The organism is Butyrivibrio sp. ob235 (assembly GCF_900109475.1).
Taxonomy (GTDB): domain Bacteria; phylum Bacillota; class Clostridia; order Lachnospirales; family Lachnospiraceae; genus Butyrivibrio.
In genome coordinates this window covers 57,672-115,342 of sequence record NZ_FOBE01000001.1, presented here as the reverse complement: position 1 = coordinate 115,342, position 57,671 = coordinate 57,672, and the positions used below count along the sequence as shown (strand labels likewise).

44 protein-coding genes (2 of these 44 cut by a window edge) are annotated in these 57,671 nt (G+C 41.2%); 4 read left to right on the top strand and 40 right to left on the bottom strand.

All coding sequences use genetic code 11. From position 1 onward, the window contains the following. The 3 genes in view from BMW61_RS00465 to BMW61_RS00455 are tightly spaced (at most 32 nt apart) and all read right to left on the bottom strand, a layout consistent with a single transcriptional unit that may run on beyond the window. Positions 1–1,467 carry the 5' portion of an NAD(P)H-hydrate dehydratase gene (locus BMW61_RS00465; RefSeq protein WP_091819388.1) on the bottom strand. 177 nt of this gene lie to the left of the window's left edge, so 1,467 of the gene's 1,644 nt are visible here — the first part of the coding sequence; it begins with the start codon at positions 1,465–1,467; its stop codon lies beyond the left edge, outside the window. Next, positions 1,445–2,128: a hypothetical protein gene (locus BMW61_RS00460; protein ID WP_022759850.1), complete on the bottom strand. Its 684-nt coding sequence runs from the start codon at positions 2,126–2,128 to the stop codon at positions 1,445–1,447. The genes BMW61_RS00465 and BMW61_RS00460 overlap by 23 nt, the downstream gene beginning before the upstream one ends. A 32-nt stretch (positions 2,129–2,160) precedes the next feature. Next, positions 2,161–2,811, bottom strand: a complete 651-nt coding sequence (locus BMW61_RS00455; RefSeq protein ID WP_022759849.1) for a redox-sensing transcriptional repressor Rex — start codon at positions 2,809–2,811, stop codon at positions 2,161–2,163. Between the two features lie 301 nt (positions 2,812–3,112). Between BMW61_RS00455 and BMW61_RS00450 the strand changes: the two genes are divergently transcribed. Continuing rightward, the gene (locus BMW61_RS00450) at positions 3,113–3,448 is read left to right on the top strand and encodes a hypothetical protein (RefSeq protein WP_022759848.1); all 336 of its coding nucleotides are present in this window, start codon (positions 3,113–3,115) and stop codon (positions 3,446–3,448) included. A 68-nt stretch (positions 3,449–3,516) separates the two neighbouring features. On the opposite strand, the gene BMW61_RS00445 is transcribed toward BMW61_RS00450, so the two are convergent. The 25 genes from BMW61_RS00445 to BMW61_RS00325 form a co-directional block, all read right to left on the bottom strand. Beyond that, positions 3,517–5,511 (bottom strand): ABC-F family ATP-binding cassette domain-containing protein, encoded by a 1,995-nt coding sequence (locus BMW61_RS00445; protein ID WP_091819387.1) that lies wholly within the window; start codon positions 5,509–5,511, stop codon positions 3,517–3,519. Positions 5,512–5,513: 2 nt separating this feature from the next. Continuing rightward, positions 5,514–8,288 (bottom strand): FAD-dependent oxidoreductase, encoded by a 2,775-nt coding sequence (locus tag BMW61_RS00440; RefSeq protein WP_091819620.1) that lies wholly within the window; start codon positions 8,286–8,288, stop codon positions 5,514–5,516. 210 nt (positions 8,289–8,498) lie between these two features. Continuing rightward, complete coding sequence (locus tag BMW61_RS00435) at positions 8,499–9,194, bottom strand: metallophosphoesterase (RefSeq protein WP_091819386.1); 696 nt, start codon at positions 9,192–9,194, stop codon at positions 8,499–8,501. 7 nt (positions 9,195–9,201) lie between these two features. Further along, the gene (locus BMW61_RS00430) at positions 9,202–9,969 is read right to left on the bottom strand and encodes a response regulator (RefSeq protein ID WP_022759844.1); all 768 of its coding nucleotides are present in this window, start codon (positions 9,967–9,969) and stop codon (positions 9,202–9,204) included. Positions 9,970–9,987: 18 nt separating this feature from the next. Continuing rightward, entirely contained in the window at positions 9,988–12,912 is a 2,925-nt protein-coding gene (locus BMW61_RS00425) for a response regulator (protein ID WP_091819385.1), read from the bottom strand. A 147-nt stretch (positions 12,913–13,059) separates the two neighbouring features. Beyond that, positions 13,060–15,279, bottom strand: coding sequence for a glycoside hydrolase family 3 N-terminal domain-containing protein (locus BMW61_RS00420; protein WP_091819384.1), 2,220 nt, complete (start codon positions 15,277–15,279; stop codon positions 13,060–13,062). Between the two features lie 86 nt (positions 15,280–15,365). Further along, positions 15,366–16,571 (bottom strand): NADP-dependent isocitrate dehydrogenase, encoded by a 1,206-nt coding sequence (locus BMW61_RS00415; RefSeq protein ID WP_022759841.1) that lies wholly within the window; start codon positions 16,569–16,571, stop codon positions 15,366–15,368. A 14-nt stretch (positions 16,572–16,585) separates the two neighbouring features. Further along, positions 16,586–17,266: a GntR family transcriptional regulator gene (locus BMW61_RS00410; RefSeq protein ID WP_026497581.1), complete on the bottom strand. Its 681-nt coding sequence runs from the start codon at positions 17,264–17,266 to the stop codon at positions 16,586–16,588. 56 nt (positions 17,267–17,322) lie between these two features. Continuing rightward, positions 17,323–18,744 carry a 2-isopropylmalate synthase gene (locus BMW61_RS00405; RefSeq protein WP_022759839.1) on the bottom strand — a complete coding sequence of 474 codons (1,422 nt, stop codon included), beginning with the start codon at positions 18,742–18,744 and terminating at the stop codon, positions 17,323–17,325. A 166-nt stretch (positions 18,745–18,910) separates the two neighbouring features. Beyond that, a complete protein-coding gene (locus tag BMW61_RS00400; RefSeq protein ID WP_091819383.1) occupies positions 18,911–20,623 on the bottom strand; it encodes a methyl-accepting chemotaxis protein in 1,713 nt (570 codons plus the stop codon). A gap of 204 nt (positions 20,624–20,827) precedes the next feature. Further along, a complete protein-coding gene (locus BMW61_RS00395) occupies positions 20,828–21,529 on the bottom strand; it encodes a fibronectin type III domain-containing protein (RefSeq protein WP_091819382.1) in 702 nt (233 codons plus the stop codon). Between the two features lie 18 nt (positions 21,530–21,547). Further along, on the bottom strand, positions 21,548–23,965 hold the full coding sequence (leuS, locus tag BMW61_RS00390) for a leucine--tRNA ligase (RefSeq protein WP_022759836.1): 2,418 nt from the start codon (positions 23,963–23,965) through the stop codon (positions 21,548–21,550). Between the two features lie 95 nt (positions 23,966–24,060). Further along, positions 24,061–26,007 (bottom strand): EAL domain-containing protein, encoded by a 1,947-nt coding sequence (locus tag BMW61_RS00385; RefSeq protein WP_091819381.1) that lies wholly within the window; start codon positions 26,005–26,007, stop codon positions 24,061–24,063. Between the two features lie 191 nt (positions 26,008–26,198). After that, positions 26,199–28,289, bottom strand: a complete 2,091-nt coding sequence (locus BMW61_RS00380) for an elongation factor G (protein WP_022759834.1) — start codon at positions 28,287–28,289, stop codon at positions 26,199–26,201. 377 nt (positions 28,290–28,666) lie between these two features. Continuing rightward, entirely contained in the window at positions 28,667–29,998 is a 1,332-nt protein-coding gene (aroA, locus tag BMW61_RS00375) for a 3-phosphoshikimate 1-carboxyvinyltransferase (protein ID WP_091819380.1), read from the bottom strand. A 47-nt stretch (positions 29,999–30,045) separates the two neighbouring features. Next, on the bottom strand, positions 30,046–31,146 hold the full coding sequence (locus BMW61_RS00370; protein ID WP_091819379.1) for a prephenate dehydrogenase/arogenate dehydrogenase family protein: 1,101 nt from the start codon (positions 31,144–31,146) through the stop codon (positions 30,046–30,048). A 210-nt stretch (positions 31,147–31,356) separates the two neighbouring features. Then, a complete protein-coding gene (locus BMW61_RS00365; RefSeq protein WP_139176150.1) occupies positions 31,357–32,607 on the bottom strand; it encodes a nucleotide sugar dehydrogenase in 1,251 nt (416 codons plus the stop codon). Between the two features lie 11 nt (positions 32,608–32,618). After that, positions 32,619–32,963, bottom strand: coding sequence for a PilZ domain-containing protein (locus tag BMW61_RS00360; RefSeq protein WP_022759830.1), 345 nt, complete (start codon positions 32,961–32,963; stop codon positions 32,619–32,621). Between the two features lie 37 nt (positions 32,964–33,000). After that, positions 33,001–34,080 carry a tRNA preQ1(34) S-adenosylmethionine ribosyltransferase-isomerase QueA gene (gene queA / locus BMW61_RS00355; RefSeq protein ID WP_278289162.1) on the bottom strand — a complete coding sequence of 360 codons (1,080 nt, stop codon included), beginning with the start codon at positions 34,078–34,080 and terminating at the stop codon, positions 33,001–33,003. A gap of 12 nt (positions 34,081–34,092) precedes the next feature. Then, the gene (locus tag BMW61_RS00350; protein WP_091819378.1) at positions 34,093–35,589 is read right to left on the bottom strand and encodes an aminopeptidase; all 1,497 of its coding nucleotides are present in this window, start codon (positions 35,587–35,589) and stop codon (positions 34,093–34,095) included. 276 nt (positions 35,590–35,865) lie between these two features. Next, positions 35,866–36,732 (bottom strand): ABC transporter ATP-binding protein, encoded by an 867-nt coding sequence (locus tag BMW61_RS00345; RefSeq protein ID WP_044958415.1) that lies wholly within the window; start codon positions 36,730–36,732, stop codon positions 35,866–35,868. After that, entirely contained in the window at positions 36,689–37,732 is a 1,044-nt protein-coding gene (locus BMW61_RS00340) for an ABC transporter ATP-binding protein (RefSeq protein ID WP_022759826.1), read from the bottom strand. Before BMW61_RS00340 ends, BMW61_RS00345 begins: the two co-directional genes overlap by 44 nt. Positions 37,733–37,793: 61 nt before the next feature. Further along, positions 37,794–39,035: an ABC transporter permease gene (locus tag BMW61_RS00335; protein WP_026497591.1), complete on the bottom strand. Its 1,242-nt coding sequence runs from the start codon at positions 39,033–39,035 to the stop codon at positions 37,794–37,796. 14 nt (positions 39,036–39,049) lie between these two features. Next, a complete protein-coding gene (locus BMW61_RS00330) occupies positions 39,050–40,054 on the bottom strand; it encodes an ABC transporter permease (protein ID WP_026497592.1) in 1,005 nt (334 codons plus the stop codon). 140 nt (positions 40,055–40,194) lie between these two features. After that, positions 40,195–42,147: an ABC transporter substrate-binding protein gene (locus tag BMW61_RS00325; protein WP_091819377.1), complete on the bottom strand. Its 1,953-nt coding sequence runs from the start codon at positions 42,145–42,147 to the stop codon at positions 40,195–40,197. Positions 42,148–42,434: 287 nt separating this feature from the next. On the opposite strand from BMW61_RS00325, the gene BMW61_RS00320 reads away from it, so the two are divergent. Beyond that, complete coding sequence (locus tag BMW61_RS00320; protein ID WP_091819376.1) at positions 42,435–43,688, top strand: helix-turn-helix domain-containing protein; 1,254 nt, start codon at positions 42,435–42,437, stop codon at positions 43,686–43,688. A gap of 37 nt (positions 43,689–43,725) precedes the next feature. Here the strand turns inward: BMW61_RS00320 and BMW61_RS00315 are convergent, their stop codons facing one another. After that, positions 43,726–45,084: an MATE family efflux transporter gene (locus tag BMW61_RS00315; protein WP_175475057.1), complete on the bottom strand. Its 1,359-nt coding sequence runs from the start codon at positions 45,082–45,084 to the stop codon at positions 43,726–43,728. A gap of 22 nt (positions 45,085–45,106) precedes the next feature. After that, entirely contained in the window at positions 45,107–47,524 is a 2,418-nt protein-coding gene (locus tag BMW61_RS00310) for a glycoside hydrolase family 3 N-terminal domain-containing protein (protein ID WP_091819375.1), read from the bottom strand. A 269-nt stretch (positions 47,525–47,793) separates the two neighbouring features. Here BMW61_RS00310 and BMW61_RS00305 point away from each other — a divergent pair, with 269 nt between their 5' ends. Then, positions 47,794–48,660 (top strand): helix-turn-helix transcriptional regulator, encoded by an 867-nt coding sequence (locus BMW61_RS00305; RefSeq protein WP_026497597.1) that lies wholly within the window; start codon positions 47,794–47,796, stop codon positions 48,658–48,660. A 66-nt stretch (positions 48,661–48,726) separates the two neighbouring features. Then, positions 48,727–49,362 (top strand): MBL fold metallo-hydrolase, encoded by a 636-nt coding sequence (locus BMW61_RS00300; protein WP_091819373.1) that lies wholly within the window; start codon positions 48,727–48,729, stop codon positions 49,360–49,362. Positions 49,363–49,422: 60 nt separating this feature from the next. Here the strand turns inward: BMW61_RS00300 and BMW61_RS00295 are convergent, their stop codons facing one another. From BMW61_RS00295 to BMW61_RS00250, 10 genes are all read right to left on the bottom strand, one after another. Beyond that, the gene (locus BMW61_RS00295) at positions 49,423–49,782 is read right to left on the bottom strand and encodes a hypothetical protein (RefSeq protein ID WP_091819372.1); all 360 of its coding nucleotides are present in this window, start codon (positions 49,780–49,782) and stop codon (positions 49,423–49,425) included. Then, the gene (locus BMW61_RS00290; RefSeq protein WP_091819371.1) at positions 49,779–50,927 is read right to left on the bottom strand and encodes an HAD family hydrolase; all 1,149 of its coding nucleotides are present in this window, start codon (positions 50,925–50,927) and stop codon (positions 49,779–49,781) included. The genes BMW61_RS00295 and BMW61_RS00290 overlap by 4 nt, the downstream gene beginning before the upstream one ends. 108 nt (positions 50,928–51,035) lie before the next feature. After that, a complete protein-coding gene (locus tag BMW61_RS00285) occupies positions 51,036–52,475 on the bottom strand; it encodes a PP2C family protein-serine/threonine phosphatase (RefSeq protein WP_091819370.1) in 1,440 nt (479 codons plus the stop codon). 132 nt (positions 52,476–52,607) lie between these two features. Then, complete coding sequence (locus BMW61_RS00280; RefSeq protein WP_026497598.1) at positions 52,608–52,904, bottom strand: STAS domain-containing protein; 297 nt, start codon at positions 52,902–52,904, stop codon at positions 52,608–52,610. Positions 52,905–53,043: 139 nt separating this feature from the next. Then, positions 53,044–54,093: a glycoside hydrolase family 43 protein gene (locus BMW61_RS00275; RefSeq protein ID WP_242876564.1), complete on the bottom strand. Its 1,050-nt coding sequence runs from the start codon at positions 54,091–54,093 to the stop codon at positions 53,044–53,046. A gap of 115 nt (positions 54,094–54,208) precedes the next feature. Further along, entirely contained in the window at positions 54,209–54,460 is a 252-nt protein-coding gene (locus tag BMW61_RS00270) for a GlsB/YeaQ/YmgE family stress response membrane protein (protein ID WP_022759812.1), read from the bottom strand. A gap of 54 nt (positions 54,461–54,514) precedes the next feature. Further along, positions 54,515–54,703 carry a hypothetical protein gene (locus BMW61_RS00265; RefSeq protein WP_091819369.1) on the bottom strand — a complete coding sequence of 63 codons (189 nt, stop codon included), beginning with the start codon at positions 54,701–54,703 and terminating at the stop codon, positions 54,515–54,517. A 240-nt stretch (positions 54,704–54,943) separates the two neighbouring features. Continuing rightward, positions 54,944–56,185 (bottom strand): leucine-rich repeat protein, encoded by a 1,242-nt coding sequence (locus BMW61_RS21735; protein ID WP_175475056.1) that lies wholly within the window; start codon positions 56,183–56,185, stop codon positions 54,944–54,946. A gap of 97 nt (positions 56,186–56,282) precedes the next feature. Then, positions 56,283–57,638: a leucine-rich repeat domain-containing protein gene (locus BMW61_RS00255; protein ID WP_091819368.1), complete on the bottom strand. Its 1,356-nt coding sequence runs from the start codon at positions 57,636–57,638 to the stop codon at positions 56,283–56,285. Positions 57,639–57,660: 22 nt separating this feature from the next. Continuing rightward, positions 57,661–57,671, bottom strand: the final stretch of a protein-coding gene (locus BMW61_RS00250) for a leucine-rich repeat protein (protein ID WP_139176148.1). 1,213 nt of this gene lie beyond the right edge of the window; only the last 11 of its 1,224 coding nucleotides appear in the window; its start codon lies beyond the right edge, outside the window — the gene reads right to left on this strand; it ends in the stop codon at positions 57,661–57,663.

Below are 57,671 nucleotides of genomic sequence, written 5' to 3'. Positions count from 1 at the left end.
AAGACCTGCAAGAACATCACCACTTCCTGCAGTCGCCATTCCATCATTTCCGCTTATATTAATAAAATTTCTTTCTCCGTCGGAAATAACACTTCGTGCGTCCTTACATATAATACTCGCATGAAATTCTTTTGCAAGTCTTGCCGTCTCATCCATGATACAAGTCCTGCAATCATGTATATCCTTACCGCTAAGTCTTGAAAACTCAGCCAGATGAGGCGTCATAATAATATCTGCATTGTATGCGCAAACAAGATCTCTTATATCTTTTTCGGATGATATGATATTAAGTGCATCCGCATCAAGAATAAGAGGGAGCACAGCATTTTGAAGAATAATCTTCATGATTTCTTTTGCAGAATTATTGATTCCTATTCCCGGTCCGCATATTATAGCATCCGCCCATCCGATTGCTGAAATAAGAGCTTCTTTGCTTTTGCTATATTCAATAGTATCAGAAAGATTGAATCCCTCTTCGGTATAAGTATCCGTCATGGCTTCAGGCAGAAGTGTCTGAATAGCCGAGAGATTTGCCTCATCTGTATAAACCTTTATCATGCCGGCACCGCTTCGAATGCAGCTCTCAGCAGCCATTATGCATGCACCGCTTATTTTTTTACTTCCGGCAACCACAAGAACTTTCCCAAACGAACCTTTATTACCCGCAGGATTTCTTGGCGGCAGCAGCTTAACCGGGATTTCCTTTTTATCAGGGATGTCAACATACTTAAATTTGGGATAATCCTTCAAAAAGCCATCCTCAGTGATACCCACATTCACTATATGTATCTCACCTGCATGAGCAGCTCCAGGATAAAAAACAAGCCCCATTTTCAAAAAGCCAAAGGTCACTGTCTCATCTGCCCTTATTGCATAGCCATGTACCTGCCCCGTATCCGAATTAATACCTGTTGGTATGTCAGCTGCTATAACATGTGGGAATTTCCCATCATAATCTTCTCTTGAATAATTGATTTCCCATACCGCGGCTGAATAATCCCCCGTAAGGTCCCTTGAGCAGCCTATTCCCAGCATGGCATCAATTATTACGTCACATTTTTTTATTTGAGAGCCAAGTTTGGACTGATCAAAATCCACGACATTAAGGCCATAGGACAATGCTATTTTCAGCTGTGAGCTACATGCGGAAGTCCTTTTTGTATTTGAAGCCTTATCACTTAGACTGTGATTAACAAGAACAAGCGTGACAGGTATTTTATCCTGAAAAAGAAGTCTGGCCGCTGCAATTCCATCACCGCCGTTATTCCCGCTTCCCGCAAGAATCAGAACCTTACCACCCTCCGGAAGAGCTTTTTTTACATATTTGCATATAGAAAGCGCCGCCCTTTCCATAAGAACATCCTGCGGCACTCCGAACTCGGAGATTGTAGCCGCATCACATCGCTTCATCTCGGCAGCGCTTACAACATAATTTGAATTTTTATCAATTATCGGTAAATTTTTCATCTTCTACTATTATCCCATCGCGTTCAGTCATTCCGGGTCTGATTACAGGGTGTCGTTTTTCAGGATCGTACTTTAGATCAAAGAGATCAATAACTTCAGGTCCGAAAATGTTGTGCATATAGGAATATACATTAAAGTTTTCGAGCTCTTTTTCCTGCATTCGGATAATATTCTTTTTCAGCTGTACCCTTACTTTTGATATCCACTCATCAACAGCATCGATTTCGAGGGTATTATCATGCATTCTTTTATAAAAGATATTCATCGTCTCGATCATGAGCTGATAATCGATCTGATAAATCTCTCTGGGAAGTCCGAGCATATCGTCCTCGCACTCCTCTATCTTATCATTGCACTCCTTGATAAGGCGTGTATGATCATCAATTTCGGCCTCAATCTTCTTCCGCCTCTTTGGATTCTTTCCCGCATCATCTCTTAGGACAACAATCTCACCGAGAAGCTTTTTCTTAAGCCTCTTTATGTCCTTAATTTTTTCCCTTGTCTTTTCCTGTATGTTCACAAGCTTATTAAGCTCAGCCTCAAGCTCCTTTATTTTGGGAGTTTTGGGACTAAGAAGGAAAAGCTGTTGCCATTTTTCATCCTTGGAAAGAATCGGAATATCCTTTCCGACAAGAGCATCAGAATAGTCGTTATTAGCCATACCGGCATCCTCCAAGCGGTTTAAATCACTTGTTATTTCCTGGAGTTGTGATTATTTTCATATCTATCAATGCTATATGAAAGTTTCATAAGCGAATCTGACAGATGAACATTTTCGACCTGAACATTCTCAGGAAGATCAAGATCAACATGTGCGAAATTCCATATAGCCTTTATGCCGCATTTTACAAGTTTATCCGCCATAGGAACAGCCTGATCCTTAGGTATTGCAAGGACCGCAATCTCTATCTTATTTTCTTTTACAAACTGTTCAATCTCTTCGACAGGTCTGATCTCAATATCACGTATTTTCTTACCATGAAGCTTAGGATTTAAATCAAAAGCTCCTTTAAATATAAATCCTCTGTTGAAGAAATTGTTATAACCGGAAAGAGCCTGTCCAAGATGACCTGCCCCAATAATGATAAGTGTATGCTCCCTGTCAAGGCCGAGTATCTTACCTATTTCCTCATATAAGTACTCAACATTATAGCCGTAGCCTTGTTGTCCGAAGCCTCCGAAATTATTAAAATCCTGCCTGATCTGTGAAGCAGTAACCTTCATAATATCGCTGAGTTCCTGAGATGAAACTCTATCTATTCCCTGACTTTTCAGTTCACCTAAGTATCTGAAATAGCGGGGCAATCGGCTGATAACAGCCTGAGATATTTCTTTTCTCGCCATACATCCTCCATGACTGACACCGAAAAAATTATGTTATTTATTACCCTGTAAATTCGGCTAATTTTAATTATACTATCTGTTAAATTTTCGTCAATCTTATAAATTGACTTTACAATAATTTTATTTGTCATTAATACAAATTTGAAAATATGTTTCAACGTAGATAATATCTGATGAAATTAGTTTTCAGAAATATGCATTTTTATTTTTTCTTTAATACCCAGTTTATGAATTGTTTCGAATTGGAAATTATAATAACCATATCTTCCTATGTAGTTTTTTAGAAGTTGGAGATAAAAATATGGGAATGTCAATTGATGGATTAGGTGCTTACAATATGTACCAGGCAAGGCCTATGAATTATACAGTATCCAATCAGGCTCCTGTATCGGATGTGTATGACAAGCATAAGGCTGTTGGTGATATCGCCACTGTTGCTCCTGTCGTTTATCCTAATGCTCAGGAAGTAAAAGTCGGTGAAGTTGCCAGTACCGATGGCAAGGATGAAGCTCTGAAAGTAAGCCAGCAATATAATCAGATTGCTTCAAAATTCGGTAACACAACGGTAGGTTACGGACGTGATATGTCAGGTTATTCCTACAGTCAACCCGGTAGTTCCTTTGATGCTTTTGCATAAGGGTTTTAAATGAGAAAAGTAAAAAAGAAGTTCTTCCAAGTTAGTCCTTGAAAGAGCTTCTTTTTTGATTACTCAGATAAGGTTTCCCATTCATCATAGAGTTCCGAAAGGCGTTCTTCGTTTGATGAAAGTTCATCGGATAGCTTTCGAACCTTAGCAAGATCGGTCGCTACATCAGGATCTGAGAGTTCTTCATTTATTATCTCATTCCTCTCTTCCAACTTAGCTATCTCATCTTCACATTTTTTCAGAGCAGCTTCCTGTTTACGCTTTCTTGCTGCTTCTTCTTTTTGTGCTTTCCAGTCTGCTGCACCTGAACCGGAATCAGCATCGGAAGTACTTCCTTTTGAAGCAAGCTTGCCAAACCCCGAACCTGAAACAGCATCTGCGGAATCCATCTCGATTCCTCTGCCAAAAGAGGAATTATCTCCTTTTTCAGCAATAGCACGAGCTGTCTGTTCCTCACAATGCTCCATATAGTAATCGTAGTTACCAATATAATTAACCAGTGATCCGTGAGTAAGATCAAGTATTCTGGTCGCTGTTTTGTTTATAAAATATCTGTCATGGCTGACATATAAAACAGTTCCTTCATATCCGCAAAGAGCATCCTCAAGAATTTCCTTGCTGGTAATATCTAGGTGGTTCGTAGGCTCATCGAGAATCAGGAAATTAGCTTCTGAAAGCATAAGCTTTGCAAGTGAAACCCTTCCCTTCTCTCCACCGGAAAGATCTCCGATGCGTTTAAACACATCATCACCGGTAAAAAGAAACGCTGCAAGAGTGTTCCTGATCTCAGTATTATTCATTGACGGATATGCATCGGATAATTCTTCAAAAAGAGTCTTTTCATTGTGAAGAACCTGATGTTCCTGATCGTAATAACCGACATGAACCTTTACACCGAGAATGATTTCTCCTTCATCAAGAGTCTCCATGCCATTAATGATTTTAAGCATTGTTGTCTTACCGGTTCCGTTATCGCCGATAATTGCAACACGCTCACCCCTCTTAATATCAAAAGAAATATCCTTAAAGAGCTGCTCATTTCCAAAGGATTTGGCAATACTCTCAACATGCATTACGTCATTACCGCTCACGCAGTTAGGTGTAAGGGTTATACGCATATCATCCCTTACCTCCGTGGGCTTCTCAAGACGTTCTATCTTATCGAGCATCTTCTCTCTGCTCTCGGCACGTTTGATACTCTTTTCACGGTTAAACTGTTTAAGCTTATCTATAACTTCTTCCTGATGCTTAATTTCTGCCTGCTGATTCAGATATGCCTTCAGCTTGGCAGCTCTGATCTGCTCGCGTTTTTTAGCATATGCAGTATAGTTTCCAATATAAACATCAGCATTTGTCTGATCTATTTCGATCACTTTTTGGGCGATACGATCCAGAAAGTATCTGTCATGGGATACAATAAGCACTGCACCCTTATAATTCATAAGATAACCCTCAAGCCACCTTATGGAGTTCATATCGAGATGGTTTGTAGGCTCATCGAGAATTATAAGATCCGGGCTCTGCAAAAGAAGCTTACCCAAAGCCACTCTGGTCTTCTGCCCTCCGGAAAGCGTCGATGTTTTCTTATCGAATTCATCCTCAGAAAATCCGAGACCTTTTGCTACACCAATGACCTCACTCTCCCAGGCATAACCGTTTTTAAGCTGGAATTCGTGGTTCATCTGAGCATAGCGTTCCATGAGCAGATCAAGTTCTTCGCCGCGAAGAATATCCATCTGAGCTTCCGCAGCTCGTATCTCAGTCTCCAGATCAATAACATCCCTTTTCATCTCGCGAAGCTCTTCATAGATGCTGTGCGCACTGTCTATGTTCTGATTCTGAGCAAGATATCCAAAAGTCGTGTCTCTTGAGAACGTAACCGATCCGGTATCGGGAGTAAGCTCACCAATAATCATTCTGATGAGCGTCGTCTTCCCTGCACCGTTTATTCCTACTATCGCAGCCTTCTCGTTATCCTCAATATGAAAAGATACTCCCTTCAAAACATCCTTACCATCGAAGGATTTTGAAAGATCATGACAGTTTAGTACCAAAATTATTTGTTACCTTTCACCTTGTTAATTACTATTTTGGCCGCACGCTTCGCAGCATACGGTCCGACCATTTTGAGCTTATCCTCTGATCTTACCATAGTACTTGCTTCAGGTATATCCCTGCTAAGATGAATTGCATCAAATTCGCATTTTGTTGTGCACAGACCGCAACCGATACATTTGTTTTCATCAACAGTAGTTGCACCGCATCCAAGGCATCTGTTTGCCTCTTTCTTTACCTGCTCCTCTGTGAGGGTAAGGCGAAGATCGTCAAAGGTATCCTTTGCAATTCCGGCTTTTTTGCCAGGAATTTGACGCGGAGCATTGTCAAAGCTCTCAACAAGTATATCATCCTTATCAAGTTCTATAAACTCTCTTCTGTCTCTTGCAAGGTCAAGTCTGTTTCCGGGATGTACAAAACGGTTCATTGAAACGCATGCTTCTCTACCACCTGCGATAGCATCAATTGCAAATCTGGGACCTGTAAATACATCTCCGCCTGCAAAAATATCAGGCTCTGCAGTCTGAAGTGTAAGTGAATCAGCAATAACTCCACCGTTAGGACGAAGTTCAACCTTGGTTCCCTTAAGAAGGTCACCCCATACAATTGACTGTCCAATGGACTGAAGAACGTTCTCACATTTAATAGTGATGGTCTCGTTCTCATCGTACTTAGGATTGAATCTTCCGTCAGGATCCTTTACAGAAGTACATTTTTTGAATACTATGCCTGTAACCTTACCGTTTTCAGTAAGAATTTCCTTAGGCCCCCATCCGTTTAATACTTCAATGCCTTCTTCTTTAGCTTCCTCAACTTCATCCTTTGCGGCAGGCATTTCTTTTTCACTCTCAAGGCAAAGCATTGTCACCTTTGTAGCACCTGCTCTTACTGCAGTTCTTGCAACGTCGATTGCTACGTTACCACCGCCGACAACAACAGTGTCGCCATTTAATCTTACACTGTGATCAAGGTTAACCTTTCTGAGGAAATCAACACCTGTCTGAACTCCCTCAGCGTCCTCACCGGGAACACCTGCAAGTCTTCCGCCCTGGCATCCGATTGCAAGGAAAAATGCCTTATACCCCTGTTTCCTGAGTTCCTCGATAGTAACATCCTTACCTACTTCAACGCCGCACTTGAACTCTACGCCCATCTGCTTCATAACGTCAATCTCGGCCTCGATGATATCTTTTTCAAGACGATAGCTGGGAATACCGTTCATAAGCATTCCACCTGGTCTCTTTTCCTTCTCGAATACTGTTACCGGATAACCGTCTCTTCTGAGGAAATATGCTGCGGAAAGTCCTGCGGGGCCTCCCCCGATAATAGCCATCTTGTAGTCATCTGACCACATTCCGCCGTCGTGCTTCTCGCAAAGCGGAACATATCTTGAATCCTTCTCAAGATCAAGAGAAGCTATGAACTTCTTGATTTCATCGATAGCCAGAGGCTGATCGATAGTACCTCTTGTACAAGCATCCTCACAGCGTCTGTTACATACAGCACCACAGATCATCGGAAGCGGATTATCCTGCTTTATAAGCTTAAGGGCATCCTCATATCTTCCTTCTGCAGCCATCTTGATATATCCCTGAACGGAAAGATGTACGGGGCATGCTGTCTTACAGGGAGCTGTACCTGTTTCATAGCAGTTCACTTTATTGTCATCACGATAATTGTAATTCCACTTTTCAGGTCCCCACTTCTTGGAATTAGGAAGTTCCTGTTTAGGATAAGTAACCTGTGAGCCATCCTTTTTGCAAAGCTTCTGACCAAGCTTAGCTGCACCTGCAGGACATACCTCAACACATTTTCCGCAGGCAACGCACTTATCCTTCTCGACATGTGCGCGGTATGCAGATGCAGAAAGGTTGGGTGTGTTGTAAAGCTGTGATGTACGAAGTGCATTACATACACCGGGAGCACAGTTACAGATAGCAACTATTTTTCCTTCTCCATCGATATTTGTAATCTGGTGAACATATCCGTGGCGCTCTGCACGCTCAAGAATCTCGTAAACTTCTTCCTTGCTTACATAATGGCCAATTCCACGGCTTTCCATATACTCAGCCATATCGCCCATTCCGATACAGTAGTCACCGCGAATCTCACCGCTTCCCTCTCCGCGCATTGTCTGCTGTTTTCTGCAGGAACACTCGGAGATACCGTATTTATCATACATATCAATCCATCTTGAAAGATGCTCAACAGGGACTGATGTATTCTCAATGCTGATAGCTTTCTCAACAGGAATAACGTGCATACCTACACCTGCTCCTCCGGGAGGAACCATCTGAGTAATGCCGCCAAGCGGAAGCTGTGTCATAAGATTAAAGAATGTTGCAAGCTGCGGGAATTCATCCGTAAGCTTATCCTGCATCATCATGAACTCGGCAGAACCGGGTACGAAAATCGGAAGCTCATACTGCTTGTGCTTATCTGCAGTCTTGGCACGATTCATCTCGACAATACCGATCCATACAAGTCGATCTATCATCTTCTGAGCATCTTCGACGCTCATATTGTTCATTGAGGCAAGTTCCTCAATACTGTAAGGCACACGAGTCTTCTTAAAGTTGATAAGGAACTTAACTTGCTCTTTATTAAGAATAAGGTCAAGCATCCAATACTCGGGGTCTCTGTTGTTAAGCTTTCCCAAAAGCTTCTTCGCATAGCGATCGGTAATCATGGATGCAAGCTTTAAAACAAGCTGCTCCTTCTCGGGATCCTCTGCCACATAATTTGGATCCTGCCAATAATCATTCTCATTGATCATCGGGTCACCGATTTTCCAGTCTTTAATACTGTTACCCATAAGAAATAACCTACTTTCTAAAAAATTGCATAATTATAGCGCACGATGCGGCATCACATTTCTCTCCTGTCTCATCAATGCGCAAACTCCTACTACATGTAACATAATATCATATATCCACGATTTAAGATACCCATTTTTCCCATAAAATGAGCCTTTGGAAACTCTTTGTTAAAGAATTTTCAAAGGCTTGAAATCTAGATAGTCCCCGGAAACGAGACTATATTTTATACCGTCAATTTTTCCCAAAAGACTGTCATGAAATCTCTCTTTTCCATGACAATGAGCATAAATCACCTGCTCTGCTCCGTAGGCCTTCGCCATAAAAGTAAATCTGCTTGTTCTTTCATCAATTGAAGTTGGCGGATAGTGCAGGAACATTATAAACTTCTCAAAACCGTCTGCCCTGGCCGCTTCAAATGATATCTTTAATCTTTTTGCCTCACGTTCAATCAGCATATCGGCGTGCTGCCTTGTATCGAATCCTTCATAACAATATCCCTTGGTCCCTACCAGTGCGTAGTCCCCATAGGGATAGTAGTTATTTTGTAAAAACAAAAGCCTTCCATTAAACATATCATTAAGGCGCTGGGTTTTCTTAGCGTTCCAGAAATTATCATGATTTCCGCGAATAAGTATTTTTCTTCCCGGGAGTTTTTCTATAAACTCAAAGTCCTTTTCACAGTTCTCAAGTCCCTTGCCCCAGGTATGATCCCCGACCAGCACAAGCGTATCATCGTCAGTGATCATCTTATTGCAATTTTTTTCTATCTTCTTTTCATGGTTCTTCCACACCTTCCCGAAAATATCCATATTCTTGTCGGACTGAAAGGAAAGGTGCAGATCACCAAGTGCATAAAGCGACATAAAAACCTCACTTATAATTCTTTATTTTCTGCTTTTCGAAAAACTCATCGATATTGGCGATAAGATCAGCAGGAGGCATGGTTTTAAGCAGATATTTCTCAGGTTTAAGTGAAATGACCTGAGCTACGCTCTCCTTATCATTTTTAACGGTAAGAAACATAACAGGTATATCACTTGTTCCTGACTCGCTACGAAGCATCTCAAGAACCTTGGGCCCTGTAATAACGGGCATCTCATAATCAAGCAGAATTAAGTCAACCTTGTTCTTAGCAAGGAAAGTGATGGCATTCATTCCGGAATTCACCATGAAGACCTGATACTTTTCCGACAGCCAGCTCTTAATTGTCCTCAGCATTGTGCCGTCATCATCAACAACAAGAATCTTCTTTTTCTGCAGGCGCACTTCCTCATTCTGGACAACAGCAGTCATTTTACTTCCGAGCTCTTTTACATTGACCGGTCTCTCAAAAACCGCAGCGATTCTGTCCTGTGAGATTTTTGAATATATCTTTTCAAGTTCATCACTGGATCCTATCACACTTATGGAGATATCATCTTCAACTGATTTATCCTTCAGATACACAAAAAGCTCCAGCATCTCATCAATGTCATCAACATAAATAAGATATACAGACGGTTTATCTTCCATTCTTTCAATCTGAGTTACATCTGCATCCGCGCGAATTACCTCAAAGTCTTCCGCCTTAAGCTCCTTTTCAATCGAAGTTACCATAAAGCTCTTCTTACCACCCACAAGCAGTACTCGTTTATCCATAAAAACCCCTCTCATATTTTAAAGAAGTTCCAGAAGTGCATCTCTATCAACAGCAGCCATCAATTCCACAATTTTATTATATTTATCTTTATAGTCATCCGGAATACTGTAATCGGACAGCATCTTCATTATTCCATCAGCCGTGTCAAAATCGTAGGCTTCCAATAATTCTTTCATATCTGAAAAAGCGCCTTCAAGTTCATCTACCGGTATTTCAGGAAGGTCAGTTTCTTCGCTCTTTTCAATTGCGGGCTGAAGTTTATCCTTATAGCTTCTGTAAAGAGCTAAAAGCTCAGGAGTCTTTCCCTTTATCTCTTCAGTACTCTCATCATTACCGCATTTTTCAAGATATGCGGCATCTTCAGAAAGCTTCATCGCACCAAGCAGCCTGGCTGAACTTTTCAGTGCATGAACAGCAACCGTATAATTTCTGTAATCATTATCTGCTGCAAATCGTTCAATATTATCAGCCTTCGAATCTATGGACACATGGAATTCCTCTATAACATTTTGAAGAATATCAAGGCTTCCGCAGTTTTTTAATGCCTCCTCGTAGTCTATACCTTCTATGGTTTTATAAAGCTTTTGTCTCTCATCGTTCTCATCTTTATCATAGACGTCTTCTGATTCTTCCTCAAGTATCAGCTTTTCAGAAGGCAGATATGTCTTAAGCATATCCTCCAGAAGTCCGCCGTCAATCGGTTTTGAGAGATAATCATCAAAACCGGCTGCCATATATTCCTCCCTGGCACCTGCACCTGCATTTGCCGTAAGTGCGATGCACGGAGCATCAACAGATAGATTTTCCTCCATCTTCTTCATTGCAGCAAGGGTTTCAAGGCCATCCATTTCCGGCATTCTATGATCTATGAAAATCGCATCATATTTTTTATTCTTTACCTTTTCAAGCGTCTCCCTTCCACTCTCAGCGGTATCAATCTGTATCTGCGTTGTCTTTAGAAGTCCCTTTACGACCGTTAGATTCATCGGAGTATCATCAACCACGAGAATTTCTGCCTCAGGAGCTTTGAATTTCTCATGATATTTTTCCAGTGTTTTTAGATATTCCTTGTACTTTTCCTTGAAGTCTCCCAGTTCTTCCCAGGATACAACCTGCTGTCGCACTTCAAATGAAAAATCAGAACCCTCACCGTATACACTCTTTACTTCAAGTCTCGTATCCATGAGTGCAAGCAGCTTCTTAACTATGCTCATTCCAAGGCCGGTACCCTCTATTGAACGGTTCCGGATTTCCTCAATTCTTTCGAAGGGTGAATATAGCTTATTTATATCCTCTTCCTTTATTCCTATACCGGTATCAATCACCTGAAATCTAAGCATAATGGTCTTATCATCTACTTTTCTGTAGCTGATATTGAGTGCAACACTTCCTTCCTCGGTGTACTTTACAGCATTTGAAAGTACATTGGTTACGCACTGCTTTATTCTGATTTCATCTCCGATAAGAACAGTAGGCAGCGTCTCATCTATATTAAGTTCGAGTTTAAGCCCCTTTTCTTCGGCTTTTACAGCCACCATATTTATGAGGTCGTTTATTGTTGATCCCAAATGATACTGCACCGGAAGAATATCCATTTTACCTGCTTCAATCTTTGAGAAGTCCAGTATGTCGTTTATTATTCCAAGAAGAGAATTTCCGGCGCTTTTTACATTATTTGCATACTCAAGAATTCTGTCGTTATCCGACTCCCTGAGTATCATCTCATTCATTCCGAGGACTGCATTTATGGGAGTCCTTATTTCATGAGACATATTAGATAAAAAGGACGACTTTGCTTCACTGGCCTTTTGCGCAACCTCGAGCTCCTTTTCAAGCTCCTGTTTCGCTTTTAATCGTCCTATATAGTCCTCTATGGAATGAACCGTGGTTTGCATGGATTCATGAAGAACCTGTATCTCATCACCTGTTTTTATTGTAAGATTGTCAACCTTTTTTCCTACCTCAAGCTTTGTATCGTCATCAGCATTGGCGTAGTCATACATAAAATCAGACATACGTCCGATAGGGCTGCCTATGACCATCTTCGTGTAAAAATTTGCTATTGCAGCAAACGGCACACCCACGCACATCATGAGTAGTATCATCTTTATATCAAAGCCAAGAGCTGCATCATCAAATTTGAAATCAAGGTCTTTAATTTCCTGAACCATATCTTCGGTATTTTCTATATGGACCGGTTCACGTCTCTCAATACCTCCCACAAACATATTTTTCAGGTCCGGGAAAAGGATCATCATATAAACAGCAACAGCTATACCAAGAATTAGTTCAAGTGCGATGATAATAGCAGTAATTTTAACACTTAATTTGGTCTTTCTGACATTCTTCTGTAGCTCCTTGTTTTCTTCATACGCCTTAGTATAAGCAATCCCAATTGGAAAAAATATTTTTATAAAATCGGGTGCTTTTGACAGAATGATATATACAACAAGTACTGAGAATATTACAGAATACACATCCCTGCAAATATAGTCGATAAAATGAGAGATATTGGAAAGATCATATCTTCCGACCTGTACCACTGACAGGCAGGCATATTCGATAAGTGTAGTAATAAGAAGTGTCGCAATGCAGGCAATAGCAGTCTTTTTAATATTTTTAAAAAACATATATTGTGCAAAAATGGAAATGCATAGCGTTGCAACAAGAAAAATCGACATATTGTAAGCTGTTGTAAGCGCTGAAGCGATAGAGACAACGAAAGCTATCATAAACGAAATCATGCCAAAGAAATAACCAAACAGACCACCGACAAGAAGAAACGGCAACAGATAAAATGTAAACAAGATCTTATCGTCATGTACATACATAAACTTATCGCCATACAGGGAAGTATAAACACATAATGACGTAAGGATTATCCATATAAGAACAGAAACGCATTTATATACAGCGCTTATTTTTTTTACTTTATTATCCATAGAAACCTCTCTTATTTCCTAAGCCTGTTAACGTTTCTATAAATAATAATAACGCAGTGCAAACAATGAAGTCCACACTGCGAATTATTAAAAAAGCGTAAATAAATTATCGTTCTTTAAGGTTGAAATCAAATTAAAAAGAAACTTTTAAATCAATTCAAAGTCTTCAGAATTATCAGTAGTTGAGTCAAATCCAACAAACACCTTGAAGTCCCCGGGCTCACTGTCATTTTTATTCTCGATTGTCCAAAACCTCAGCATATCTTCGGATATATCAAAACTAATTTCTTTTGATTCTCCGGGCAATAATGAAACCTTCCTAAAGCCTTTAAGTTCCTTAATCGGTCGGACTCTGCTCCCTACCATATCACGTATATAGAGCTGAACTGTCTCTGTTGCCTCATGGAAGCCTGTATTCCTTACAGTCACCGTTGCTCTTATAAAGTCATCCTCATCCGCTTTATTCAATGTATTCTTATTCAAGATGACATCGGATATTTTAAACTGCGAATAGGTAAGTCCGAATCCGAATGGATACCTGGCCTCATTTGGACAATCAAGGTATCTTGTCGTGAAAATTGAAAGACCTTCCGAAGGCTTAGGTCTTCCTGTTGAAAAAGCATTGTAATTTAAAGGCGCCTGCGCCGCACTATAAGGGAAGCTCATGGATAGTTTGCCGGATGGTGAATAGTTACCGCCGAGTACATCCATAATTCCATGGCCACCTTCAGTTCCTGGTCTGAAGCATATCATAAGAGCATCAGATTTCTCCGGAATATTTTCAAGTTCAAGTGGTCTTCCGCAAAAAATAAGTGTAATGATATGTTTATCATTTCTAAACTTCTTGCAGATTTTTTCAAACAGTTTCTTTTGAGCTCTGGGAATTCTTAGATCCGTTTTACTTGTGGACTCTCCTGACTGACCAATATGTTCTCCGAGACAGAACACTATCTCGTCAGCCCACTCTGCTACTTCCATGGCTTTCTTAAACAGCTTTTTGTTTTTCTCTTTTTCTTTTTCATCCGAAAAAGTTCCGTTCATGAACTCATCGCCGTTTGATGCTATAAGACATCCTTTTGCGACTTTAATTCTGGTATCTGTATCATCGTACAGCTCTTTTGCCGCCTTTTTTACAGATACAGCATCCTTAGAATCACAGGATATAGCCCAGGAGCTGTGAAGATTTTTCTCATCTGAATAAGGGCCTATAAATGCTATTTTCTTTTCAACCAGAGGAAGTGCATTATAGTCGTTCTTTAAAAGAACAAGCGACTTTCTGACAGCATCTCTTGCTATCTCACGATTTTTATCAGAAAGACATTCTTCTTGTTCTCTTGTTGCAGAAGCGCCTCTGAACGGGTCCTCAAAAAGACCCAGATCATTTTTCAAAGTAAGAACCCTCATAACAGCTTCATCCAGAAGATCCTTGGAAATTTTTCCTTCATCCAACAGCTCTTCAAGATTTCTTCCGTAGCTTTCCGTGCACATATCAATATCGACACCCGCCTTCATGGCAAGCTCAGCTGCTTCCTTTAGATCCTTTGCAAAGCCCCAGGTCGCCATCTCAGCAACAGCTGCCCAGTCAGAAATAAGAACTCCGTCAAACTCCATCTCATTTCTGAGTATGTCTCTCATAAGCCATGTATTTCCTGAGGAAGGGATACCATTAAGCGTATTAAAGCTGGTCATCACAAGTCTTGCACCTTTTTTTATTCCTTCAGCGTATGCAGGTAAATACTGATCTCTGAGCATGGATTCAGACAGCTCAACACTGTTATAATCTCTTCCCGATGTAGCAGCACCATAGGCAGCAAAGTGCTTCACGCAGGCTGCAATATGATTTATATCTTTTAAGTCTTTTCCCTGGTAGCCTTCTACCATTGCAGAGACCATCTTACCATTGAGATAAGGATCCTCACCGGTTGACTCAAGAACTCTTCCCCATCTTGCATCCCTTACAAGATCCCCCATGGGAGAAAATGTCACATGTACGCCTTCTGCAGCAGCTTCTCTTGCCTGAACCTCAGCTCCCGTTTTGGCAATCTCAGGATCAAACGTAGCACCTTGTCCGAGCGGGCAGGGAAATACAGTTTTGTGACCATGAATAACATCCAACATAAACAAAAGCGGAATGTGGTGCGGATGCTTATCCATGTACTTTTTCTGAATTTCTATGATCTTCTCCGCGCCCCAAATACCAAGAGTACTTCCAACAAGACTCTTTTCTTCCTCGCTTGCACCTTCATCACTAAGGCCTGTTACTGCAGCATTTTCCTCAAAGGCCTGTCCCGGAAGCTGAACCAGCTGCAACACCTTTTCTTTAAGTGACATATCATCAAGGAGCTTCTTTAAATCTTCGTTTTTCATGTGTAATCCCCTTTTTATACAAAAATTTTACGCTGATGTACTTCTTATTACATACATCAGCGTAATTAATTCTAATATATTTTCAATTAAATTGCATCAAAAGTATTTCTGATTTCTCTTATGAAATCCTCGGAATTAAGCTTTTTAGCATTGGGATTGGTAGTAATGAGAAGAAGATCTCCTGTCATCTTTCCATCCTCAATAGTCTTAAGTGTTGCTTTTTCCATCTTATCAGCCCAATCAATAAGTCCCTGTATTCCATCAAGTTCTCCGCGCTTTCTCATCGCGCCTGTCCATGCAAAGATAGTTGCCACAGGATTGGTAGAAGTCTCCTCACCCTTCAGGTATTTGTAATAGTGGCGCTGAACGGTTCCGTGTGCTGCCTCGTACTCATATATTCCTTCCGGAGAAACAAGAACTGAAGTCATCATTGCAAGAGATCCACATGCAGAAGAAACCATATCACTCATTACATCTCCGTCATAATTCTTGCATGCCCAGATGAATCCACCCTTTGACTTCATTACACGTGCAACAGCATCGTCAATAAGTGTGTAGAAATATTCAATACCTGCTGCATCGAATCTGTGCTTATAGTCCTTCTCAAAAGTGGTATCAAAAATTTCTCTAAATCTTGCATCATAGGTCTTACTGATAGTATCCTTTGTTGCAAACCAAAGATCCTGCTTGGTTGAAAGAGCATATTCAAAACAAGCCTTTGCAAAGCTCTTTATTGAGGCATCCTTATTGTGAATTCCCTGAATTATACCGGGGCCGTCAAACTCCTGTATTGTCTGTCTTATCTCTTTGCCGTCTTCCCCTGTAAATACAAGCTCTGCCTTGCCTGCTCCGGGAACAGCAATTTCAACATTTTTATATACATCGCCATAAGCATGTCTAGCGAGAGTTATGGGTTTTTCCCAGGTTTTTACATTTGGCTCGATACCCTTAACAAGGATCGGTGCGCGGAAAACTGTTCCATCAAGCATCGCTCTGATTGTACCGTTTGGACTCTTCCACATCTGCTTGAGATCATACTCCTCAACACGTGCTGCGTTTGGCGTAATGGTTGCACATTTTACTGCAACACCATACTTTTTTGTGGCATTGGCACTGTCTATAGTAACCTTATCATCTGTCTCGTCACGATACTTAAGACCAAGATCATAATAATCACTCTTAAGCTCGATATAGGGTTCAATAAGTTCTTCCTTGATCATCTTCCAGAGAATTCTGGTCATCTCATCCCCGTCCATCTCAACAATGGGTGTAGTCATTTTAATTCTGGACATATAAGCTCCTCTCCTTAGTTAAACATTTCAAGTAAACCATTCTTAACCATATTATCATAAGCACTGTGCATGTGCCTATTGGCAATTTCTTCGGCCCTGTCGGGATCTTTATCTCTTATGGCCTCCATTATACTGCGATGCTCATTATTGGAATCCTTACCTCGGCTACCGGTTAAAGTCTTCTGTCTTATGAGCCATACATATTGATGATAATCCTTTAAAAGATGCTCAAGCATCTTCGAATTGCATGATTCATAAAGAATTGTATGGAATCTGTTATCAAGCTCTGCAAGCTGATCAAAATGGCCCTTTTTCTCATGAAAATCAGCCAGATAAACTATCTCTTCAAGCTCTTCAAGCTGTTCCTTTGTTATATTCTCGCAGGCCCATCTTGCACAAAGTCCTTCAAGTCTTGAACGAATCATATAAATGTCTCTGACATCAGAAGCACTTATACCTACTACATACGCTCCTTTGTTCGGTATTATCTGAACCAGGCCTTCAAGCTCTAGTTGGCGCAGAGCTTCTCTCACCGGCGTCCTGCTTACTCCAAGCTCTTCGCCGATTGCTACTTCCTTTAATTCCTCATGATCTTCATATTTACCATTTAAAATATCCTCTCTTATCCTGTGAAAAACACGGCCCCGAAGAGAATATTTATCGGTAACTTCCTGTTTTAAATCTTTCTTTTCCATGATTTTACCTTTGCCCCTCATCCGCCCTTCGGGCACCTTCCCCCCAGGGGAAGGCATTATTTGATTGAGCCATCCCGAACTTCGATACCAATTAGTTTTGATACTTCATCTATTTTGGCTGTGAGTTCTTCGTCATACATAACTGTTACACGGCCGTTCTCATACTCACCGTCAACCCATTCCTTCAATATCTGAACAAGCTTGGAATCCTTACCAAGTGCTGCATCGTCCTTAAGGTGATAGTGAACGTTTATCCAATGTGCAATTCCCGCAAGACCCGAAGTGTTGGAAACCGCGCTTACCGGAGGTCTTCCAAGGAACTTATCCGTATCAAAGATATTATAAATCTCCTCGTTCTTTAGAAGTCCGTCAGCATGGATACCGGCTCTTGTCACGTTAAAGTTTTTACCTACAAAAGGTGTCTGAGGCGGAATCTTGTAACCAAGTTCCTTCTCGTAATATTGGGCAAGCTCTGTTATAACCTGTGTATTCATGCCGTTTAGTGTACCCTTTAACTGCGCATACTCGAAGATCATAGCTTCGAGAGGTGTATTTCCCGTTCTCTCTCCTATACCGAACAGAGAAGCATTGACTCCTGAACAACCATAGAGCCATGCAGTAGTCGAATTGGACACTGCTTTATAAAAATCATTGTGTCCGTGCCACTCAATGAGCTCACTGGGAACACCTGCATTTGTGTTAAGAGCATATATAATACCTTGTACGCTTCTGGGAATAACAGCACCCGAGAAATTAACGCCATAGCCCATCGTATCGCAGGCACGAACTTTAATCGGAATACCATACTCCTCGCGAAGCTTCATAAGCTCAACACAGAAAGGAACAACAAATCCGTAAATATCAGCTCTTGTAATATCCTCAAGGTGGCATCTGCAGGCAATACCTTCTTCAAGACAATCTCTGATTACACTAAGGTAGTGATCAAGTGCCTGTCTTCTTGTCATTTTAAGCTTCAGGAAAATATGATAATCAGAGCAGCTTACAAGAATTCCGGTTTCCTTCATTCCAATCTCTTTTACAAGCTTGAAATCCTCTTTGCTGGCTCTGATCCAGCTTGTTACTTCAGGGAACTTATATCCCCTCTCCATACATTTATAAACTGCATCTCTGTCCTTCTTGCTGTAAAGGAAAAACTCACTTGCCCTGATCATGCCGTTAGGACCACCGAGCTCATGAAGCATATCATATATCTTTACAATCTGCTCTGTAGAATACGGAGCTCTTGACTGCTGACCATCGCGGAAAGTAGTATCTGTAATCCAGATATCCTTTGGCATATTATGCGGAACAATTCTATCATTAAACGGAATCTTCGGAACCTCATCATAAGGGAACATGTTTCTGAAAACATTGGGCTTTTCAACATCGTCCAAAATATACATATGCTCTTCAATCTGTAAAAGATTGTTGTGCTCATTCATTGTCACCGGTCTGTTCTGGAAAGTCTGATCCTGCATTTCTGGTTCCTCCTAAAAACACCTAACTTAATAGAATTCATTAAAATGATTTTAAATAATTGTTTTGCATTATTGTATACAATAATACCATATATGTCAACGCGTTAATGCAATAAAGTGCAAGTTATAAAAAATACCCACGGAATATTTTCCGTGGGCTTTCTGTTTATCTGAGTTTGAATTGATTTATCAGTCTAGTAAGGTCTTCCGATTGCCGGGTAAGCTCTTGGGAAACATTGCTGGATTCCTGGGCTGTTTCGGAGTTGCTTTGGACAACCGTTGAAATCTGATCAATACCGTCATTGATTTCCTCCATGCTGGCTGCCTGTTGCTGTGCCATCTCTCCCGTCTCTACTATCATACCTGTAATTTCTTCAACTGAGGACTGCATCTGCTGAAGAGCATCGGTGGTTTCTCCTACTACGTCATTTCCGTTTCGGATTTCTTCCATAGTATCCTGAATTAGCTGATGTGTATTCTTTGCAGCCTCACTACTCTGACTGGCAAGAGTACTGATCTCTTCTGCAACAACCGCAAAGCCCTTACCAGATTCGCCGGCTCTTGCTGCCTCAATTGAAGCATTAAGAGCAAGCAGCTGCGTCTGTTTTGCAATTGATTCAATAGTATTGGTTACCTGTTCGATTTCATTGGATGCCTCAGTAATCCTAATCATCGCATCCGTTACAAGATGCATCTTTCGTGCACTTGCATCAGCATCATCGCGAACTCTGTCCGCCATCTGCCTTGATCTCTCAGCTGTTTCTGCCATAGTCTTAGTCTGAGCTGTAACCGTAGCAACAGATGCCGTTAGTTCTTCAACCGCTGCCGCCTGATCCGTTGCACCTTCAGCAAGGTCAGTTGCTCCCCTGCTCATGCCGTTTGCGCCTTCGGATACATGATTAGATGATTCCTGTACATGTGAAAGAGTATCTGACAGTGAATCTGTAATATTGTTAAGAGCTTCATTTATGGGTGCAAAGTCTTCTTTATAAAGTTCAGGATGAAGCGTTCCCTGAGTAAAGTCACCGTCGGCAACCATTTTCAAAGTTTCCCTGATATCGGAAACAATCTGAGCTGTTACAGCTGTTGAAGAATTCAGATCACTTGCCAGTTTACCAAGCTCATCCTCTGATGTGTAATCAATATTGATATCAAGATTACCTCTGGACATCTGATCAGCAGCCTTGGAAATCTCCTCAACAGGTGCCAGAATTGAATAGGACAGTTTCTTCTTAACATCCACAATATAGATAAGTACCATCGCGACTATGATAAATGTGATTATGGACATTATAGCTCCGATAATAAGCGAATTTCTGTAGGCAGCAGCTGCAGCTTCAGTAGTTGAACTCGAAACTGTCTTAAAGTCTTTTACAGCAACATCTATTGAGGGATAAAGGGTATCATTAAAATAGTAGAACAAATCATCTGAAGAGGATCCATCCGCAAACATATTCCCTAGTGTTTTTCCATTGTTTTCTACTGTTTTTAAATCATTAGAAACAGTATTTATGGCATCGTCGTCATCGGAAATAGCAGCAAGCTTAGTTAGGTTGTCGCTGAACTCGCCAAACTTTTCCATAGCTTTACCAAGCTGTTCCTCTCTTATAGCATCATCAGGTGATGACAGCGCCCAAAGAAAAGCCTTTGACAGCGCCTGCATATCAATTCTGATATCTGCCTGAACAGTATTCATATTGTAATACTTACGATAGATAGTTCTTATGGAAACTACAGCAAATGCCAGGGTTAATACAAGAATTGCTATAGCAACACAGAACATGATAATGATCTGCTTGAACGTGGAATTGAACTTCTCCTGCACGCTCATGTCATGCATCTTTTTTTCGTTGACTTTCACAAGATTTTTTATACCCATAATTGTCTCCGTTCATATTCCGGCGCATACTCGAAATAATTGATATTTCCTGCCCCTCAAAACAAAAAAACTGTTACACATACATTTTAACAGACTAATCGAAATATGCATTGATTTGTGTACGATTTTTCTAAAATTTAATATTTCGTTTATGATTAAATAAAATAACCTGCAACAGAATAATCTGATGCAGGTTATATAATGTTATTTTACTTTGACTTTATAGGTTTTTGTAAATTTACTGTAATACTTCTTGCCATCATACTTTTTGTAAGCTCTTACTTTTATGTAGTACTTTCCTTTGGCAAGTTTACTTAACGTATATGTCTTGTTTTTTGTATCAATGTCTTTCCATGAGCCGCCGCTCTTTTTGTAACGAATCTGATATCCTGTCGCATAAGAAACCGCTTTATATTTTATCTTAAGAGTTCCCTTTGTAGCCCTAAGAGAAGAGACAGTTACTTTTGAAGCCTTAACCTGCTTCATCTTTTCAAGGCCGCTCGGATTTCCGACAGTAACTTTGCAAACTGCTATAACATTTCCAACAGCGTTTTTGGCTTTAATTTGAGTCTTACCAACTTCCACAGCAGTAATATAAGCTTTATTGTAGGCACCCTCATCTCGATCTACGGTTGCCACAGTGATATCATCGCTCTCCCAGTAAATTGTCTTATCCTTAACAACAACCGGTGTAGCTATCCCTTCGACGGTCTCTACTTCTCCGGGATCAAGTTGTATCTCATTCACCGTAAGCGAAAGTTCAGAATATGCATCTCCTGCAGTTACAGCTAATACAGATCCGGCATATTCTACATCTTCCATACCGAAGCCCTTAGCAAAGATGAAAATGAAGAGTGCAAATACTATTCCTACTACTAACTGTCTAAAATGTTTATCCAAATGCATATATGTCCCTCCTTATAGTCACTTCATAACAATGTTGCAAATCTTTCCGGGTACATAGATCTCTTTGATAATATTTCCATCAAATTTTCCGGATATAGCCTCTCTTGCCTTGGCAAGAACCTCATCCTTAGGATCGTCCTTACCGATTGAAATTGTAGCTCTTACCTTACCGTTAACCTGTACAGCAATTTCTACAGTGTTTTCAACTGTAAGCGCCTCATCAAACTCAGGCCATGTCTGCTGATAGAGTCTGCCCTCTCCGCCGATCCTCTGCCATATCTCCTCAGTGATATGGGGTGCAACAGGATTAAGCATTGTAATGAGAGTCTTATACTCAGCCTTAGTAACAGCATTTTTCTTATAAAAATCATTTATAAGTGACATCATTGCTGCAATTGCTGTGTTGTACTTAAGGTTCTCGAAGTCACTTGAAACCTTCTTGATTGTTCTGTGCATCTCACCCTTAAGTTCTTCTGAGTACTCATCGCCATCTACCATAATGTCCTGGAGCTTCCATACTCTTTCAAGGAATCTGCGACAGCCCTTAACACCATCCTCTGACCATGATGCAGCAAGATCAAATGCACCGATAAACATCTCATAAGTCCTGAGTGTATCAGCACCGTAATCCTCAACGATATCATCAGGATTAACGACATTACCGCGGGATTTACTCATCTTCTCGCCGTTCTCACCAAGGATCATACCGTGGCTTGTTCTCTTCTGATAAGGCTCTGATGTAGGTACTACGCCCTGATCATAGAGGAACTTATGCCAGAATCTGGAATACAGAAGATGAAGAGTTGTATGCTCCATTCCTCCGTTATACCAGTCAACGGGAAGCCAGTACTTAAGTGCTTCCTTACTTGCAAGTGCTTCCTTGTTTGTAGGATCTGTGTATCTGAGGAAGTACCAGGATGAACCTGCCCACTGAGGCATGGTATCGGTCTCTCTCTTAGCAGGGCCTCCGCAGCAAGGGCATGTGGTATTAACCCAGTCTGTCATAGCTGCAAGCGGTGATTCACCGTTATCCGTAGGCTCATAGCTGTCTACTTCGGGAAGAAGAAGAGGAAGCTCTGATTCATCAATCGGAACAAATCCACACTTCTCACATTCAACAATCGGAATAGGCTCGCCCCAGTATCTCTGACGGGAGAATACCCAGTCACGAAGCTTATAATTAACCTGCGCATGACCGATTTTCTTTTCCTCAAGGAATGAAATCATCTTTTCCTTGGCATCATTTACGGAAAGGCCGTTGATGAAGTCTGAGTTGATAAGAACGCCTGTGGCAACATCTGTAAATGCTGCTTCATTAACATCAACCTCTTCCCCATCCTTAGCCACAACCTGAATAATAGGAAGACCGAATTTCTTTGCAAACTCCCAGTCTCTGTCATCATGAGCAGGAACCGCCATAATAGCACCTGTACCATAGCTCATAAGTACATAATCGGAAACCCAGATCGGAATCTCTTTTCCGTTTACGGGATTTATTGCCTTAAGACCATCAATTTCAACACCGGTCTTATCTTTTGCAAGCTCAGCACGCTCGAAATCGGATTTCTTTGCAGCTTCTTCTCTGTATGCAAGAATAGCATCAAAATTATTTATCTTGTCCTTGTACTTATCAAGATAAGGATGTTCGGGAGAAACTACCATGTATGTTGCTCCGAAAAGGGTATCACATCTTGTAGTGTAAACAGTAAGCTTATCCTCAGTACCGGCAATCTCGAAATCAACCTCAGCACCGGTTGAACGTCCAATCCAGTTTTTCTGGGAGACCTTTACTCGCTCGATATAATCAACACCATCAAGGCCATCGATAAGCTTGTCAGCATACTCTGTAATCTTAAGCATCCACTCACTCTTAACCTTGCGGACAACCTCAGATCCACAGCGCTCACATACGCCGTTTACAACTTCCTCGTTTGCAAGGCCAACTTTACAGGATGTACACCAGTTGATGGGCATCTCCTTTTTATAAGCAAGACCCTCCTTGAAAAGCTTAAGGAAAATCCACTGTGTCCACTTGTAGTAATCAGGATCTGTTGTATTTATTTCTCTGTTCCAGTCAAAGGAATAACCCAAAGAATGAAGCTGATTCTTGAACTTCTTTACATTATTGGCTGTTACGATCTTAGGATGAATATGATTCTTGATCGCATAGTTCTCTGTAGGAAGACCGAAAGCGTCCCATCCCATGGGATAAAGAACATTATATCCCTGCATTCTGCGCTTACGCGCAACAATATCAAGCGCTGTATACGGTCTGGGATGACCTACATGGAGTCCCTGTCCTGAAGGATACGGAAACTCAACAAGCGCATAATACTTAGGCTTGGAATAATCATTACTTGCAGCAAATGCATTCTCATCATCCCAAACCTTTTGCCATTTCTGTTCAACTTCTTTGTGATTGTATAACTCTGACATTTATGATACCTCGGCTTTTATTGAAATTATAAACATAGTCAAGATTTTACCATACCGAAGTATCATAATTCAAGGATTCTGCAGATTATCGCAGATTACTTATGTTTAAAATATTTACTCAGACTTTCGATCGGGCCGGGCTTAGCATAGTGATAGCCCTGAATATAATCAAAACCACGATCAATACTGTACTTCTTTTGTGACTCATCCTCTACACCTTCAATAAGTGTGACAAAGCCGTTTTTCTTGAAAAACTCGATCATATAGGAAATGATATCATCGACCCTGTCATCCTGAATTGACTTGTAAAGCAGGGACTTATCAAACTTAATTGTCTGAACAGGCACGTCAACAACTCTTTCAAGATTGGAATAGCCGGTTCCGAAGTCATCCATATAAAGATGAATTCCTTCGCGGTTAAGCATATCCATATTATGCTTAACTGCCTCATAGTTTTCTGCCATCATAGACTCGGTTAATTCAAGTCTGATCATCTTCTGGTCAATGTTATAGCCATGAATTATGTCTAGAATTTCCTTATAAAAAGTCTTATCGGTAAAATCTGCAGTAGAGCAATTTATGGTTATTGCATCAAAATCATATTCCAAAGACAAATTTTCAACTGCCTTGCATACTTTATGTATCATTATGACCGTGAGCGCATGAATACAATTATTCCTCTCCGCAATTGGAATAAACATATCCGGAGGAATCATCTTTCCATCTATGTACAATCTCATAAGTGCCTCTGCAGATCTGAACTCATCTTTGTCTACACTATAAATAGGCTGCGCATAGCAGATAATACGCTCATCTTCTGCATCCATCTTCATTCTGACATCAAGAAGAGTCTGTTCAATCTTATAAATCTCATCAAAATCTCTGAAATCCGAACCGTTTGCAAAATAATAAACATTCTCACCATCAATAAGCTTTGTTTGTTTGATATACATCATGAACAGCTGCGTCCATTTGTTACCGACAGAAGAAAATCTCCTACTGTCTCCGCATACCCCAAGAAAATAGTGGAAATGGTCCTCTGTTCTGTCGTGAAATGCATCAAGAATATCCCGCATTTGTTCGGAATAATTCTGAGCATCTGAACGTTCTTTTGTCTCGATAAGAGCCATAAAGGTTCCAAAACTAATTCTATACAGCTGTATTTTTCTTGAAATTCTTTCTATCTCCCTACATACTCTTGCCATTTCTATAGAGAGCATCTCATAATCCGGACTAAAGGATGTATCTGTAAGCTGCGGGAAATCTATATAAGCCAAATAAAAAATTCTGCTTCTTCTTATATCAGTAATAAACCTGCTTTCCATTGCACTCACATTCTGACATCCGGTATCCTCATCATAAGGATTTGAATGGAATAGCAGATAGAAAGCAACCAAAGGGATGACGTAAGTCGACGCACTGAAAATAGCCCTTTTGTCGATAATCTGCAAAATGAGAACTATAATATCGAGAGGCACGACAATCAGAACTCCTCTTATTACAATTCGAGCTATGGTGCGTCTTCTGATCATGACTACAATAAAACATATGACTGCACACAACACGCCCATCATGCAATAAAAAGTTGTGAAATGTGTAATATCAATACCATCTGTCCTGACAAAATAAAGGCTTTTCATTGCAACCTGATAGACTACGCCTGAAAAATAAAAAAGCGCAATGGAAACATAGAGCATAATAATTACAGAACGTTTCTTTAATCTCTTTTCGCTCATGAGATTTATGTAATTAAAAATCAAGACAAGAATAGCCGCGTAAAGCACCAGGAAAAAGGTAAGAAGTGCAGTAAAAGTTGACCTGTTGTAGTAGACAGAAACGTTACTTGCCACTTCAACAATCATTATCTGCGTAGCCGTTGCCACTATGGCTGTCAAGACTCCAAGAACAAGGAATTTATAACTTTTTGATTTTTTAGGCCTAGTCAGTGACATGAATACCAGCAAAAGAATAGCAAGAAGAAGGCTGGCATACTCTCCAATAATGTCATATCTTAAGCCTATGTGCATACCAAAATGCGGCATATTTTAACCCCTCATAAGAAAATGATTTATAAAAACTCATAGTTATACATCTTCAAATTTATCGTAACATAAAGATATAAGTACGATTTAAAGAAACTATAAAATAACAATAAAATAGCTGACATTCCGTATATAGAATGTCAGCTAATAAAATTCAAAATAGCAAATCCTTAAAGATTCTCTGTAAGAGATTAATCTTCGATGCCATTCTCCTTAACCTTCTCAGCTCTAGCTGCTACTTCCTTAGCCTGAATATCCTGAGGAGCCTGTTCGTAGCGAGCGAAGCTATACTCATAGTCACCTGCACCACCGGTCATGGAACGAAGCGTTGTGCAGTATCCGAAGAGTTCCATCATAGGAACATCAGCCTCAATAACCTGCTTGCCATCACCTGTAGGATTCATGCCGAGCACGCGTCCTCTTCTCTTATTGAGATCACCCATTACATCTCCGGTGAATGAATCCGGAACAGTCACCTTGAGTGAAGCAATAGGCTCAAGAAGTACGGGAGTTGCATCCATGAAGCCCTTCTTGAAGGCATTGCTTGCTGCAACCTTGAAAGCCATTTCAGATGAATCTACCGGGTGATAGGATCCATCATAAAGAGTAGCCTTAACACCAACAACGGGATAAGCTGCAAGAGGTCCTCTCTGGGAAGCCTCAGCAATACCCTTTTCAACTGCCGGGAAGTAGTTCTTCGGAACAGCTCCGCCTACTACAACCTGATCAAATATATAAGCCTTGCTGTCGTCACCTGAAGGCTCGAAGCGCATCTTAACGTGTCCGTACTGGCCGTGTCCACCGGTCTGCTTCTTATATTTGTATTCCACATCAGAATTCTTGCGGATAGTCTCTCTGAAAGCTACCTTCGGCTTATCGAGATCAACGGCTACCTTATACTCGTTGAGAAGCTTACTTACTGCGATTTCAAGGTGCATATCACCCATACCGTAGATAAGTGACTGATGATTCTCTGCATCGTTTACAACCTTAAGAGTAGCATCCTCAGCAGAAAGCTTAGCCAGAGACTGAGCAATCTTATCAATATCAGCCTTATTCTGAGCCTTATATCTCATGTATGTATAGGGCTGTGAAATATCCATAGGTGCATACTGTACAGGATTAGCCTTGGTTGAAAGTGTGTCACCTGTGGATACATCAAGTTTCTGAAGAGCACCGAAATCACCTGCATGAAGCTCGGGAACCTCGATAGTCTTATTACCCTGCATTACATATATCTTACCAATCTTAACTTCTGTATCCTTATTGGAATCGTACATTATGTCATCAGTCTTGATAACGCCTGAACGAACCTTGATCATGGAGTATTTTCCAATAAAAGGATCCATCATGGTCTTAAATACGAAAGCTGTCTTCGGCTTGGAGAAATCGAAGTTAGCTTCGAAAATCTCATTGGTCTTCATGTTAATTCCGGCCATCTTACGGTTCTCGGGAGCCGGCATATACTTAACAATATCGTCAAGAAGTGTGTAAACACCCTGTGCAAGGATACTTGATCCCATCTCGATAGGAACAATGGATCCGTCACATACGTTGGTTCTGAGTGCTGATCTGATCTCCTGCTCTGAGAAAGTATCGCCGCTGAAGTATCTGTCCATGAATTCTTCACTGGTCTCAGCAACTGCTTCCATAAGAGTGTCACGATACTGCTGCATGTATTCCTTGTTATACTCGGGAACTTCACACTCTACCGCATCCTTACCTTCCCAACGGAAGCCCTTTTCCTGAATTATATTTACATAGCCGACAAACTTCTCATTTTCACGAGAAGGCATGTTGAACGGAGCTATCTTCTTACCATACTTATCTGTAAGATCCTGAACAACCTGTCTGTAGGAAGCATCATCGATATCCATATCAGAAACGAAGAACATACGCGGAATACCATACTTCTCGCAAAGATCCCATGCTCTCTCTGTTCCTACTTCAACTCCTGCCTTACCGGAAACTACGATAATAGCTGCATCGGCAACACTCATAGCTTCCTGTACTTCTCCGACGAAGTCAAAGAATCCGGGTGCATCGAGGAGGTTGATCTTATGATCATCCCACTCCAATGCAATTGTAGATGTGCTGATTGAAAACTGACGCTTTTGTTCCTCTTTATCAAAATCACTGACTGTATTTCCATCAGCAACTTTGCCCATACGGGAAGTAATTCCTGCGAGGTAAGCCATAGCTTCAGCGAGTGAAGTCTTTCCGGCTCCCCCGTGGCCTAAGAGTACGACATTGCGTATTTTGTCACTTGTGTAAACTTTCATCTCTTGCTCCTCCAAGTCTTAAATTATGTTGGGAAAATTTAATGAAGAATATTTAGATTTCCCCCAAACCCTATAGGAACATTTTACTAAAATTGTACAAACAATACAAGTAATTCCATCAAATTTGCACAACTTATGATACAGCCCGAGATGTGGGTGGGAGACTCTATGTTATATATAAGCCTGATATGTAAATGTGATAAAGTTACGTTTTCGTCTACGTCGTGATTTGCATCCACATCTCTGGCTTTCAATAAACCATTTTTGTTCTCCCACCCACATCTCGGGCCATAAAACAGATGCGAACTTGAGCACCATGCCCATCCTTATAAAAGAAGGTTGTGAGGCAGATTATCAAAACTTCCAAGATAATGTTTTCAATTTATTAAAGCCCTAAGATCCTTGAAAAATTCCGGATAGGATATTCCTACGCATTTGTCATCGATGATTCTGGTGGTTCCTTCAGCAGCAAGGGCTGCAACGGCGAAACTCATGGCTATGCGATGATCGGCATCGGAATCAATATCTGTACCGTGAAGCGGTTTTCCGCCATGGATTATCATGCCATCGTCGGTGGGCTCAACGTCAGCGCCCATAGCCTTGAGGTTGTTGCAAACAGAATCAATACGGTTAGATTCCTTTACCTTTAGTTCTGCTGCATCCTTAATGATGGTTGTGCAATTAGCGGTCGCTGCTATAACAGCAAATATCGGAAGTTCGTCTATCATAGTGGGAATAAGTTTTCCACCAACTTCGAAGCGGCCGTTCTCATTGCCGTGCAGTTCTGAATAACGAACATGAAGGTCTGCTCTTGGTTCTATGGATTCATTCACATTCTCAAGCTGAATATCAGCGCCCATCTGAGTAAGGATGCTGAGTATTCCTGATCTTGTTTTATTGATTCCAACATTATGAATGACTACGTCAGAGCCGGGTACAAGAAGCGCTGCAGCGATAAAGTATGCCGCGGAGGATATGTCGCCCGGAACATTTATCTTGGTTCCGCGAAGCGGCATGCCGGGATGAAGGATTGTAGCAGAGCTTCCCCTGACGTCGACTTCGTTGTGTATGTCCGCACCAAAAGCACGAAGCATAAGCTCTGTATGATTTCTGCTAAGTGCAGGTTCATAAACCACTGTGTCACTGTCGGAATAAAGACCGGCAAGCACAATTGCTGATTTTACCTGGGCTGATGCTACAGGACTATGATAGGAAATACCATGAAGTTTCTTACCGCCTTTTATTATAAGCGGTGCGCAGTCATTCCCCATCGCAGAACTGATATCCGCTCCCATCTGCGAAAGTGGTTTGATAATTCTGTTCATGGGTCTCTTTTCGATTGAACTGTCGCCTGTGATCATAGAATCAAAAGGCTGCGCTGCAAGAATACCGGATAATAGTCTGGTAGTTGTACCACTATTACCTGTATAGAGTGTAGAATCAGGTTTCTTCAGGCCACGAAGTCCTTTTCCGTGAACTGTTATTGTAGGAACACCGTTCATCGGTCTTTGAGAATGTTCAATCAGAATGCCCAACTTTTTAAAACATTCTATTGTAGAAAGACAATCTCCGCTTTTGAGGAAGCCTGTTATTTCAGTGGTTCCCTCTGATAAAGCCCCAAACATAATACTTCTGTGTGAAATTGATTTGTCCCCGGGAACAAAAACATTACCCGTTAATGGTTTTGAACTTTTTTCAATACTGATCATTGTTAATTCCCTCTTTTTTCAAGCCTTAATATAGTGTCAAAAATGTATCAGTCAACTGACGGATATCCATGAGCTTCCAAAAGTGTTAGCGCCTTTTCCATAGCCTTATCATCGTGGAATTCTATGCTAAGAGTACCATGCTCGAACTCACGGTTATGAACGATTCCAATATTTTTGATATTGATACCATTCACTGAAAGAAGTGTTGCAACAGAGGCGATGTTACCGGGTTCATCCGCAATATCAACTCTGATAACATAGGTCTTCTGAATGGGTCCTCTTCTGAGATCGTTGAAGGAATCCCTGTACTCTCTGGCAGATGAGAAAAAGTCCATGAGGCCATCGCCATCAACCTTATCAATCACCTGCTTCATCCTGTTCAAATAATCAATATAAGTATCCAAAAGCGTAGAAATATTCTTATGATTTGTAAGACAGATCTGCTGCAGCATCACCGGTGATGAGGATGAAATTCTGGTGATATCCTTAAAGCCGCCGGCCGCGATCATTTTCATAAGACCGTCTTCCGAGTCGCTGTCATGAACAAGATTAACAAGGCATCCACTTATTACATGAGGTACATGGCTTACTGCTGCTGTGATAAAGTCATGCTGCTCATAGGGAATAATAAGCGGTGTTGCCCCCATAAGCTCAACAAGCTCTCTGTAATTTTCAAGTCTCTCATCAGAAGTTTTTTCTGTCTTTGTAAGTATGTAAAAAGCATTTTCCAAAATGGAAGCCTTTGAGTTTATGTAACCAATCCTCTCAGTACCGGCCATCGGATGTCCGCCGATAAACTGTTCTTCTAATCCCAGCTCTTTTACATGCTCATGTATACTTGTTTTAACCGAACCGATGTCGGTAAGAGTCGTTTTGGGATTGAGATATGGCTTTATCAATGCAAGATTATCATTATTTCTTTCAATCGGTGCGCATAAAAAGATGTAGTCACATTCGGAAAATCTCTCATCAACCTTGTCACAGGCCACATCCACAATACCATCCTCTTTAGCTTTTAATGAAGTCTCCGGATGTGGTGTATATGAAATAATGCGTATTTCAGGTCGTTTAGCCTTAAGGGCTCTGGCCATTGAGCCACCTATAAGACCAAGGCCTATAAAACCGCAGGTCAGATTATCATTAATCATTATTAAATTACTCTCCTGGAAGTACGAAATTTAATTGCAATAAATACTACGAACAGTAAACACTATACCACGTTAAAGTGCGAAAATCAAATGGAATAATACGCCCCAAAATAAATAATACGCCCCCGGAAAATATATTCATTCCCATCCTCGTTGCGCTGCGCACATAATCGGATGGTCCTGAATATATTTTTCGGGGACTTTGTTTTTTTAATCCCTTTTGAAGATATCTCTTGTATATACTTTATCGCTTACATCGTCAAGGCAAGAATCATAGCGGTTGGCGATAATGGCGCCGCTTTTCTTTTTGAATTCATCAAGGTCATTAACCACAAGGCTTCCAAAGAAGGTTGTCCCATTTTCAAGTGAAGGCTCGTAAATAATTACGGTTGCGCCTTTTGCCTTGATGCGTTTCATTACGCCTTGTATACTGCTCTGACGGAAGTTATCGGAATTGCTCTTCATAGTAAGTCTGTAAACTCCTATGATAACTTCATGTTCACGAGCTGCATCATAAGCTTCGCTGTTGCCGTAGGCTCCGGCGATGTCGAGTACTCTGTCTGCAATGAAATCCTTACGGGTTCTGTTGGATTCAACAATAGCCTCAATGAGGTTTTCCGGAACATCCGAATAGTTTGCAAGAAGCTGTTTTGTATCCTTTGGCAGGCAGTATCCACCATAGCCAAAGGAGGGGTTATTATAGAAATCACCAATTCTGGGATCAAGACAAACTCCCTTGATGATCTTGTCTGTATCAAGTCCCTTCATCTCCGCATAAGTATCAAGTTCGTTGAAATACGAAACACGCAGCGCAAGATAGGTATTTGCAAAAAGCTTTACAGCTTCTGCCTCAGTAAAGCCCATAAAGAGAACATCAACATTTTCCTTGAGTGCTCCCTCATTCAAAAGCTCTGCAAATATATGAGCGGCATTTGTCAGATCTTCATCATCCATATCCGTTCCTACAATAATTCGGCTTGGATATAAATTGTCATAGAGCGCCTTGGATTCTCTGAGAAACTCCGGACTGAAAAGAATCTTGTCAGAGCCGGTCTTATTTCTGATCTTCTCAGTATATCCAACAGGGATGGTACTTTTTATAACCATATAAGCATCAGGATTAACCTTCTGAACAAGATTGATAACAGCCTCTACCGCACTTGTATCAAAATAATTCTTCTTGCTGTCGTAGTTAGTCGGTGCTGCAATGACTACAAAATCTGCATCACGATAAGCAGCCTCACCGTCTGTTGTCGCATGCAGATCCAAATCTTTTTCTTTAAAATGTTTTTCGATGTATTCGTCCTGAATCGGTGAAATCCTCTTTTCGAGCATATCCACCTTTTCCTGAATGACATCCACAACAGTCACTTTATGTTTTTGTGACAGCAAAGTCGCGATTGAAAGTCCCACATAACCGGCACCTGCAACCGCGATCTGCAAATTCTTAAAATCACGCATAATTCTAACCCCTACATTTCATCGAGCGTATCCTGAACAGTCTCGTACACCGAGATTCTCTGTCTGTCATACTCGGGCATTCCGATGAAAATAGCCCCATACTCATAGCTGTCCTCAAGAGCTGTTCCTCGTACAATTTTAATAAAAACATGAAGAACCTCTTTGGTCCAGATGGTAAGATTACACTCGTAATTGTCTCCCATTGTTAGCTGGAGATCTGACTGAAAACCCATTCCTGCACGTGAGCAGTTCATAACTGAAATAGCCACAGCCTCCGGTTCCTGAGTACTACCGATAGGGCTCATTAAAAGCTCTCCGTCCAGATCAAGTCTTTTGTATTTACGTCTCTCTTCCATAATATCCCCCTCGAATAAGATATAGTATTACTATAGCCTAAATCTCGTCATCCGTAAAGAAACAAGCATCACCAAAACTAAAGAATCTGTACCGTTTACTTATAGCTTCCTCATATGCATTCAGAACATTCTCTCTGCCTGCAAGTGCCGAAACAAGCATGACCAGAGTTGATTCCGGAAGATGGAAATTAGTAATAAGGCAATCTGTCACCTTAAAGTTGTAACCGGGATAAATAAAAATAGAAGTATTGTCCGCACAGGGCTCAATATGTCCGTTCTCATCTGCTGCGCTTTCAATGGTTCTACAGCTGGTTGTACCAACGCAGATAACACGATGTCCGCTCTCTTTTGCCTTATTGATTTTCTCAGCTGCCTCTGCATTCACCTGATACCATTCGGTATGCATATGGTGCTCAAGAACGTTTGTAACCTTAACCGGTCTGAAGGTTCCGAGTCCAACATGGAGCGTTACGTAAGCAAGATCAATTCCCTTGTCCTGAATTTTCTTAAGAAGATCATTGGTAAAATGAAGTCCCGCTGTAGGCGCAGCTGCTGATCCCTCATATTTTGCATAAACCGTCTGGTACATATTTTTATCCTGAAGCTTATGCGTAATATAAGGAGGAAGCGGCATCTCTCCAAGCTTATCAAGGACCTCTTCAAAAATTCCTTCGTATGAAAACTGAACGAGTCTGTTACCTTCTTCAACAATATCAAGGATCTTTGCGTTTAAAAGTCCTTCTCCAAAAGTAACCTCCGCACCGGGGCGAAGCTTTTTACCGGGTTTAACAAGAGTCTCCCAGATATCGTTCTCTCTTCTCTTTAAAAGAAGAATCTCGACTGCAGCACCGGTATCCTTCTTTGTTCCAAGAAGTCTTGCCGGTATAACCTTTGTATCATTGAGAACAAGGCAGTCACCGGGCTTAAGATAATCGATAATATCATGGAATATCTTATGTTCGATATTGCCTGTCTTTTTATTCATCACAAGGAGCTTAGCATCATCACGTGCGGGAAGCGGATCCTGTGCTATCAGTTCCTCAGGAAGATCAAAATAATAATCGCTGGTGCGAAGACCCAGGTTTGGGTCGTTCGCACCTTTATTTGTTATGGTCACTATATTCTCCTGTTATTGATTCATCAGACTTGCTTTATTAAGGAATGTCTTGTAGGCGCGAAGCGCTTCATATATATCAGCCTTGGAGGTTGCCTCCCAAGGTGCATGCATATTGAGCACAGCAACACCGGCATCAATTACGTTCATTCCGTAAAGAGCAAGGATATAAGCGATAGTTCCGCCACCGCCTACATCTACCTTACCAAGCTCGGCAGTCTGGAAAGTAATATCATCCTCTTCAAAAATGCTTCTGATATGTGCTAAAAACTCTGCGTTTGCATCATTTGATCCGGACTTTCCACGGCTTCCGGTGAACTTACTAAGTACCGGGCCAAGGCTGAGGAAGGATGCATTCTTCTTCTCAAACTGGCCTGCGTACATAGGATCAAAGCCTGCATTAACATCAGATGAAAGCATGCAAGAATTTGCAAGACATCTTCTGAGCTTAAGATCGTTGTAATCACCGCAGAGGTTCATGAGCTCTGCAACAGCATTCTCAAAGAAGCGAGACTGCATACCTGTAGCACCAACGCTGCCGATCTCTTCTTTATCAACCAGAATGCAGCAGCCTGTTCTCTTTAAGTTCTTTACTCCAAGGAGTGCTCTCATTGAAGGGAAAGCACATACTCTGTCATCCTGACCATAGCCAAGGATCATTGAGCGGTCAAAGCCTGCATCTCTTGCCTTACCTGCAGGAACAATTTCAAGTTCTGCTGAGAGGAAATCCTCCTCCTCTATTCCGTAAAGGTCATTTAAGATTCCAAGGATTCCGCGCTTAACTGCACCTGAAACCTTGCCACTCTCTTCCTTCTCTGCCTTCTCATAATCTACAGCATACTGCTGACCCTCTGTAAGCTTAGAGTTTCTCTTCTCTGCCTTCTTCTTTTCATTACTCTCAACAACAAAAGGTCTGTTACCGATTACAAGATCAAGAGCCTCTCCCTCTACAACCTGAGCAGCCTTCTTGCTCATAAGATCACCTGAGAGGTGGATAAGTAGATCGCTTACAAAAAATACCGGATCATCCTCATCCTCACCGACATTAAGCTGAACAGTGGTACCGTCCTTCTTAACAACAACGCCGTGAAGTGAAAGCGGAATTGCTACATAAAGATACTTCTTGATTCCGCCATAATAATGTGTATCAAGATAAGCAAAACCGCCATCCTCATAAAGCGGATTCTGCTTAACATCCATTCTGGGAGAATCGATATGCGCACCGAGAATATTCATACCGTTCTCCAACGGCTCTGAACCAATCTGGAACATTGCGATGGATTTGTTCATCCAAACGCTGTAAACCTTATCACCCTTCTTAAGCTTTGTCTTAGATCCAATAAGCGTGTTAAGCTCGCGGTAGCCCGCCTCCTCTATTTCATTAACAATGCAGTCGATTGCTTCGCGCTCTGTCTTTGCATTATCAAGGAAGTTTTTATAATCATCAGCAAAAGCCTCTACTTCCTTAAGCTGTTTTGCAGTGTACTTTGTCCATACATTTGCTCTTTTCATTTATTTATTCCTTTCTCTGTTTTCGTGTTTATTATTATAGAAAACAGTAAGATTTACATAAAAATCGTGCTTATATATGATAAATGAAATCAATAGTACTTTCAACAGTTCACGGGATATTTAAACGTCTTTAAATCTTATTTTTTTATTAAAAATACTGTTTGCAATTCAAAGCTCCTTCAGGGTAAAAATTATCCTCCCTGCCAGGTAGAAGAAGAAACTTGTTTCTACCTGGAGGGAGGAATATTTACTATAAGAAATGGTTCTTATACTTATTTAGTTTACAACAGTATCAAGATCCCACTTTTCATAGATCTTAGGTACATCGCTGATAAGTCTCTTGGTGTAATCAGCCTGAGGATTGATGATTACATCCTCTGCTGTACCTGACTCTACGAACTTACCGTGCTCCATGATGTAAACCTTATCGGAGATATAATATGCAAGACCGATATCGTGTGTGATAAAGATAATAGTCATGTTGATCTCATCACGAAGCTTTAAGAGCATATCAAGGATTGTAGCTCTTGAGCAGGCATCGATCATGGATGTGGGCTCATCTGCCATAAGGATCTTCGGCTTGAGAAGGAAGATACGTGCGATCATAAGTCTCTGCATCTGTCCGCCTGAAAGCTCGAAAGGATACTTATTTGTGAGCTCTGCATACTTCAGGTTAACGAAGCTGCAGGCCTCTGTCTTCATCTGTATCTTCTGCTCCTCGGGAAGATTCTTGAAGCCCCTCATATTAAGGCAGTCATCAAGAACCGCATCGATCTTGTAGAAGATGTTATAGGATGAAAACGGATCCTGGAAAATCGGCTGAATATTCTTCCAGTATTCCTTCTTTTTAGCATTTGTACTGATATCACGGGGTTTTCCCTGATATTCAATGGTACCCTCTGTAGTACTGATAAGACCGAGAAGCATCTTGGAAAGTGTTGTCTTTCCGCTTCCTGACTCTCCAACGATTGAGATGATCTCACCCTCGTTGAAATCAAAGTCTACATGGTCAACTGCTACGGTCTGTACCTTACCGACACCGAATACCTTAGTAAGTCCTCTACCTGAGAGGCAAGGCTTCGGAGCGGGCTTATTGGTATCAGTCGAAGTCTGTTTCTGGTTCTGGTTTGCTGTCGCTTCCATTTGAATATACCTCCCTTAGTTTTCTTACTGACATCAGGCAGCGATAACATCTGCCATTCTCAAATTCTTTCTCATCCGGTGCCATAGCGGTACAGGTAGGAACCGCATATTTACATCTGGGTGCAAATCTGCAGCCCTTAGGCGGATTTTTCAAGTTCGGAGGAGTTCCGGGAAGAGCTGTAAGGTTGTGAGCTTTCATACCCTCCTCAGGAACGATGATAGATCCCATAAGACCCTTAGCGTACGGATGAATAGGATCAAATACCATCTGCTTTGCTGTTCCAAGCTCAACAAACTGGCCGGCATACATAACTGCTATATCATCAGTAACGTTATAAAGAAGCGGCAGCTCGTGTGTGATGAAAATCATGGATTTGATGAAGCCCTTTTCCATGAGCTGTCTCATCATACGGATAACCATCTTCTGAGATGTAACGTCAAGCGCTGATGAAGGCTCATCGGCGATAAGTACCTTAGGTGAAAGGATTGTTGAAATAGCTATAACTGTACGCTGTTTCATACCACCTGAAAGCTCTACCGCATGCTTCTCAAGAACCTCTTCGGGAAGTCCGAGTTCAGCAAAACGCTCTCTTGCCATGTCATAGATATCCTTCTTGGACATCTTGATTCCATGTGCATGAATAACATCCTCGATAAAACGAATGATTTTCTGAGTAGGGTTCAGAGCATTCATAGCTGCCTGAGGGATGTAAGCGATCTCGTTACCGAGAATCTTACGGCGAACATCGTCGGGCTTCATATTAGAAATAGTCTGACCATCTACGATTATGTCACCACTTATATAATGAAGCGGTGCGAAATAATAACCCATAAGTGACAATGCAAGTGTGGATTTACCACATCCGGACTCACCGGCAATACCGAGTGACTTTCCCTCTTCTACTTTAAGGGAAACACCGTCAACCGCATATACGTCCTCATGGAATCTGGTTATATATTTAGTTTTGAGGTCTTTAACCTCAAGCATTACTTTTCCCATTATTAACCTTTTCCTTTTCTTTTAAGTGAGATTCACAGTTACCTTTTGTTCCGGATTACGATCAGTCACGCAGCTGCGGGTTGAATACCTGATCCATTCCTGTATTCATAAGGTTCAGTGAGAACGAAATAAGTGCGATGAGTATTACTACCGGGAAATATGCCCACCAAGAACCATTGAGGTGTGCAGAATACTGCATTGCCCACTGCATCATAAGTCCCAGAGTTGCTGTCTTTGTTGTTGCAGGACCAAGTCCGATCATTGACAGCTGTGCTTCTGCAAGGATTCCTGATGAAATCTGCAGGATCATAGCCATAACAACGTAGGATGCGATGTAAGGAAGGATATCTGTGAAGATGATCCTGAACATGCTGTGTCCTGACAGTTTTGACAAATTAACGTGATCACGGTTTCTGAGTGATATAACCTGTGAACGAACGGAACGTGTCGTCCAGGGCCATGATGTCAGACCGATGATGATACCAACCATTGCAATACCTCTTGCCTTATCTCCTACTGAATAAGAAATGAGGATAAGGATTACAAAGGAAGGAATAACTGTAAACAGGTTTGTTACGAAAATGATGATGTTATCAGCAAGTCCGCCCATGTAACCTGCAAGAAGGCCAAGTAAAAGTCCGATTGCAGTAGCGATAAGTCCTGCAAGAAGACCGATCTTCAATGAAGATTTTGTTGCTGCTACAAGCTCTGTGAGGACATCACGTCCAAAGTTATCTGTTCCAAGAATGAAGGTCTTCTTAGATACATCTTTGATGTTTACATAATCTGTATCCTTGATTACCTTGCTCTGCTGAAGATTACCCTCTTCGTCCTTTTCAGCAACGATAACTCCGGAATCCTTCATAGCTGCTGTAATCTGAGAATCAAGTCTCTTAAGCGCTTTTCTCTTGGCAGTTGTGTATCCCTTATACTTTGTGTTGGGATCATAATTTGCTTTCCAGAGAGCTACAAGACCTTCAGCATCAGTTACATCTATATCAGCTTCTGCAACGCCCTGCTTAAGAAGGAATTCCTGGATTTTTGCTCTTGTTTCTACATCGAGTACCATCTCAAGCTTTGAAAACTGCTTGGGAATCTGTAAGTTATAAGATTTTTCAAGTGTTGCCTCCTCAACAGATACATATGTACCGGGTTTGAAGAAGTTACCCTGACCTATCATCTGCAGCGGGTCAGCTGTTACAAACAAAGGATAAATGAGGACTGTAAGCAGTATGAACATAAAGATTACAAATCCGAACAGGAATTTTCCGGAATGGAAAACTTGTTTTATTGTATTTTTCATTTTTCATTCCCTCCTTAATCCTGCTGATTAGCCTTAACTCGAGGATCAATAACACCATAAAGGAGTTCGACCGCAAGGTTGGCGATAAGTACCATGATTGTGATGATGAGTGTACAAGCTGAAAGAAGCGGATAATCCTGACCGTTTACAGCTGAAAGAAGTGTCATGCCAAGTCCGGGATAAGAGAATACCATCTCTGCAACGAGAGCACCACCCATCATAGTTCCGAGTGAAAGTGCAAGACCTGTGATCTGAGGAAGCATAGCGTTTCTGAACACATATCCTACAATCTTGCTATCCTTGATACCAAGGAATCTTGAGTATTTTACATAATCTGCATTCAACTCATATATTGACATTGATCGCATACCGATTGCCTGACCGCCGATCGTAATAAGAACGATTGACCAGAAAGGAAGCTGGTAATGCGCGATAATCGATTTCATGAAAGTCCAGCTCATATTAGGTATAAGATCATAACCATATCCACCTGATGAAGGAGCTATTTTAAGTCTGATTGCAAACAGATACAGAAGAACTGTTGCCATACCAAATGCCGGGATATTTCCGATAAAGAGGAAAATAGGAAGGATTACCTTATCAAAAGCGCCTTTGATATAAGCGGCAATCGCACCTAAGATATTACCGAGAATCCATCCAACGATAATTGCGGGAAGCTGCAGGCAAACTGTCCACCATACTGCGTTCGCAATAATATCGGAAACAGGTCTCGGATACTGGCTGAAGGAAACACCGAAGTCACCCTTTAATGCATTTCCAAGCCACATAAAGAACTGTTTGTACATCGGTTCGTTGATACCGAATTTTGTAGCATAGTCATTTAAGACCTTCTGAATAGCCGTTGAATCCGTCATACCGCTGACTGCCTTTGATGCTATAGCGGAAACAGGATTTCCGGGCATCAGGCGCGGCAGAATAAAGTTGAGGATTACGGCGAAAATGAGTGTCAGAAAATACCAGAATAATTTCTGACCATAGTATTTTTTATAGCCTTTCAATTTAGAAATACCTCCCTTCTTCTAACATACGCCGAATTTTTGCGTAATTTAAGGGACTGCCGCGTGGTTTTGTCGCCGCGTTGGCGATCATGCCCCACGGCAGCCCCCAATTTACTTAACTAAAACTATTTTGTTACAAATTACTCAACAAGCTCAAGCTCGTAAAGTGCTGCAATACCATAACCGTCTGTGCAGTCTGTCGGAGGAATATTTCTTCCGTCATCAGCTGCAGGATAGTTTGTCCATACAGACTCGTTTACAGCATAGAACAATGTAGGACGATACATAAGAGCAACTGCAGGGCACTCATCAAGAAGGATTCTTGAAAGTTCTGTATAGTACTCTTTAAGCTTAGCTTCGTCTGTCTCTGCAGGAAGAGCCTCAAGGATCTTCTCAGCATCATCGTTCATGTAGTGACCGAAGTTACCACTCCAGTTAGATGCAAGCTTTGCATACTCTTCTGAGAAGTAGAACATTCCCTTTGAGTAAGGGTTCATAACGCCTGCGCCGGGTGTTGACCACATGCAGATATCGAAGTTACATGTTGTCATGTCATCGTAGAAGGAAGAAGCCTCAGGGAAGTATGTCTGGATATCAATACCAATCTTCTCGCCGGCTGCTGCTACGATTTCCATAGAAGCGTTCCAGTCTGACCATCCTGTAGGACACTCAGCCTTGAAGGAAAGGTTCTTACCGTTGTACTCACGGATTCCATCGCCGTCACTATCAACGATTCCTGCATCGTCAAGGAGCTTGTTAGCGCCGTCAACGTCTGCGTTATCCCACTGAAGATCTGCGATAGCGTCGAAGTCTACATACTTTCTCTCGCCGTCTGTAGGTCCAACAACTGATCTCGGATACTCAGCAAATGTAGGTGACTGGCCTGACATAGCGGATGCAATGATCTGCTCATAATCAACTGCCATAGCGATTGCACGACGAACTTCCTTCTGATCAAGTCCTTCTCTCTCTGTGTTGAAGAACATTGAAGGCATTACTTCGCATGCGCCGTAAGGTGCATCATCGAGCCATGTGGAAATCGGAAGATCATCTTCGAGCCACAGGTTCTGTACATCTGTAATGAACTGCTGGCAGACATCAACTTCGCCCTGAGAAAGAGCAACCTGACCTGCTGCATTGTCCTTATAGATTGTGTGAGCGATGTACTTCGGAACGGGAAGCTTACCCCACATGGAGCTTGCCTGTCCCCAATAGTTGTCATCTCTCTGAAGAACTGCCTTCTGGTCGTTAGAAATGTAAGGAGCATAAGGACCTGTGTGAACAAGATCTTCCATAGTATCCTGTTTAACCTTATCAGCATCCTCACCGTTTCTCTCCTCTACAGTCTGCAGATAAGCCTTCTGCATCATGTACATTGTGTTGAGGATTGAAGTAACCTTAAGAGGGTTAACAGCAACGCCGTTTTCAACCTTAGCCTTGATGAGAACTGTTGAATCATCAACAGCTTCTACAGAATCAACATAAGTTGAGAAATCAGCACCCTGTGAAGACTGATACTTAACATGTGTGTCGTAAGTATAAGCTACATCTTCAGCTGTGAAAGCTGAGCCATCGCTCCACTTAGCATCGCCGTTAAGAGTTACAGTAAGCTCTGTCTGATCATCGTTCCAGCTGTACTCTGATCCAAGAAGAGGATAGAGCTTGCCATCAAGAGCGTTGAACATGAACAATGTCTCATAAACAAGTTCACGAGCTGACTCATTAGCTGAAAGTGCAAGACCATTGTTTGAGTTAGCTGACATCGGGTTCCAGTCATTGATTGTTCCCCACTGCTGACCAGCCTCATACAGAGTCTCGTTTCTGGGTGTTGACTCGCCGTCAGCTGCTGCTGTATCTTCAGCAGCTTCCTCTGTAGTCTCTTCCTCAGCTGTCTCTTCGGTTGTCTCTTCTGCGGTTTCCTCTGTGGTCTCCTCAGCTGCTGTGGTCTCTTCAGTAGAAGTTTCCTCTGTAGCTGCAGGAGTCTCAGTTGTAGTTGTGCCACCGTTGTTACCGCCGCCGCATCCAGCTATCATCGAAAGTGACATAGCTGATACGCACAGAAGTGACATAACCTTCTGTAAGTTCTTCTTCATAACTTACCTCCCTTTCTAAAAGTGTTTTTTCGGGTTTTATAACCCACAACATGTTAATATTTTACTTATCAAAAATTGCTTTATATATAAAAATATCCACATGTATATAAAAATTTCCGCATTTATACAATTTGTACACTTTTACTCTCTTTTTTCTATTTTGATTGTCTTTTATTGACAAAACCGCATGTTTTCAGTTGTCTATTTGCATAATAAGTTTGAACTTTCTATGAATTTAATGTAAAATTTTCGTGTAGGCAATATTTGATAATTGTAAGGAAAATGATATGCAAACTAATTTAAAAGTCATTGCATGGCGATTTGAAGAGTATTACAAGAAAACGCGAATTCCTGTATGGGTTTTCGAACAGAATAACAGCCTTGTTTTTACCAACTTCACCACTTCCGCTATCCTTAATATCATGGAGGAAATGTTGCAGAAGGCAAGGAATTTCCGTATATCTCATTCTATTGAAGGATCCTACCTCGATCTGGATAATCCTTATGAGATGTACTATTCCTTTAACTCCGACGGCGGAAAGCATCAGTTCTATACAGTTGTCATAGGTCCCGTCATGACTGTTAAGCCAAGCGGAAACGTCTGGCCTAATCTTACTTTCGGCGAGAATCTGTTCGTTGAGCAAAAGAGAATTCTTTCCAATGCTCTTCCGGTTATTAACAAAGAAGAGTTCCTTTTACATATAACAAACTTCTTTAATGAAGTTCTTGAAGAAACGCCTCCGGATTTCAGTGCTCATTCCGAAAAGTTTCTTAATACAGCAAAAAAGAAATCCCAGTCTTCTGATATCGCAGCATTCGACGCGGAGTTATCTGCAGAGGATGCCCGTGCCTATGAAGAGATCAGCAGAATCGAGGAATTATTCAATGTATTCGTTGTAAACGGAAGTGTTTACAAGCTCTTCTCTCTTTTTGATGATGAAAAAATCATGGATGTTCTGTTCCCTGACAAGACTTCATACAGAGACTGCGGCATACGTTCAATTGAGCTGTTAACTATTGCAAAAATCGCCTCCATAGAGAGCGGGACCGACAAGAAGATCTGCCAGGCAAGGTTTGAGAAGTTTGTACAGGAGCTTAAGGTCTGCAAGAGCTATGAAAAGATCGTATCGGTACTTAGAAACGGAACACTTGAGTTTGCCAAGAGTTCACATGAGGTTAATGCACATACAAGTGAGAACTACTCTCCTATGACCAACAAGTGCATTAAACGCATCATTGAGAAGCTTCCTGATAAGATTACTCTTGATGATCTTGCATCTGAACTGCATATTTCAGCAAAATACTTATCTGCGCTCTTCAATAAAGAGACCGGAACTTCAATATCTGACTTTATGCAGAATATCAGAATCAATGAAGCTAAGCGCCTTCTTCGAAATACGGATCTTAGTTATTCGGAGATCAGTAATATGCTGAACTTCTGCTCCCAGAGTTACTTCAATAATCTGTTCAAGAAAAAGGAAGGCATGACGCCTAAAGAATACAGAGAAAAACGTGATGAGCTCGTTATGAGTTCACAATAAGGCATAAAAAAGAACCGCATCATCACGCGGTTCTTTTTTATACAACTTCCCTCGTAAGGTCCTTCACCCACTTATACTTCTGAAAATGGTACATCACCCACGGTATCTTCCCGACTTCATCCAGACAGGTGCAGGCATATACTGCCACCACCGGCCAGTGAAATACGAAGGCCCCTAGGAGTGCAGTCGGTATTGCGAGACACCACATGCAAACAGCCAGGCTGTAGACATCGAAAAGTGTATCTCCCCCTGCTCCGAATATGCCGTTGATGATAATCGTGTTTACGCATCTCCCTATCATATAAATCGCCATGACAACCATCATCCCCATCAGATGGCTTCGAGCAATATCCGTAAGCTTCATAAAATTCACCACCGGTACTGTTACGACAAGTACCAGTGCTGTGCAAAGAAATCCGATAACGTAAGAAATCTTTGCAAGGCGTATTCCATACTGCTTTCCTTTTTGAAGTTTTCCTGCACCAAGTTCGTTACCAACCATGATGCCGCCGGCACTGCTGATACCGTTACACATACAGCAGAACAGATCACGCACCACCGCTGCAACAGAATTGGCAGCTGCCGCATCGCTTCCAAGGTGGCCCATAATCGCGGTGTAGGAAGTAAATCCTACTCCCCAGAAAAGGCCACCGCCGAGTAATGGAAGCGACACTTTAATAAAATCGGTTCTAAGTCCCGGAAAGCTTTTCAAAAGATAACCGAACCGCGGACGAAGAAATCCTTTCTGGTAACTTGAGCTAACTGCCCATATAACTTCGATGATTCTGGAAAGCAGCGTTGCAAGTGCTGCTCCCTTTGCTCCCATAGCAGGGATTCCGAATAAGCCAAAGATAAAAATACTATTCAGAATAATGTTTATAACAACCGTACCGGAACTGATCAGGGCTCCTCTCTTTACATGATCCGTTATCTTCATAATCGTAAGATAACATTCGGATATTCCTGTAAGAAGATATGACCAGCCTGCAATTCTAAGGTAAGACGCGCCAATTCTTATAAGTTCCGGATCATGAGCAAATATCATCATAAGAAGTTCCGGAACAAGAAGACATGCACCTGCAAATATTATGGAAACAATGCCGACACAGCGCATCATCATCGCAAAAATTTTATTTATGGTATCAGTATCCTGTTTACCATAGTACTGGGCTCCAAGAATCGATCCCGCAGCTGTCGCAGCACTCAGAACCATGTTCTGAATAAACTGCACTTGCGTAGCAAGTGAAACCGCCGCCATCTGGTTCTGCTCTATTCTTCCAAGCATTACGGCATCCGCTGCTGCAACAGCAGCAAGCATCAGACTCTGAAATGCAATTGGAAGAGTGAGCCTCACCAGTTTGTTATAAAATTCTTTATCTGCAAATAGATTTTTCATAATCACCTTTTATGAATCAAATTCATGAAAGTTCATTTGCCATTCTGTATACTCTTGTAGCATTCTGCTCAATCTGTTTTCTTGAGATTGCACCGGACTTAATGTCTGCAAGGATTCTATCGAAATCACCCTGAGTTCCCGGCATGAACAGATCTCCGCCAGCCTTTACAACTTCATTTGCAAGAGCACCTCTGTGCTTATTTTTGCTTGATACTGTGAGCATCTCAACAACCCAGTCAGTCATTACGATACCCTTAAAGCCATACTCACAGCGAAGGATATCTTCGATAAGTCCTCTGTGCTCTGAAGTGTGCTGGCCATTAAGAAGGTTGTAAGATGTCATAACTGCCTTAGGCTGTGACTTTCTTACACAGATTCCAAAACCGCGGAGATAAATCTCTCTCATTGCTCTCTCGGAAACATGGCTGTTGTTATTGTATCTGTTTGTCTCAGCATTATTTGCTGCATAGTGCTTGATTGTAGTACCACAGCCCTTATGCTTCTGAACACCGTTTGTTATAGCAGCTGCGAAAAGTCCTGCTACTAACGGATCTTCTGAATAATACTCAAAGTTTCTTCCGCAGAGAATACTTCTGTGAATATTAAGAGCAGGTGCAAGCCAAAGCTGTACATGGAATCTCTCCATCTCTTTTCCTACGATATCGCCGTAAGAATAAGCAAGATCATAGTTGAAGGTCTGTGCAATAGCAGTTCCAATCGGAATTGCTGTAGCATACTGCTCTTTAATCTCTGTTCCGGGCTTAGGCGCATTAGCCTTGGCAAGCTCTGCGATTGCTGCCTTCTCCTCATCGCTCATAAGCTCCATCATGCTGCCAAGTGCTGAACCGATACCGTGAACACCGGTCTCGTCCTCAAAATATTCCTTGGTAAGGCGAAGGCCCGCAGGGCCGTCAGCCATAACCATACTCTTAATGCCTTTATCCTTATATCTTGTTGTGGTCTCACCTGCGGCACCTGCAACAGCAAAAGATGCATTACCGATAACCTGAAGACCTGAGTTCTTGGGATCAAAAGCACCGGTGTTGATATAAGCAAGTTCTTCATCAGAAAGACCTGCAATAATATCATCCACAGGATAATCAACATCATATGTTACTGTCTCTGTATCAAAATCGGAAGCAGAAAGCTCTATTGTGGTAAGACCCTCTACTGACTCTTCCTTTGCGGATGTGGGAACAAAATCCTTAAATCCGGGAGTTCCGAGGCAGTTTCTTGTCTTCATGGTTGTAACTGTATCAGCTAGAACAACAGCTCCTGCCTTCTTAACGTCTCTTGAGCAGTTACCTACATAGATCACATAATTGCCCTTATCAAGGATGTAAGCCTGTCCCTCTTCATCATAGGATGCGATATCTGAAAGCTTGAAGGTAGCTTTTACTGTCTCGCTCTGTCCTGCTCCGAGTTCAGAAGTCTTAACGAATGCAACAAGGTCCTTTGTGGGCTTATCCAGTTTTCCGAAAGGACAGGATACATAAACCTGTACAACCTCTTTTCCTGCTACCTTACCGGTGTTTGTAACCTTAGCTGAAACAGTGATTTCCTCTTTATTGTTAGAAACAGCTTCAGGTTCAACAGTGAATTCAGTGTATGACTTACCGAATCCAAACGGGAACAGAGGAGTTACATTCTGTGTATCAAAATATCTGTAACCTACATAAATCCCCTCATTGTAGTGAACATCATCATTGTCACCGAAATCTCCGAGAGTGCTGTAATCCTCCCACTTAGCCCAGGTTGTAGCAAGTTTTCCTGAAGGATTAGCCTTGCCAAGAAGGATATCTGCAAGCACGTTACCTGTAACAACACCAAGCTGTGAAAGAAGAAGAATGTTTCTAACTTCCATAACGGGTGATAAATCAACAGGGCCGCCTACATTAAGAACAAGCATGAATTTATCAAACTTTTTGTTGAGCGCGAGGATATCTCTTACCTCTGTATCCGTAAGAAGAACATCACCCTTTTCAGGCTTTCTGTCATTTCCTTCTCCTGAATTTCTTGAAAGAACGTAAATTGCAGCATCACCGTCACCTGTAAGTTCAAGGTCATGCTCGGGTTCAGGCTGAACCATACCGAATGCAAACATAACAGGATTTGCTCCTATCGCTTCTGCATCCTTTCTGATCTTTGCAAGGAATTTCTCATGTGTCTGTGCAAGAACGCCGTCAAAAGCATCAAGCCACTCACCTGATGTAATAGTGAAACCCGCATCCTTAAGACCTTCTTCAACGTTAACAGAAAATCTGCTGTTAACTTCACCGGAACCTGTACCGCCCTTAATCGTGTGACGTATTCCGTTTCCGAATGCCGCTATTTTGCAAGGACCTGCAAGCGGGAAGGACTCATCCTTTTTAAGAAAAAGTGTGCCCTCAGCGGCTGTATTTCTTACGAGTTCCAAGTGTTCCTGTTCGTATTTTTCCATTGTAATCTCTCCTATAAATGATGTAGTTTTTGCTAACCCTTAAAGCTTCCTTACCCTAAAAAAGAATCTTTAAGTTTTTATCTCATTGAATTCAGAATAGCATTTTTGTAGAATGAATGTATATGAAATCGATTTATTTTATATGATATATGTTATTAATTCCCCTCATCCGCCCTTCGGGCACCTGTCTACGCTCCGCTTCGGTCCGCGCTGGACCGACGTCCCCCGGACGTCGAGCGCCCCCTAGGGGAAGGCGAAAGGAACAAATTATGAAAAAGACTACCACCTCCCAAGATCTATACCGTCTCCTTCTCGATGACGAGCTCGCACCGGAAGTAAAGAGCTTCACACCGGACAAGTCTGTTTCAAAAATAAGAAACACCATCCTCAAGGGCTTCAAGGAGCAGGTATTTTTCGAGACTGAAGGCGAGGGAGATCCTATCTCCTACAAGAGAGCAACGGAAAAAACAATCATGTACTATATTTCAACAGGTAATCTCACCAAGATTCTGGCTCTAATAGAGAGTTTCGATCCTTCCGAGAATCATTACAGTCCCGGAGCCTTCAACGATATCGGCGAAGTCTCGGAAAATCCTCTTTCCCAGGCAATCAGTATGTTTGTCAGCGGAATAACACTCTATACCAGAGCTGCACTTGATGGCGGGCTCCCGGATCATATCGCCTACTCCCTTAGCGACAACTACATCAAATACAGCCTCATGGAAACGGATATCTCAAAACTCAATCATCTTCAAAACTGTGCGCTCTACGATTTTACCTATCAGGTGAGCGCCTACAAATACAGAAGCTGCGGCCTGTACGTGAAGAAATGCTGCGAGTATATCTCAAGACATCTCCATGAAAAAATCACTCTTTCCGACCTTTCTTCCATAACCGGAAAAAGCGAGGGATACATCTCCAAAATATTCGAGGAGGAATTATCTGAAAGGCCTTCGGTTTTCATAAGAAATCAGAAGCTTGAATATGCAGCGCATGCTCTTGAGATTACTGATATATCCATATCTTCGCTTTCAGATCTCCTTGCATTTCCCAGCACCAGCGCTTTCATCACCTACTTCAGGCAAAAATACGGAGTTACACCGCATGAATATAAAACAACATTTTCTCGTTTGTAGGTCAAATTTTCTGGTATACTATATATAGTGTTTTTACACGAATCTTTTCAGGGGGAAATGTTGTAAATGGTTGAAAACATTGAAGTGCTTACTCACAGTAGCATTAGAATCAATTCCGACAAAGGAGTAATCTATGTTGATCCTTTTGAGATAAAGGACGCTCCGCATGATGCGGATTATATATTCATCACACATGATCACTATGATCACTTCTCTCCGGATGACATAAAGAAAATCATTAAAAGTGATACACGTATTGTTGCTCCGGAAAAAATCGCAAGTAAAGCAGAAGTTCTTCTCATGGAGAACGGAAAAGTTCTTGGAGTAAAGCCCAAAATCTACAAAGAATTTGATGGCCTTGAATTTGAGACAGTACCCGCCTATAACAACCTTAAACCCTTCCATCCGAAGGCAGCAGGCTATGTAGGTTACATTTTCAGAATTGATCACAAAAGAATATATGTGGCCGGTGATACCAGCCTCACCAAGGACGCACAACAGGTCAGATGTGATATCGCTCTTGTTCCCATCGGAGGGAAGTATACCATGAATGCCCAGAAGGCAGCAGAGCTTGTAAATATCATCAGACCCGAAGTAGCTATTCCCACTCATTACGGAAACATTGTTGGCAGCCCTTCAGACGCGAAAGTATTTAAGTCAAACGTTGATTCTCATATTAAAGTAGAAATCAAAATTCACTAAGACAATCTCATAATTACTTGAAAAAAATAAGCGTAGCATCTGCTACGCTTTTTATATCACTTATTTATAATACGGTGATAGCTTTCTTCGAAGAACATAACGTTTAAAATTCTCGTCTCTTACCACTCCGCCGATAAAACATTCTCCATCTGAATATTCCATGCGTTGTATAAGAGCACAGGCCTGTACAACATCTGTCTTTGCCTTTTTACCTTCCAGATATGTATCAACAAACTGGAAAGTAATCATTTTACTGTCCTCAATCTTCTTTTTCTGCTCATCGGAAATACGGCATTTTAAACCAATATTCTCTTCGCTGAGATTGGTGACAATACCTTCTATTTCAGCGTCATAGCCCTCAATATAAACAAGGGCACTACTGTACATTTGAATTCTCTCGTTATTTCTTCTATCACTCATGCCGCATCATCCATTATTTCTTCGTATTCCTGATCATAGATATCAAGACCTACATTAGGATTCTTTTTAACGCCTTCTTTATAAATTGTAGTCCAGTCATTTTTCATGGAAACCGGAATAAATCCCTGCTCTGCGCAGTCAGCTTCCATTTTCTCTGCCTTTGTAAGATTGCCATATTCTCTGTCAACGTCATCACAGCAAAGCATAAATGCAAGACTCTTGTACTGATTATCATGAATTACATAATTAGCCATGCTGAAATCGCCGGAGCTGTTACCAAAAGCAAGAACAGGCTGAACACCTATTTCACGAACAATTGCGGTAACCTTATTCGTCTTAAGATTCTTAACCACAAACTCGCCGCCGGTAATAACCTTATCATCAGCTGTAAACTGGTATTTAAGGCCATCCTCGTCTCCCTGTCCGCTGGCTTCGATAGTTTCATCAGAACCAATAATCTGATTCATTGGAACCTTTAAGTTATTTCTAACTCCGCCCCTGACTATGAATCTGTCTGTTCCACTGACAACATAGACTGTAAAGTCATTTTCATTAAGAAAATCAATAACCTCCATCATCGGCTGATAGAAGGATTCTCCTCTTGTCATACCGTCGTATCCGGGAGCCGGCTGATTGCTGAATTCCTCAACATAATCCTGGAATTCATCCACAGTCATTCCGGCAAAAGCAGTTGAAATTGCTGTTCCGTGGTCAATATCCATTGTCTTAGGATATTCACCGTCCTGAATCCACTGCAGGATCTGCGCTGCAACGTCCTTCTCAAAATCAGAAGCCTTATCCTTATAATCCGGATCTTCAAGCACTCTGTGAAGAAGCAGGCTGTGATCAAAGTAAATAGGATTTGTCTCGGAAAAGAGTGTTCCATCCAGATCAAATACGGCAATTCGTCTCTCAACAGGAATATAATCCGCACTGTTTTCATCAGTGATTGCACTCATATAATTTATAAGTGCTTCCTTCGCAGGTGCGGTATCTGTCCAGGATGCAAGGGCGTTGCCGGAAGAAGTATTCGTCTTAACCGTTTCCCTTCCTCCTTTTATGATACAGAAAGCTGCTATCAGAAAAATTACCGCAATTACAATTACTACCTTAAGGTAATTAACCTCTGGATTTTTATTTTCCATCAATATCTCCCCTTCATAAGTAATCAAATTTGTGTATTCATATACACCTTACATTATGCATTAATGAAATAAAAACCTGATAAACTACACATAAATATATGATTAAAACTATCCTCTGTATTCGAGGCACATCATTGTGAGGTCATCAAATTGCTCCGCATCCCTGACAAAGGATCCGATATCCGTGCGAACATTTTTCAGTAGTTCTTCCAAAGGAGCTTCCTGTTCTTTATTAAGTGCGCCTATCATGCGCTCGATACCGTACATATCTTCAACATTATTCGTTGCTTCGGGCACCCCGTCTGTATAAAGGAAAATCCTGTCTCCCGGATTCATCTGAATAGTGTACTCTTTGTATTTCACGCCTTCCATTCCGCCAAGAACGAAGCCGTGTTTATCTTTGAAAATCTCAAAACTGCCACCCTTTCTCATAATCGCCGGATACTCATGACCGGCATTTGCGCAGGTAAGTATCCCTGAAGATATCTCCAACATACCTATCCAGATAGTCACAAACATACCGGTGTTATTTTCCTTAGTAAGTCCATCATTGGTGAGGGTCAAAATCTCAGATACGGATTTTCCAAGTATCGCAGTATTTTTCAGGATCACCTTGGATATTGTCATGTAAAGTGCTGCAGGTATGCCTTTTCCTGAAACATCTGCCATAACGATGCATAAGTGATCATCATCAACAAGGAAGTAGTCATAAAAATCGCCGCCCACCTCTCTCGCCGGTTCAGTCGTGGCAAAAATGTCAAATTCCTTTCTGTCGGGAAAGGGCGGAAAATCATGCGGAAGCATGGAAGTCTGGATTGATGTCGCCAGAGATAACTCAGCCTCTATGCGCTGTTTGTCCAGAACCACAACCTCCGAATACTCAATCTCATATACAACAAACATGAGAAGAACTGAGTAAGTGGTTGCAAGTGTAGCAAGTGAAATTCCATATACAAAGTTCTGAACTCCTATTGCAAGAACCGGAAGAAGTTCATAGGATAAATAGGCGACTTTCTCAAGCTTTTTCAAATGCCTCCAGTGACATATGGTGTATCCTGTCAAAATCATCATGGCCAGCATTTGAATAAAAAGCATAATCCAGTAGGTTCCGTTTAACCTATAATATCTGTTCTGATCATCAAAGGCATAATAGAACCCAAATACTCTGGATAGAATAAGCAGAACTATTCCAATGACGCAAAGTATAGTTATTGCCTTGCAAGTAAGCTTTGTTCCCTTGCTGTGGCTACTCCCCATCCTGTGACAGATATAGTGTGTTGCGAATATCAAAAGCAGATGGTTCATAAAAAAGACGCCAAAGTTAGCTATTCTGACAGAGTAATAACCAAGCTTTGTGGTATTCCCTCTGAAATAATAGGCCTGAACCTCTAATAAATTTATAAAAGCAATGGTATTCAACTGAAAAATGAGAAGTCTCGATTTTACATTATCCTGAAATCTCGACGCTAAAACACAGACTATAGCAATGCCGCAGAAAAAAGCGCACCAGAGCTCAAGTGCAATATGAATATGCTGTGATAAACTCATACCAATCTCCCCAAATATGCCGCTCGGACATATGTAATACGTCAATCATTATATCAGATTGGTTCAACATTTTCATATCACTTTTTGACAAGTATTGCCCAGGTGCCCAGGAATTGCCGGAAATCTGCTTAATCACTCTATTGTAAGAAAATTGTCGAATCCTGTTACCTCAAAAATGTATCCCACATCCGGGCCTACATTTTTAACGACCATTGTGCCTTTTTTGTTCATCTCTTTCTGAGTTGTAAGAAGGACTCTTAGTCCGGCCGATGAAATGTACTTAAGATCCGCCATATCCAGTTCAAGATTATCGACCTGGTCTATTGAATTATTGATCTCCTCATAAAGATCCGGCGCGGACTTTGTATCAAGTCTTCCGCCAAGTACCATGTACAATGAAGTTCCGTTCAAAGTTTTTGTAATAGTCATATTTCTACCCTCACCTTTGTGCCCCTTATGTATCCTGTATTGATGGTATCAATATTACTATCACAAATTTATCACACCACATGAAAAGACTCTCAAAGGTAGATAAACGCTTTACCCTTGGGAGCCTTCAATCATTTGCTCATTTTATGGTCGGTACTCCATCACACTTTGAAATAGTGTCTATGGAACCGTCTTCGTTATACTTAAATTCCGCTACGCATACACTTCGGTGGAAAAGACTTCCCCCCGGTAGCTCTCCTGTGTGATAAAACAGGTACGAATGTCCCTTAAAGTCAGCAATTCCGGGATGATTGGTGAAAACTCCGCCCTCTTCTGTCATCAGAACTCCGCCATATTTCCAGGGACCTGTCGGAGAATCCGAAGTCGAATATGCCAGGTGCTCATTTTGCTGTCCCACACCGAAAGCAGCGTAAACCATGTAATAGAGGCCGTCTTTTTTATAAAACCAGGGGCCCTCACCATAGGAGGTTCCGGTATCATGACTGCCCTTAGCAAAGGCTTCCTCTGTCATGGGTATCTTCACAACTCCCACTTCTTTGTCGTAAGAAATCATATCCTCATTAAGAAGAACATATCTAAGTTCAGGGTTGCCAAAATAAAGATAGGCCTGTCCGTCATCATCGATGAAAACAGTGGGATCTATATCGTTCCAGTCTCCCTCATCAACAAGCGGATGTCCCAAATCCTTGAAAGGGCCTGCCGGATTGTCTGAAATCCCTACAGCTATGGCCATTCCACCGTTTCTCTTATGAACCGGGCAATACAGATAGAATTTACCGTTTCTCTCAACCGCCTGGGGAGCCCATGCCCTGTCGTCCGCCCAGGAGATATCCTCCAGAGAGAAAATGCATCCATGATCCTCCCAGTTCACCATATCCTTGGTGGAAAAGCATCTCCAATCCCTCATAGTATAAAAATCATTTATCAGCTCATCCTCATCATGTGTCGTGTAGAGATAGAGAGTATCCCCATACACCATCGGAGCCGGATCGGCTGTATAAATATCCGTTATAATAGGATTTTTCCTGAAACTAACTTCTTCACTCATTACGTCATTCTCCTTACTTGCCTTTGTCCCAATATAGTTGCTGAAAGTGATAGCGCTTAGAAAAACAGCAGACGCGATTATTACAGCAACACATACAATTTTCCTGTATTCTGCATCCATAAGTCCCTATGCTCCCTCTTTTTCCAAATGATTTATATGAATTATACAAATAAAAAGAGCAGCACTCTATTCACTAATGAATATGTGCTGCTCAGATAATGCGATTTTCTCAGGTTCAATCTTTATTGTCAGAACTGGAAAGCTTTCTTCCAATCCAGATACAGATACATGCACCGATTGTTGAAATGATAAGGTTTCCTATAAGTCCGCTTGCTGATAATCCTGCAAGTCCGAACACAAAGCCTCCGACGCATCCACCAACGATACCAAGAACGATATTCTTCACCATTCCTGATTTCTCATTCATGATGCTGCTTGCTATACAACCTTCTATTGCACCAAGTATAAGTCCTCTTAATAATCCCATTTTGGTTCTCCTCTCCAAAATACTTTTTACATACCTAACAATAATACCACACTTTTACTTTGATTCTTCATTTTTCTCACGTATCCTGCATGATATTCCATTCACAACCTGAATTATCACAAGTCCGAATGCCATGAGAATCAGCCATCTGCTCCTTCCGGCAACGTACCAGCTTATGCCCAGTATCAGCTGAATAGCAGCGAGAAAAAATGAATATGAACTCTGTTTCCAAGTGATTGTCATAAAATTTCGCCTCCTTTTTAATAAAACGAATGACAAACTTAGTTTTTCTTTGTTGATACTATTTTATTTGTAGTTGAGAGTAGAATACATATCCATCATTGCGACATTATTGTTGTTATTTTTCGTTTATGGGGATTTATGAAAAAAAGTGGTGTTTGGCTTATAAAATTTCAGAGAGGCTGCCACACACAACTGTGCAACAGCCTCTCTGAAGAGATATGATACATAGATACTATCAAATTATTTTACTGTAGTTCCGCTTGAAGCCTGTTTTTTAACCTGCTTGGAGAGTTTCTTCTTTGCATTGCCTTTACATCCTTTAATCTGGATTGTAGTTTTCTTAGCCTTCATTTTCTTGAAAGCGCCTTTTCCAATTGAAACTTTACCCTTTGCATCAGTCTTAAGAATAATCTTCTTTGCTGATGATCCTTCAAAAGCTTTTGCACTAATCTTCTTTACTGACTTAGGAATAGTAATCTGCGTAGCCTTGGAATCTTTGAAGGCTTTGGGTGCAATCTGAGTCACCTTAGCTGTTGATCCATCCGGAAGAGTAACGTTCTCGGGAATAGTAATCTTCTTTGCCTTTTTATCTGTTGGCGTCTTATAGATTGCATCAATTGTTCCGTCAGCATTAGTTGTTACTACATAGCTTGCGCCTGTCTTTTCATCATTTACTTCTTCCTGTTTGTATTCCTTCTTGTTAATTGTAAATTGCAGTGTAATTGTGCCTTTATAGATACCCTTTCCTGTAACAGTGACTGTAGCTGTGCCAGGCTCTATGTTATTAGTACATACAACTGTAAAATCTTTATCCTTAACAAGGCCAGGGATAGTGACTTCAGGAACAATTGGACTTCCCGTATAATCATAACTGTTCGACGAAAGCGTTGCTGTTTTAGTAGATAAATCCTCAAATTTTTTTAATTCAACATATACATGAGAAGATATGGTCCAATCCTCTAGTGCTCCCTTAGCTAGTGTCATCATCTTTAGCGGTATTGTAGCAGTATTTTCAGTGTAACTTGTGGCCTCTACTTTATTCTTATATTCACATTTATCTCCGTTTTTATAATGGAACTGATAGACCATTTTCAGACTAGCCGGTGCATACCCATCAGGAATTGGCATCGTCATAATAGCATCATATTCTGTCCACTCAGTATAATTTGCAGCATAAATACCCGAAAAGCCACAGTCAACCGCGAATAAATCATAGCCAGCATCTACATTGCCTTTTACTTCTTCAGGATGGTTTTCCTCAAAATATACATTTATTGGGGCATCTGCTTTAACATAATTATCAAACGCATTTTTCAAAACAAATTTCCCCGGTTTTACAGAAGAATCATCAAACTTAAAGTCAACCTCTGCTGTATCAGCTGCATATGAAACAAATGAAAGTATTGGCAAGGTTATCGTCATTGATAATGCCAATGAAAAAGCCAGAAAGAATGCTCCTGCTCTTTTTATCATTCTCATCATAATCAAATCCCCTCTCACATATTTCTAAATCGTGGTTTTAGGCGTGTAGCGATCTAATAAATAAGACCGCTACACATAACAGCATAATTCCGCAGTATTACTTAACCTTGGTATTACCGGATGAAACTGCTTTCTTAACCATATTTATAGCCTTTGTTTTCTTCTTGCCGCTTACTCCGGTTATCTTAATCGTTGAACCTTTTTTCAATCCCTTAAATGCTGATTTTGAAACGCTCTTTAAATTCTTCGCATTTATGGTAATTGTTTTTAGATTCTTGCAGTTCTTGAAAGCATTTTTATCAATCTTGGTCACACTGGCAGGAATCTTAACACTCTTAAGCTTAGGGCATCCCTGGAATGCACCTGATCCAATTTCGGTAACATTTTTACCAACTGTAACACTTGTTACAGTTTTATTATTCTTAAATGCACCACTTGCTACTTTTGTTACCTTAGCCTCTGTACCATCAGGAAGTGTTATTTTATCGGGAATCTTGACGTTCTTTTCATCCTTTTTCTCACTTCCCATGTATGTTGCTTCTACTGAGCCATCAGCATTTGTTGTTACTTCATAGCTGGCGCCTGTCTTTTCATCCTTTACTTCTTCCTGCTTATATTCCTTCTTGTTAATAGTAAATTCAAGCGTGAATGACCCTGTATAAGCGCCTTTTCCTGTTATGGTAGTTGTTGCTGTACCTGGTTCAATATTGTTTGTATAAGCAACCGTATAATCTACATCCTTTGTAAGGCCTGTAATTGTAACATCAGGAGTAATGGCTGCTCCGGTGTAATCGAAAGATGTTGCTGAAAGAGACGCACTTGTTTTTAGTGTTGATATATCAATTGTTTTTTTGTATTCAACAACGTATGTTCCACAAACCAAAAAATCTGTTCCTTGCTGCCCCATACTCCTATCAACAAATCCAAGTACAATAGGAAATGAAATAGTACCATCACCATTGTCCGTTACATCAATCTTGTTTAATTCTTGAACAGCGTCCGGCTGAGAACAATTATATATTCTTTTTGCACCTGCCGCGCTACAGCCATCTGGAATCGGTACTGTCATCGTAGCTGCATTATTCATCGATTCATGAATCATTGTTTCTGAAATAACTTGAGTTAATTCTAATCTGTAAATTTGCCAATAAGAATATCCGGCATCTAATCCGTCAGGTAGATTGCCACCTGCTGGCCCCAAATCATCTTTGGTAGTTCCACCATTAGAACGTATTTCATATTCATTTTGATTTTCATCAATTCTTGTATACTTGCTAGATGCCATTTTGACAGTGGCTTTGCCCTGCTCAGTTCGGCCATTTCCATCAAGCATCATAATAGGAATACCAGAAAAAGTATCCTTCGTGTCCTGTGCAAAAGCCTGAATTGGAATAAGCATGAGTATAAGTGTTGTTGTCAATGTAATCGTACTAATTCTTTTAATCATCCTCATAACATCACTCTCCTTTCACAATTCATTTAATCT

Bases quoted from the DNA above. Each gene is read 5' to 3' on its own strand.
- BMW61_RS00460 (WP_022759850.1), bottom strand. From the start codon at position 2,128: ATGGCTAATAACGACTATTCTGATGCTCTTGTCGGAAAGGATATTCCG.
- BMW61_RS00455 (WP_022759849.1), bottom strand. From the start codon at position 2,811: ATGGCGAGAAAAGAAATATCTCAGGCTGTTATCAGCCGATTGCCCCGC.
- BMW61_RS00450 (WP_022759848.1), top strand. From the start codon at position 3,113: ATGGGAATGTCAATTGATGGATTAGGTGCTTACAATATGTACCAGGCA.
- BMW61_RS00440 (WP_091819620.1), bottom strand. From the start codon at position 8,288: ATGATCAATGAGAATGATTATTGGCAGGATCCAAATTATGTGGCAGAG.
- BMW61_RS00435 (WP_091819386.1), bottom strand. From the start codon at position 9,194: ATGTCGCTTTATGCACTTGGTGATCTGCACCTTTCCTTTCAGTCCGAC.
- BMW61_RS00430 (WP_022759844.1), bottom strand. From the start codon at position 9,969: ATGGATAAACGAGTACTGCTTGTGGGTGGTAAGAAGAGCTTTATGGTA.
- BMW61_RS00425 (WP_091819385.1), bottom strand. From the start codon at position 12,912: ATGGATAATAAAGTAAAAAAAATAAGCGCTGTATATAAATGCGTTTCT.
- BMW61_RS00420 (WP_091819384.1), bottom strand. From the start codon at position 15,279: ATGAAAAACGAAGATTTAAAGAAGCTCCTTGATGATATGTCACTTAAA.
- BMW61_RS00415 (WP_022759841.1), bottom strand. From the start codon at position 16,571: ATGTCCAGAATTAAAATGACTACACCCATTGTTGAGATGGACGGGGAT.
- BMW61_RS00410 (WP_026497581.1), bottom strand. From the start codon at position 17,266: ATGGAAAAGAAAGATTTAAAACAGGAAGTTACCGATAAATATTCTCTT.
- BMW61_RS00405 (WP_022759839.1), bottom strand. From the start codon at position 18,744: ATGCAGGATCAGACTTTCCAGAACAGACCGGTGACAATGAATGAGCAC.
- BMW61_RS00400 (WP_091819383.1), bottom strand. From the start codon at position 20,623: ATGGGTATAAAAAATCTTGTGAAAGTCAACGAAAAAAAGATGCATGAC.
- BMW61_RS00395 (WP_091819382.1), bottom strand. From the start codon at position 21,529: ATGCATTTGGATAAACATTTTAGACAGTTAGTAGTAGGAATAGTATTT.
- leuS (WP_022759836.1), bottom strand. From the start codon at position 23,965: ATGTCAGAGTTATACAATCACAAAGAAGTTGAACAGAAATGGCAAAAG.
- BMW61_RS00385 (WP_091819381.1), bottom strand. From the start codon at position 26,007: ATGCCGCATTTTGGTATGCACATAGGCTTAAGATATGACATTATTGGA.
- BMW61_RS00380 (WP_022759834.1), bottom strand. From the start codon at position 28,289: ATGAAAGTTTACACAAGTGACAAAATACGCAATGTCGTACTCTTAGGC.
- aroA (WP_091819380.1), bottom strand. From the start codon at position 29,998: ATGATCAGTATTGAAAAAAGTTCAAAACCATTAACGGGTAATGTTTTT.
- BMW61_RS00370 (WP_091819379.1), bottom strand. From the start codon at position 31,146: ATGATTAATGATAATCTGACCTGCGGTTTTATAGGCCTTGGTCTTATA.
- BMW61_RS00365 (WP_139176150.1), bottom strand. From the start codon at position 32,607: ATGCGTGATTTTAAGAATTTGCAGATCGCGGTTGCAGGTGCCGGTTAT.
- BMW61_RS00360 (WP_022759830.1), bottom strand. From the start codon at position 32,963: ATGGAAGAGAGACGTAAATACAAAAGACTTGATCTGGACGGAGAGCTT.
- BMW61_RS00350 (WP_091819378.1), bottom strand. From the start codon at position 35,589: ATGAAAAGAGCAAATGTATGGACAAAGTACACTGCAAAACAGCTTAAG.
- BMW61_RS00345 (WP_044958415.1), bottom strand. From the start codon at position 36,732: ATGGAAGCGACAGCAAACCAGAACCAGAAACAGACTTCGACTGATACC.
- BMW61_RS00340 (WP_022759826.1), bottom strand. From the start codon at position 37,732: ATGGGAAAAGTAATGCTTGAGGTTAAAGACCTCAAAACTAAATATATA.
- BMW61_RS00335 (WP_026497591.1), bottom strand. From the start codon at position 39,035: ATGAAAAATACAATAAAACAAGTTTTCCATTCCGGAAAATTCCTGTTC.
- BMW61_RS00325 (WP_091819377.1), bottom strand. From the start codon at position 42,147: ATGAAGAAGAACTTACAGAAGGTTATGTCACTTCTGTGCGTATCAGCT.
- BMW61_RS00320 (WP_091819376.1), top strand. From the start codon at position 42,435: ATGCAAACTAATTTAAAAGTCATTGCATGGCGATTTGAAGAGTATTAC.
- BMW61_RS00315 (WP_175475057.1), bottom strand. From the start codon at position 45,084: ATGAAAAATCTATTTGCAGATAAAGAATTTTATAACAAACTGGTGAGG.
- BMW61_RS00310 (WP_091819375.1), bottom strand. From the start codon at position 47,524: ATGGAAAAATACGAACAGGAACACTTGGAACTCGTAAGAAATACAGCC.
- BMW61_RS00305 (WP_026497597.1), top strand. From the start codon at position 47,794: ATGAAAAAGACTACCACCTCCCAAGATCTATACCGTCTCCTTCTCGAT.
- BMW61_RS00300 (WP_091819373.1), top strand. From the start codon at position 48,727: ATGGTTGAAAACATTGAAGTGCTTACTCACAGTAGCATTAGAATCAAT.
- BMW61_RS00295 (WP_091819372.1), bottom strand. From the start codon at position 49,782: ATGAGTGATAGAAGAAATAACGAGAGAATTCAAATGTACAGTAGTGCC.
- BMW61_RS00290 (WP_091819371.1), bottom strand. From the start codon at position 50,927: ATGGAAAATAAAAATCCAGAGGTTAATTACCTTAAGGTAGTAATTGTA.
- BMW61_RS00285 (WP_091819370.1), bottom strand. From the start codon at position 52,475: ATGAGTTTATCACAGCATATTCATATTGCACTTGAGCTCTGGTGCGCT.
- BMW61_RS00280 (WP_026497598.1), bottom strand. From the start codon at position 52,904: ATGACTATTACAAAAACTTTGAACGGAACTTCATTGTACATGGTACTT.
- BMW61_RS00275 (WP_242876564.1), bottom strand. From the start codon at position 54,093: ATGGATGCAGAATACAGGAAAATTGTATGTGTTGCTGTAATAATCGCG.
- BMW61_RS00270 (WP_022759812.1), bottom strand. From the start codon at position 54,460: ATGGGATTATTAAGAGGACTTATACTTGGTGCAATAGAAGGTTGTATA.
- BMW61_RS00265 (WP_091819369.1), bottom strand. From the start codon at position 54,703: ATGACAATCACTTGGAAACAGAGTTCATATTCATTTTTTCTCGCTGCT.
- BMW61_RS21735 (WP_175475056.1), bottom strand. From the start codon at position 56,185: ATGATGAGAATGATAAAAAGAGCAGGAGCATTCTTTCTGGCTTTTTCA.
- BMW61_RS00255 (WP_091819368.1), bottom strand. From the start codon at position 57,638: ATGAGGATGATTAAAAGAATTAGTACGATTACATTGACAACAACACTT.